This is a genomic window from Solwaraspora sp. WMMD792, from assembly GCF_029626105.1.
Taxonomy (GTDB): Bacteria; Actinomycetota; Actinomycetes; order Mycobacteriales; family Micromonosporaceae; genus Micromonospora_E.
Map to the genome: position 1 here is coordinate 4,261,065 of NZ_JARUBH010000009.1, position 57,671 is coordinate 4,318,735.

Genomic DNA, 57,671 nt, shown 5'->3' on the forward strand with positions numbered 1-57,671 from the left:
GTTGAGGTCAGCCGACACCCCCTGGAGCGCGTTGTTGGCGGCACCGCTCATGCCGCCACCACTGAGCGACTGGATCCGGTCGAGCAACTGCGCCATGCCGGTGGCCAGCGTCTCCCCGGTGTCCTGACACCGCTGCGCCATTGCGTTGAGCTGTTCCTGCGTGGCGTGTACCTGGCCAACGCCTGGAGTACCTGTCAAGGTGCGTTCACCCCGCTCCTCTGTCCCGCCCCCCGCTTCAGGAGAGCCTCCCCACAGGACACACGAGACCCATGGCCCTGTCTCCGTAACCGAGGGTAGCGCCACTTGTCCACTCAGGCCAGGTCGAGGGCAGGGTATTTGCCTGTTATGCAGGCTATTACCACGTCTCGCGCCGACGTGCGCTAACCGGTATCCCCACGTGCGGCGCCCGGCTACGCTCGGTTTGGGGACAACACCGGGGAGTGTGGTGGACCGCGCGTCCGCCGGAACCGACGGGGAGGGCTGGTGCCGGACGAGGAGCTGCCGTACGAGGGCTGGGACAATCCGTACGAGAACGAGACGAGCGAGAACCTGAGGTTCGACTGGAGCGACGGCCGGGCCGACATCGACGTCGACCTCGACGGCATGGCCGAGTACGCGCAGCACATGGTCGACATCCAGAGACACCTGCTGGACAACATGGGCAGCCTCTCGCTGCTCGCCTCGCTGCCGGGCAAGGCGTGGGAGGGCATCGTCCTGCCCGAGGGCGCCTACACCATGACGAGGATGCTCAACAACTACAACGAACTGCAGGTCTACCTCAGCCACCTGGCCACGGCGCTGATGAACGTCGGGTCAGCCGCGCAGACCGTCGCCGATTCCTACGGCGGCACCGACGGCTGGTCCGCCGCCGACCTCAACGCGATCGAGTTCGCATTCGGTGTCTCGGGCGCCGAGCGGCCGTCCGGGCTGCCCCCGATGATCGAGGGCACGACGTACTGGGACGCCTACTTCGACAGCCTGGACAACGGCGACACCGCCGCGCCACCGGCCGCGAGCCCCTTGTGGACAGATGCCGGCCGGACCACGAACCCGGACGGCAGCGTTACCCGGACGGCTACCGGCCCCAACGGCCAGCGGATGGAGATCCGGACGTTCACCGTTCCGGGCAGCTCGCAGACGGTCACCACGACAACGGTCTACGCGGCGAACGGCACCCAGCTCAGCTCCAGCAGCACGACCACGTCGACGTACCTGAACGGCAACACGGTCGTGAAGCGGACCACGAACCCGGACGGCAGCACCACCGAGGAGCGCACGGCGTACGAGGGTGGGGAGGTGTACTCCCAGAGTACGGTCAACCAGGACGCTGACGGCAACACCACGAGTTCGACCGAGACGGTGACCAACCCCGACGGCTCGCAGACCACGACCAGGGAGGACGCCGAGGGCGAGGAGAGCCACGTCGTCACGATCGGCGAGCAGACCGAGGGCGGCACTGGCACACCCGACGACCCGGCCAACGAGGCGATCGAGCGCATTCAGAGCGGCGAAGGATGGTAGGCGGCCATGGCTGAGTACTGGGGCGCCCAGGCGTACTACTTCTCCGGTCCGAACGGCGAAGGCACGCACTACGTGAGGCCTGAGCCGACAGAGGTCGACTTCACCATGCCGGCGAGCGAGGACAACCCGAAGACCATCGACGTCATCCGCCAGCAGATCATGGGCCAGCACCCGGAGGAGATCGCCGCGTTGGCCGATCAGTGGATGAACGCGTACAGCCTGATGTCCCACATCAAGAACCTGCTCTTCGAGCAGAGCGACCTGCTCTACCAGGAAAAGTGGACGAACGGCGAGGCGCGCGACGCGTTCATGAAGCGCGGCCCGGGTGAGACCCTCGCCTACCTCGACGAGTGGATGGACAGCGCGCTGAACAACGTCACGGCGCTGCGCTCGCTCGTCCACATCGCACGGTCGTCCCGCGAAGAGATGGAAGATCTCTGGCAGGAGTACGAGGGCGCGATCAGGGAGGCTGCGCAGCTCGACTGGGGGACGCGTTTCGAGGTGGCCTGGCAGGTCTGGCGCTGGGATGTGGACGCCGCGCGCAAGGAAGAGAAGATCGAGGACGTCAACAACAAAAAGAAGGAGTACAACCAGGAGGCGCAGGCGCTCGCCTGGAGGTACGCCGAGCAGTACTGGGACGTGCAGAACAAGATCGGTGGCGGCCACGGCCCCCTGTTCGTCCCCATGGACGCGGTGATGAACCCGCCGCATCCGCCGTTCCCCTCGCTCCCCGGCGGCCCGCCCCCGGTCGCGCCGCCTGCGGTCGCACCTTCTCCGGTCGCGCCGCCTGCAGTCGCACCTCCTCCGGTCGTACCAGCTGCGGTCGCGCCACCCCCGGTCCCGCTGGCCACCCCGCCGCCCACGGCGCCGGTCACCACCCCGACCGCTCCCCCGACACTTCCGCTGAGGCAGCGGATCCTGAACCTCACACAGAACCCGCCCGCGCCGCCCTCGGGCCTGGGCACGCAGAACCAACCCACGCCGAGCGCCGTACCCGATCCTGACCTGCCGCCCGCCTTGCCGGACGGCCTGTCGGCGGTGAACCCCGCCACCGTCCCCGGCTTCGTCCCGCCACCGGTGCCCGGCACCAATCAGGGCCTGCCCACCGCGCCACCCGCGACGAGCCCGAGCACCGTACCGAGCGCCCTCAACAAGCCGCTGGGGCAGCCGTCCCTCCCGCCGGCCCCGGGCATGGGCGGACTCAAGAAGGGCGTCCTGCAAGGGAAGACCGGCGCGCCGGGCCTGCCGCCGGGGACGACCCAGCCACCAGGCCGTACGCTCGGCCGCAAGCCGCCGGGCGCGGGTACCGGTCAGGAGGACCGCACACTGGTCCCCGGCCCGGTTGAGACCGAGGACGCGTTCTCCCGGCCACCGGGCAGCACCGCGCCGCCGGTGCTGAACAACCAGCGCCCCAACCAGCGCCGGCCCGGCAGCCGGGAGGAACTGACGCCGCCGGCCCGGGCCGGGGGTCCGCACGAGCCTGGTCCGCCGCTGCATCCCGGAGCCGCCCCGCCGGTACTCAACCGCCCCGGCACCACCCCGCCGCAGCAGAAGCCGACCGGGCCCGGACGACCGGAGCGGGGAAGAACCGGGGCCACCCGGTCGCAGCAGCCGCCGCCCGGCTCGGAGTGGACGGGCGTACGGAACGCGCGCGACGACGCCGGCCCGCCGGTCCTCGGCGCCCCCACCCCGCCGGCTCGCGGCGCGGGCATGTCCCGGCTCGAAGAGGTGCCCACCCAGTTGCGCGGGCGGAGCACCGAGGCGGCGACGCGCCAGGCGCCCGGCACGGTGTCGCCAGAACTGGCGGCGCGGCGTTCCGTGTCGCAAACCGGTGTCCCGAATGCCGGCGCGGCCGAGGACGGCCAGAAGATCGTCACCGACGAGGAGGCGTTCAGCGTCGAGACGCCCGGCGGCGGCGTGGTCAAGCAGCAGCAGCAGAACACCGGCTACCGCGCCGAACCACCCACCGTCCTGGGTGGCAACTAGGCTGAGTTGGTGGCGGTGAAGATGTTGCGGGAGGCGGCCAGCCCGAGCAGGGTCGCGCCGAAGACGACCACGCCGACCGTGCTGACGCCGCCGACGGCGACCAGCGCGCCCACGGCGATCGGACCGGTGGTCTGACCGACGCTGCGGGAGAGCGCGTCGGTGGCGGCGGCGGTCGCCCGCAGCTCCGGGTTCCAGTTGACGCTGATCGCCATGGACAGCGGCATGAGCGCGCCCAGGCAGGTGCCGAGCAGGACCAGGGTCAGCGCGACGGCCACCACATCCAGCCCGGCGAACGCGACCGCCGCGTATGCTGCCGCCGCGAGCGGGATGACCAGGTAGAGCCGGGTGAACAACTGTTCACGGCTGATCCGTTTCAGCGACATCCGGTTGATGAAGCTGCCGGTGAAGACCCCGCAGGGGATGAGGATCGACACGCCGATCCGTTCCAGTGTGCTCAGGTCGGGTAGCCGGTCGAGGAGCACGCTGATGCCGAAGTGGCTGCCCTGCATGATCAGGCCGATGCCGATGCTGGACAGGATCAGCCAGCGGCGGCGCCGTTCGCCCAGCATCCGGCGGATCGCCCGCAGGGTCAGCTGGATCCGTTGTCCGAACGGGACGTCGGCCGGATGGGTGGCGGGCGGGCGTTCCCGGCCCAGTCTGGCGACGAGCACGACGGCCAGCAGGACGGTCGCGTAGCCGGCGCAGACCGCGAACACGATGACCGGCTGCTGCAGCGACGCGGCGAACGCGCCCAGCGCGAGCGCCGAGGCGGCGCCCATGCTGACGAACGTCTGCAGCATCGAGTAGCCCCGGTCGCGGGCCTTCGGGTCGCCCTGGGTCAGGTCGGCCACCAGCGCCTGGCCGCAGAGCGCCACGGCACCGCTGGCGAAGCCGGTGAGCAGCCGTCCGACGGTGAGTACGGCGTAGCTCTGGTACAGGCACAGCAGGATCGACACGACGGCGTTGACCAGCATCCCGGGGAGCAGGATCCGGCGGACCGGAACGAGGTCGAGCAGCGGACCGGTGAGCACACCGGCGGCTGCCGTGGCCACGCTGTGCGCGCCGATGGTGATGCCGATCTGGGCCGGACTCAGGTCGAGACTGCGCCCCAGGCCGACCGAGATCGGAATGTACGCCAGCTGGGTGAGCGGGTTGAAGAACACCAGCAGCGGGGGTACGGCGGCGGCCAACGGGGGCCGGGCCGGGCGGCCGGCACCGCCGCTCACGGCCGGCCTCCGCCGAGGTACGGCCGCGCCGGCCGGGGCATCCGTGCGAGCAGCGGCCGCCGGGACGGCCGGGGCGTCAGTCGGTCGGCTGGCGTTCCAGCATGGCCAGCATCTCGTCGAAGGCGGGAGACGAGTGGGTACGGAAGATGGCCTCCGCCGCGTCGAGGTCCCGGTCGCGGCAGGCTTTCAGGAAGCGCCGGTGCTCGTCGAGCCCGTCGAGCCGCCGCTCCTTGGATCGAGTGAACGCCACCGACAGCATGCCGGGCGTCGCCGACCGCAGCGACAGCAGCATCTGGGTGAGACGCGGCGAACGCGCCGCGTTGTACAGGAACACGTGGAACGTCCGGTTCAGCTCGACGTACTTGCCGAGGTCCGGGTCGCGCTCCATCTCCTCCTGCATCCGTTCGGCCTCGGCCAGCTCCGCCTCGGTGATCCGCTCGGCGCACAGTCGGGCCGCCAGCGCTTCGAGGGTCTCGCGCAGTTGCCGGATGTCGCGCAGTTCGTCCGCGTCGATGGCGGTGACCGTGGCCACCTTCCGGGCGTGGACCTTGATCAACCCCTCGGCGGCCAGGTCGCGCATCGCCTCGCGTACTGGTGTGGGGCTGACCCCCAGCAGCTGCGCGATCTCGGTCTGGACGATCCGTGACCCGCTCTTGAGCGTCCCGTCGACGATCGCCGCACGCATCCAGTCCCGGACACGTTCGTGGACGGTTCCCGAGATACCGGCGAAGGACGTTGCCTCGTGGTTGTCGAACACCACTGCCATGCCCTCGATTCTCCTCACGCCGCGGTACACCCCCCGGCGTACCGTCCGATGGCTCGATTCTACAGAGTCGAGTCGTCAGACCATCGGAGTCGCGTGGTTCCGTGCGTTGCGCCACGTCAGGTCCCGTCCTCTCGGCCTTCGGCCCCGTTATGGGCATCGGCGAGCGTCCACCGGCGCAGCGCGGTCAGCCGCCAGCCGAGGATGCCCATCACGACCGCACAGGCCAGACCACCGGAGACCATCGCGAAGGCCGGACTACTGAAACTCGCCGTCGCCCCGGCCCGCGCATCGCCCAGCAGCGGCCCTCCGGTGACCACCCCGATGTGTACGGCGGAGAGCCGCCCCCGGAGGTGGTCCGGGACGCTGAGCTGCAGCACCGTCTGGCGGAACACCGCCGAGACCACGTCGGCGGCACCGGCCACCATCAACAGGGCGATGGTCAGCGGCAGCCAGTGCGACACCCCGAACCCGGCGATCGCCAGGCCCCACACGATGATCGAGATGATCACGGCACGCCCGTGGCGGGTCACCGACCCGACCCAGCCGGAGGTGAGGGCCCCGATAAGTGCCCCGGCGCCCGGGGCCGCGTGCAGCAGGCCGACGGTCACCGCGTCGCCGCCGAGCTGGCCGAGGGCGATCGCCGGGAACAACGCACGGGGCATACCGAAGAACATCGCGTTCACGTCGGCGAGGAAGCAGCCCATCACCGCCGGCTTGCTCCGCAGGTAGGTGAGGCCCTCGATCACCGACTTGAGCCCCGGTTTGGTCACCTGGTGGGCGGGCGGCATCGGCCGCATCCGGGTGAGCACCGTGATGGACACCAGGAACGTGACGACGTTCAGCGCGTACGTGGTCGACAGGCCGAGCGCCGCGATGACCACGCCGGCGACGGCCGGGCCGACGATCGCCCCCACCTGGGTGAGGGTCTGGTTCAACGCGAACGCGGACGGGAGGATCTGCCGACGGACCAGGCCGGCGACCGCCGCGCTGCGCGCCGGGCTCTCCAGCGCCGAGAGTCCGGCCGTGACCGCCACCAGCACGAAGATGGCCCAGATCGGCGGGCTGTCGAGCAGCGCGAGCAGCGCCAGGCCGCCGACCACGACGGCGAGCAGACCCTCGGTGACCACCAGCAGCTTGCGGCGGTCGACGGCGTCCGCGACCGAGCCGCCGAACAGCGAGCAGACCATCAGCGGGATGAGCTGCGCCAGGCTCGCCAGGCCGACCATCAGTGTCGAGTCGGTCAGCACGTAGACCTGGTACGGCACGGCGACCCTGGTCATCTGGGTACCCAGAATGGCGACGGCGTGGCCGGTCCAGAGCCGCCGGAAGTCCGGGGACTCGCGCAGCGGGGTGACGTCGATGACCAGGCGGCGACGGACGGCCCCGCTGCGCTGCGTGCGTCCCTGGTTGTCGGTGGCGGTCACGCGGTCAGCCGCACCGGAAGAACACGCGCGGCACCGAGTGCAGCGATTCGAGACCGGACGCGGTGACGACGAACATCTCGCCGTACTGGACGCCGGCGAGGCCGTCGGCTGTCACCACGTTCGGTTGCACCACCAGGCACATGCCCTCCCGGTACACGAAGCCCTCCGGCTCGCCGCGGTAGGTCTGGCGGGTGCGGACGATGGCCGGCAGCTGTGCGCAGCCGTGCACCAGGTCGTCGTAGATGGTGTAGCCGTGTCGCTGGGCGACCTCCGCCGCGTCGAGAATGTCGGACACCGTCGCGCCCGGCTTGATCACCGAGCTGACGGCGTCGAACACCTCGAGCGCGACGTCGTGCAGCCGGGCGTAGAGCGGGGTCGGGTCCGCGCCGATGGTGTAGCTGCGCAGCACCTGGGCGGAGTAGCCGGCGTAGTTGGTGCTGAGCTCCGCGACGAGCGCGTCACCGACCTGGAGCCGGCGGTCGGACTGGTGCTGGCACGGTACGCCGCCACGCGGGTCGGCCATCTGGGTGGCGACCATGAAGTGAATGCCGTTGATCCCGCCGTCGGCCAGGTAGCTGTCCTCGACGATCCGGGCCAGCTCGTGCTCGGTCATGCCGGGCCGGGCCTGCTCGGCGATCGCCATCGCCGACGCGTCGCACATCCGCGCCGAGACGGCCAGCCGCTGCAGCTCCTCGGCGCTCTTGATCTGACGCTGATCGGCCAGCTGCCCGCCGAACTCAACCCACTCCACCCCGGGGAAGGCCGCGGTGAGCCGGGCGTACTCGCGCCAGGTGACGGTTCCGGCCAGGCCGACCCGGCCGGTCGAGACGCCGCGTTCCCGCAGGCATTCGACGAGGGTGGGGGTGGTGTCGACCGAGCCGGTCGGCGCCGAGCCGCCGAAACGTACGTCCGGGAACCGGGACATCCGCCGGGCCAGCGGCAGATGGTTCGACAGCTGGATCAGCATCGTCGGGTCGCCATGCCGGGGGAACAGGACCCAGGCCTCCCGCGTCGACCACCAGTCGCTGAGGTACAGCACATTCGGGTCCCGCCCGCCCCGGCCGCAGACGACGACGAGTTGGAGGTCGAGGGCGTCCATCCGGGCGCGGATCTCGGCGTCGCGACGGTCGAACTCGGCGGCGGAGAAGCGTGGATAGTCACGGTCGGTCAGCGGCCGCGCGGCGGTGGTGGTCATATGTCCTCACTAGACGTTGTTGAAGGGGTTGACGGCGGTCGGCGAGGGACCAGGGCCCGGGGCCCGAGGGCGGCCTCAGAGGCCGCCCTCGAGTCCCATCCGGGCGTTGAGGCGGTTGTAGCCGACCAGACCCACCAGCAGTACGGCGAAGGTGACGATGCCGAACGCCGCCACGGTGGAGAACTGTCCGTCGCCGGCCATGTCGAACATGACGACCGCCGCGGTACGGGTCTGCGGACCCGCGAGGTAGAGAGTGGTCTGCAGCTCACGGAAGCTCATCACCATCGTGATGAGCGCGCCGGCCAGCAGTGCCGGCGACAGCAGGGGCACGACGATCGTCCAGATCGCCCGCCCGAAGCTCGCCCCGGCCACCTGCGCGGCCTCCTCCAGCTCCGAGCTGATCTGCAGCATCCGTGCGCTGACCAGCCGTGACACCACCGCGATGATGATGGTGATGTACGCGATCACCAGCGCCCAGTGCGTCGAGTAGATCGGCAACGGCGTGATCAGGAAGATCCACAGGAAGCTGACACCGACGATGACGTTCGGCAGCGCCATCGGCACCGACGTCAACAGGTAGAGCAGCCGGCCGCCGGGAACCCGCCGGGCGGAGAACCACGCCGCCAGGGTCGACAGGGTCAGCACCCCGACGCTCGCCAGTACGCCGACCAGCAGGCTGTTCACGAACCCCTGCATGATGTTGGGTGTCTGCAGGGCGGCCACGTACGACTCCAGTGACAGCGATGTCACGGCCTCCCAGCTGAACTGCCGGAAGAACGGGTTGAGCGACATCCACAGGAGCATGAACAGCGGCAGCAGGATCACCAGGGTCAGCACGGCAAAGGTGAGGATGGTCACCGGCACCCGCCACCGGCCCAGGTCCATCCGTACCGAGGAGAAGTTCTTGCCGCTGATCACGGCGTACCGCTCCCCCGCCTGGTTGAAACGGTCGTACCACCAGATCATCACCACGGCCCCGAGGAGCATGAAGACCGCGTAGGTGGAGACGAGACCGACGTTGCTCGGTGGCGTACTGGTCCGCAGGTAGATCTCCGAGGCGTAGGTGAAGATCTTCTCGTTGACCCCGAGGAACCACGGGATCTCGAACGCCTCCCAGGCCCGCATCAGGGCCATGATCGCCACGGCGGCGATGCCGGGCGCCGCCAGCGGGAGCGAGATGTCCCGCACCGCGCGCAGCTTCGAGGCTCCCGACACCTCGGCGGCCTCCTCCAGCGAGGAGTTCATCGAGGAGAAGACGGTGACCACGAACAGGTAGACCATCGGCACCATGGTCAGCCCGTTTACCAGGATCAGGCCCTGCATCGAGTAGACGTTGAACAGGGTGCCCTCGGTCCCGGTGAGGTTGCGCCAGGCCACGTTGATCGCCCCGATCTTCGGGCTGGCCAGGAACGTCCAGGCGACCGGGACGAGGATCCCCGGCACCGCCATCTGAACGATGGTGAGCACCCCGACGAGGTTGCGGAACGGCGCGTTCGTGCGGGCGACGATCCAGGCCAGAAACGTCCCCAGCGCCAGCGCCACGAGCGTGGATCCGCCGGCGAACTGCACCGTGGTCCAGGTGACGCTGAGCAGCCGGCCGGAGGCGAACGCGTCGCGGAAGTTCTCCAACGTGAAGCTGAGGGAGAAGAAGTCCGCGTCGGTGGGTCGGGCGTCCTTGAAACTGGTGAACAGCAGGATGGCGATCGGCAGCGCCACCTGTGCCAGCAGAATGATCAGGACCAGGCCGTAGACCACGCTGCGGGGGGTGAAGACCCCCCGCAGCGCGGGGAAGCGGGTGACCCGACCGGTGGTGAGCCGGGCCCAGCTGTCCACGAGGGTGGTCATGTCGATCAGCCCGTCACAAAGATCGACTGGTGCTGTTCGACGCGGGTGTCGTAGTCACCGAAGTTGTCGGTGGTCTCGAAGAACAGTTCGCTGTCCAGGATGCCCTCGGCCGACGAGGGGATCGGCGCACCTTCCTTGATCGGCACCTTCACGACGACCTCGCCGACCTTGTTCTGCCATTCGTCGCTCATCAGCCACTCCATGTAGAGCCGGGTGGTGGCCGGGTGCGGCGCGTTCTTCAGCGGGAAGTACATGTCCGGCTGGGCGATGGTCACCGGCGTGGTGACGATCTCGATCGGTGCACCGTCGGCGATCAGATCCCGGACGGTACGGGTCGCGCTCTGCGGGAACGCGATGTCGAACTCGCCCGCAGCGAGTTTCTCCAGACCGTCGGCGCCGGCGTAGACGACCGGCTCGTTGGCGGCGATCGCCTCCATCAGCGCCAGACCGTCCTGCTCACCCATCTCCGCCAGCACCCCGGCGAACCAGTCGAGCTGGTCGATGTTGACGCCGAACCGGCCCTTCCATTTCGGATCGGTGAGGTCCTCGTACGTCTGGGGTGCCTCGGCCGCACTGACCTTGTCGGTGTTGTAGGTGATGTGGAACGTGAAGAAGTCGGCCACCGAGCAGCCGCAGTCCGCGTAGGCGCGGTCCGCCGGCAGGTCAGCCTCGCCACGCGGGTCGTACTCCAGGCAGAGCCCTTCGTCGCGGCACAGCGTGTTGTCCTCCAGCGGCCCGCCCTGCAGGACGTCGGCGCTGGGGCGCCCGGCCGCGTTCTCGGTGATGACGCGCTCGATCAGCTCGAGCGTGCCGCCGGAGGTGTACTCCAGCTCCACCCACGGGTACTTCTCGATGAAGAGATTGATCTGCTTCTCCGCAGCGGCGGCGGGAGCGCTGAAGTAGTAGCTGAGTACGCCACCCTCCGCCTTCGACGCCTCCTCCAACGCGGTCAGGTACTCGGCGTACTCCTCGTCGGTCATGTCGACCGTCGACGCCACCGCGAGCTCCTCCGGCAGCGCCGTCGTCGCGGCGTCGGCGTCGTCACCGCCGCCGCAGGCGGCCAGCACGAACGCCGCCGCGGTCAGCGGCGCCGTGAGCTTCAGCATGGTCGTTCTGTGGTGTCTCATGCCGGCACCTCCGTCGCGGCCGGGGCGGAGTTGAGCTTGCCGGCGAGCTCCGCCAGTGACAGGACCCAGCCCTGGCAGCGTCCGAGCTGCTGCAGGCCGAGCTCCTGCAGGTCCTCACCGAACCAGGTGGCGACGCACTCCGCGACGGTGATCACCTTGTACGCCTTGCAGCTCGCGTCGTACGCGGTGGACTGGATGTCGGCGTTGGTGTTCGCCCCGGCGAGGATCAGCGTGTCGACGCCGAGCGCCTTGGTGAGCCACTCCAGGTCGGTCTGGTAGAAGGCGCTCAACGACTTCTTGGTCTTGATGATGTAGTCGCTGTCGGCGACGGAGACCGCGAAGTCCGGCTTGAACGTGCCGTCCTGCACGTCGACCGACTCGTCGGGCACCGGGCCGTACGGGCTCGGCGACTCGCCGATGGCCGCCCACGCCCGGTGGACCCGCATGGCCGCGCGGGCCTCGGTCTCCACCGGCCGCAGCGCCGACAGGACGTGGATCACGGCAGTGCCGGTGGCCCGCGCCAGGGTGAGCAGTTCCTCGGTGTTGGCGAGCAGTTCGTCGCGTACGCCGGGCGGGAACGGCGCGGTGGGCGTGAGCCGACGCTTGGTCATCTCCACCGTCACGACCGCGGACTGGGCCGGGATGATCGGGACGGCGTCGTTGATGACCTGAAGAAATTCCTTACGGTCGTACACGTCGACCGTGGGTCCGGTGAGCATATGTGTCTTCCCCTCGATTGGTGTGACGATCAGTCGGCGGGCAGGTCAGATACCCGCCATCGCGGTGTCCGCGGCGGCGGCCTTGGCGGCGCTGAGCCGCTCGACGGCCTCGGCCGAGGACATCGCGAGCCCGATGGTGCGGGGGTAGTTCTGCAGCGCGAACTCGTGCAGGTCCTTGCCGTGGGTGGAGCCCACCGCGTCGGTGACGATGATCGGCGTCCACATCCGGTTGTAGGCGTCGAACGAGAAGTTGGAGACGCAGTTGTTGGTGTTGATGCCGACGACGAAGAACGTGTCGACGCCGAGGCAGCGGATCAGGTGCTCCACGTCGGTCGAAAGGAAGCTGCTGGTCATCTGCCGCTTGGTGTTGATGATGTAGTCACCCGGCTTGGGGCCGAGGATCGGCATGACGTCCCACTCGAAGTAGCCCTCGGGGGCGTCCGGGTGATACCCGGGCCGGGGTGCCTGGCCGTACGGGGTACCGTGCCGGCCGGTGCTCTGCACGATCGCGGTGCGCGGCTGCATGCCGCGCTCGACGAGCCGTTGGTAGACCATGACGTGGATGACCGGCAGCCCGAGCTCGCGGCCGGCGTCCAGAAAGGCGGCGGCGTTCGGCAGGATCCGCTCGGCCACGTTCTGCGGGAACGACGACCAGTCCTTGTCGATCTGCCGTACGTGCATGTCGATCTGCACGACGGCGGTCTTCGCGAAGTCGATCTCCAGGGCGTCGTTCAGCTTGCTGAGCGTCGCGCTGCGGTCGATGATCTCGACGGCGTGGCTCTTGGGGTGCACCTGGTTGTATGTCATGTCGTTCTCCTTGAGTCGCTGGCTCATCGCACTGGTCTTGGTCGTCTTGTCACTGCGGGTCGTGGCCCGCCGGCGAGCGGTCCGGGTGCAACACCACGTGGTGCGGCTCGATCCGCACGTGCACCCGGCTGCCCAGTGCCGCGCCCGCGCCGCCGGTCACCCGGGCGGTGACGAGGTGGCCGGACTCCAGCTCGACGACCAGTTCGGCGAACGGGCCGAGGAAGGATGCCGAGCGCACCGACCCGGCGATCGCCGGCACCGGGGTGTCCGAGGCCGCCTCCCGCAGTTGCAGGTGCTCCGGACGGACGGTGAGCACGACGGGTTCGGAGACCCGCACGGTGTCGTGTGGCTGTCGCGCCACGTGGAGCTGGCCGATACCGGTCTGTACCAGCCAGTGATCGTCGTCGGCGTCGACGACGGTGCCCGGCAGCGTCTCGCTTTCGCCGACGAAGTTCGCCGCGAACACGTCGGCGGGGCGCGAGTAGACCCGCGTCGGGGCGCCCTGGTCCTTGATCTCGCCGCTCTCCAGCACCAGGATCCGGTCCGAGACCGCCATCGCCTCTTCCTGGTCGTGGGTGACGTAGAGGACGGTGATGCCGAGCCGCTGCTGCAGGTCGCGGATCTCCTGGCGAACTTCCTTACGCAGCTTTGCGTCGAGGTTCGACAGTGGTTCGTCGAAGAGGATGAGTTCGGAACGGGACACCAGCGCGCGGGCCACCGCGACGCGCTGCTGCTGTCCACCGCTGAGCTTGGTGGCTGGGCGCTGCGCCGCGTGGTCGAGCCCCAGCATTTCCAGTACCTCGGTGGTCCGGGCATTGATCTCGGCCTTGCGCAGCTTGCGCCGCCGCAGCGGGTAGGCCACGTTGTCGAACACCGACATGTGCGGCCAGATCGCGTACGACTGGAACACCATGCCGATCTGGCGCTGCGCCGGGGTGAGCCGGATCCGACGGTTGGATGAGTAGACGGGTCGGCCGCCGATGGCGATCTCGCCGGAGGTCGGCGTCTCCAGGCCGGCGACCGAGCGCAGGATGGTGGTCTTGCCGCAGCCGCTCGGGCCGAGCAGCGTGACGAACTCGCCTTTGGCGATGTCGAAGCTGATCCCCCGTACGGCGTGAACATCGCCGTCGGCGGTGCGGTATTGCTTGTGGAGGTCGACGATCGACACCATGGGCGCAGGTTCAGGGGCACTCGACGCCAGCACCTCGTTGTGGGTGCCGGCCGCCTCGACGAGGGCCGCACTCTGCGTAGTGGTCATCTCACTCCCTTCTCTATAGACTAGAGACGAGATTAGGTAGAGCTTGTTACGGCGATGTCGCCCTGGCTGTTGCGGTGCGGTTAGCAAGCCATGTCGGAGCAGAAACACGACGAGGTCGCCCGGGGTCACGCCGCACCGACGAGACGCCGCCAAACGCGCTCGGCCGCGCTCGACGCACCGGCCCCGTCGCCACGCCGCACCAGCCTCCGTCGCCACGCAGTGCGCCGCGAAGTAGGCTCGCCTAACCTAAGAAGGAGCAGCGAAGCGGAGGAACACGCGATGGCGACGACCCGGCGGCAGGCACCGAATCAGCACGTACTCACGGTCGAGTCCACCGAGTGGCTGACGCCGCACCTGGTGCGGGTGGTTCTCGCCGGGCCGTCGCTGGCCGAATTCAGCTACGCCGGCCACACCGACGCGTACGTGAAACTGCTGTTCGTCGACCCCACGCTCGGGCTGGAGCCGCCCTACGACCTCGCCGCGCTGCGAACCACCCTGCCGGCCGGGCAACGGCCGGTGACCCGTACCTACACGGTCCGCTGGTTCGACCAGGCCACCCGGCGGCTGGCGATCGACTTCGTGACCCACGGCGACGCCGGGGTGGCGGCGGTGTGGGCGGCCAAGGCCACGCCGGGCGACCGGCTGGTGCTGTCGGGCCCCGGCGGGGCGTACGCGCCCGACCCGGCGGTCGGCTGGCACGTGTTCGCCGGAGACCTGTCCGCGTTGCCAGCGATCGCCGCGTCCCTGCAGACACTGCCGGGGCACGCGCGCGGCGTCGCGCACCTCGAGATCACCGATCCGGCCGACATCATCGACCTCGAACACCCCGCCCAGGTAACGGTGAACTGGCTGGTCAACGCCGACGACGGCGACACCGTGTTCCTCGCCCGCGCGATGGAGGACTGGCCCTGGCCGCCCGCCGAGGACTCTCCCGGTGCCGTGCAGGTCTTCGCGCACGGCGAGCGTGAGTCGATCAAGGCTGTCCGCAAGGTGCTCCAGGCACGGGGCATCCCCCGCGAGGCAATCTCCATCTCCGGCTACTGGGCCCGCGGCCGCACCGAGGACGTGTTCCAGGCCGAGAAGCGCGAGCCGGTCGGCCGGATCGACTGACCGTCGTACCCGGCCAGGGCCGTCGTACCCGGCCAGCGTCAGCCCGGCCCGCCGTCGGGCTCCCGGGCCTCGCGCCTACGGCGTTCGGCGGCACGGCGCTTGCCTTCGTGCATGGCGACCACCCGGGCGATCGGGATGCCGTGGCCCTGCTCGACCAGGCCGGGATCGAGGCGCTGCGGCGGCGGCATCAGCGCCGCCCACGGGTCGTCGCCGCCGAGCAGGGGTGGCACCGTACCGATGGTGTAGTCGGTCGGCACCGCCGACTCCAGCGCCGCCCAGGCCAGCGGGAAGGAGACCGGCAGACCCGGCCGCAGCCGAGGGCTGTACGGTGCGACCACCGTCGCGCCGCCGGCCCGGGTCGAGTCGAGAAAGACCTTGCCCTCCCGCTGCTCGACGATGAACGCCGTCGTCGCCAGCGCCGGATCCAGGCGTTCGGCGCGGGCCGCGATCGCCCGGGTCGCCGCGGCGACGTCGTCGTGGCCGGCGTCACCCGCCAACGGCACGAACACGTGCGCGCCCTTGGCACCGCTGGTCTTCACCGCCCCGGCCATGCCGCACGACGTCAGCACCTCACGGACCAGCAGGGCCGCCTGCGCCGCCGACCGGAACGCGCCGCCCGGCGGCGGGTCGAGGTCGAGGATCAGATGCGTCGGGTACGCCCGTTCGCCGGCTGTCGTCAACGTCGGATGGAACTCGACCGCCCGCTGATTGGCGAACCAGAGCAGGGTCCGCCGGTCGTTGCACAGGCCGTAGGTCAGCATCCGCCGGGAACGGTCCGCCCACACCTCGGCGGTGGCGATCCAGTCCGGTGCGTACCCGGGCAGGTTTTTCTGCATGAACGGTGGCTGGCCGGGTCGGACCCGGACCACCGACAGCGGCCGGTCACGCAACGCGGGGACGATCCGGTCGTGCACCGCGTCGAGATAGTCGACGAGGTCGCGCTTTGTCGCGCCGGCACCGTCGAACAGCGGCTGGTCGAGGTTGGTCAACGGCACCCCGGCCCGCTCCTCACCCGCCTTCGCACCTCGTGGCATCCGCCCATCGTTCCACGCCGATCACCGGTCGGGCCAGAACGTTGCGGACTCAGCCTTGCCGGCTTTGAGTAGGCGCCACTGGCGCCCTTCAGCCATCAGCACCTGTCCGACGCATCCCCTCCAAAGTTAGTGCGGCAGCATCTTTTGGTCGGAAATTTTCCAGGATCCCATCATCCCGAAGAAGAACGATTTCCCAGGGCCGAACGAGGCCGCACCCCCGTGCCAGTTGCCTCCGCCGGCCTTCTGGCCGCCCGAGTAGCAACCGCCGGCAAGCGCCGAAGCACACGTCTGGTGGTAGCCCTGCCCACTCATCTCCGACGGAGCAACCGAAGTGGCACCGTAGGCCGTAGCTATGCCACAACAACCGAGCCCGCCCATTTCCAGGTACAAACCTTCCTCATTCCCACTGATTCCGTAGCACATTATTCCACAAGCAGACCAATTCCAAAATTGATGCGCTAGCGGATCATCTTCGGACGCCAAGGCCAGCGCCGTGCAAGTACGACCGGAAACGGCGACGCACACGAGACCACCGGCTCCCTTCAGCGTGCCCAAATTGTTCAAGGCAGGGTTGACCGACCTGCCAGCACTGCACACCCAGGACCAGGCCCAGCAGTCGTCCTTCGGCTCTGGCTGTGGAGTCTTACCTGGCGGCGGTGGCGCGCCGTTGCTCTGGCATGGGCCCATGCAGACGTCGTTGACCGGATCGCCCCGGACGTCGTAGCCGCCATCGGGGTCCGGGTAGGCCACCTGGTTGCACCCGTTGTCCCCGCAATGGATCAGGCCGGTCGGGTCCGACCAGGTCACCGGGTTCGAATTCGAATAGGCGTAGCCGTGCATCTGCTGTGGGTCACTCACGTCCATGACCGGGTCGACGCTGACGAACCGGCCGAGGAACGGGTCGTACTCCCGGGCACCGATGTTTGTCAGGCCCGTGTCGTCGACGGTCCCGCCGACGAAGCCCTTGTCCATCGTCGCCGGCCAGGTCCCGACGGTGGCGCCCCGAAGCTCGCCGTAGGGCAGGGTCCGGCGGCTCGCCACGGCCAGACTGGTCGCGTCAACGGTCAACTCGGCGGTGCCGTGGTGGTCGGCGACGATCCAGGACAACCCGGCACCGGTACGGACCGCCACGACCTCGTCGGCGTGGGAGTAGTACCGGGTGGCCGTGGTCGAGCCGGTGGCGTTGTCGTATCGGACCTCGGTACCGCCCGGCAGGTAGAGGGTCCGGCCCGCCGGATCGGTGCGAATCAGCCGGTTGCCGTCGACGTCGTAGAGGTAGCCGGTGACGTCGGCGCCCTGGGTCAGGGACCCAAGCTTGCCCTCGCGGTCCCAGACCAGGGTCTGCCCGGCGCCGGAAGCATCCGGTCTGGTCCTGGTGTGGCCGCCGTCGTCGTAGCTGTAGCTGCGGCTCCAGGACTGCGCTCCCGACGCGGCCACCCCGGTGACGGTGTGCGGACGCGCCGATCCCGGTCCCGACTGCGGGTACGAGTACTGGTAGGTGGTGCTGGTCGCGGCATGTTCCGTCTGGGACAGGCGGTTGCCGATCTCGTCGACGGTCCAGCTGCGCCAGTACGGCGCCGGCCCGCCCAGCCCGCCCAGGCTCGGCGCGGTGGCGCACTGGCCCGACTCCGGCGTCCACGCCTCGGTCAACCGGCGCAGGTGGTCGTATCCGAAGCACTGGGTGTCCGCGGTCTGCCCGGCCGGCTCCTCGTGGATCCGGGTCACGTTGCCGGCGTCGTCGTAGCTGTAGGAGTAGTCGGCGATCTCCGGTTGGCCTTCGGCCACCACGTTCATCCCGGTACGCCGGCGCGTCGACTCGTCGGTGTCGAAGTCCACCACCAGCCGGGAACCGAACGGCCCGGAGAGCCGCTGCTCCAACAGCCCCAACTTGTCGTACGTCGCCTGCGCGTAGACCGCCGCCGCCGACAGCAGACCGGCGTCGCCCCCGACGTCGTTCGTACTGTGGGTGAGCTGCTCCGCCGGCAGGTCGGCGACGGCCGGCATCGTGGTGCGGAGTTGTTTGCCGTTCGGCCAGTAGGCGCCGGTGCTCGTGTAGACGCACGGTTGCGCAGCGGCGGCCGCGCACAGGTCGGCCTCGGCGGCCGGCAGCACCACCGAGTTCGACGTCGGGCGACCGTGGCTGTCGTAGCTGTCCACCCGGTTGGTGTAGGCGTTGCCGTCGTGGTAGCGGATCGTGGCGGAGATCAGACCTTTCGCCAGGGCTCCCCCGGGCAGGATCGGCGTGGTGTCGTAGGTCCACCGGGCCCGCAACGCTCCGGTCGGACTGTCGTCGCGCATGCTGGTCCTGCGGCCGATCTCGTCGTAGGTGTACGCGAGGGTCTGCGTGGCCGAGCCGACCGGGCTGGTCGAGGTCAGCACGTTGCCGGCCGCGTCGTAGGTGGTCGTGGTCGTGCCACGGTCCGGATCGACCGCTTGGACCCGCCGGCCCCGCAGGTCGAACTCGTACGACCAGACGTTGCCCTTGGCATCGGTGATCGTCTCGATCTCGTCGCGCAGCGTATGGGTGTAGCGGGTCCGGTGGAAGTCGGCCGGGTCGGCGCTGCCGACGTCGGCGGGCGACCGGTACTGACGCAACTCGACGGTCCGGCCACGGGCGTCGGAGATCGTCGTGGTGGCGGTGCCGCCGGCCGGCGGTGTGGTGTGGACCCGGTCGCCGCCGTGTCCGGTCGTCGTGCGCCACTGTTCGACGCCGTACGCCTTCTCGATCTGCGTGGTCTCGCGACCGGCTCCGTCGTAGAGATGCTCGGTGACCGCCGGGACCGCGCCCTGCGGGCTGCCCAACGTGGTGCCGGGCGCGGCACCGGTGGAGTCGTAGTACGGCTTCGAGGTCCAGTCCACCTGTCCTGCCGTGGTGTGGAACGTCTCGGTCAGCAACCGACCGCCGCCGGTGGCCTGCAGCTGGTTCTGCCGCAGCCGGAGAAATCCGTCATGCAGGTCGACCGACTTGCGATAGCCGGCGCCGGTCGGCAGCAGGGTCTCGGTGGTGACGGCGGCCGGGCCGGCGACGCCCCGCAGCAGATAGGCGAACTTGATGCTCGGCGTCTGGGTGGCCCTGGACCGTCCCGGCAGCCAGACGTCGGTCAGCCGGCCCAGTCCGTCGTACGCCAGCTCGGTCGCCACGCCGTTCGGATCGGTGACCTTGGTCGGCAGCCCCCAGGCCGGTTCGTGCACCGTGCCGGTCTGGTGTCCGAGCGGGTTCGTCACCACGGTCTGGGTAACCAGTCCCCCGTTGGCGGTGGTGTAGGCCGTGTCGGTGGTGTGTCCGCGCGCGTCGGTGGCCGCGATGACCCGCCCGTTGGCGTCGTACCCCGTCGTCGCGGTACGGAGGTAGACAGGGTTACCACCGTCGAAGTGGTCGAGCTCCTCGGTACGGACCGGGTTGCCGCGGGTCGGCGCGGCACCGAATGACGCTTCGCCGGTGTAGCTGTCGTAGAAGGTCCGCTCGCGGGAGAGCACCGTGGCCGGGACGGCCGGCTCGGTCGCGTCGGCGCACGCCACCGAGAGCGTCTCGGTCTGTGCCACCCGGTCGATCATCCAGTCGCCGTCGTTACGGGCGTACGTCGTCCGGGTGCACGTCTCGTCCCCGGTCTGCGCCTCGTCGCCCGTCTCGTCCCGGGCGACCGGGAACCCATCGGTGTTGAAGCTGGTGCTGACCCGGGTGGTCCGCTGGCCGCCGGCGGCCAGCGCGGTCCGGTTCCGTTCGGTGCCGACCGCGACCCGCCACGCGTTGGTGGTGACGCCGTTGCGGCTGCGGGTCGCGGTCGGCCCGACCCGCCACGGTTCGTTGCGGGTCGAGGAGACCTCGTCGCCGTCCGGGCCGTCGTAGGTGATCTCCTGGAGCAGGAAGCCGGCCAGCGCCTCGTGGTCGGTGATGGTGCCGCCCCAGGAGTCGGTCACCGACACGGTCCGGGTGCCGCCGCCCGGCTGCCGGTCGCCGTGCATCCCACGCAGGTAGCGGTACTCGACCGCGGTCTGCTGCCCGGTGGGGTGGCCCTGGCGGACGCGGACCCGCCCGTAGCCTCGCCACTCGCCCCAGGTCCGGAACTTGTCCTTGGTGATCTCGTCCCGGCTGTAGTGCCAGGCCGGGTTGTCCAGGTAGTCGTAGTAGGTGGTCTGGGTCGGCTGGTCGGTCACCAGGTCGTCGAGGTTGACCTCGGTGACCACGTACTTGTGGAACCAGTCGATGGTCGGGTCCCCGGTGCCCGGCCAGGAGTAGTACGACGGCATGCACCGTTTGGTGTTGCTGTGCGGGGTGGGCAGCGCGGACCGGGTGCACTGCCTGTCGGAGTAGGTGACCAGGAGGTCGCCGCCGGTCTCGGTACGGATCTGCTTGATCCGCCACCGGTTCAACGCGGTCCGCTGGTCCTGTGCGCCGTCGACCCGGTTGGCCAGCGGCTCGGCCCCGGGGTTGAAGGTGATCTGCGGATCGGTCACCGACTCGCCGCCGGCGGTGGTGACGTGCCCGGTGCGGGTTACGCCCCGCAGCCACATCGGGATTCCTTCACCGGTGCCCGCGCTGAGGAACTCCTGCTGCAGGGTCCAGGATTCGACCGTACGGTAGGTGTCCGGGCCGTTGCGGACCTGCGCGGCGACGCCGGTGAGCCGGCGTGCCGACCAGAACGTCGGTGCGACCGCGTCCTCGCACGGCGCCTCCGAGCAGTCCTGGTCCCATGGCGTGTCCGGCCAGGCGGAGGGGACCGGCTCCGAGTCCCAGGCGGCGCCCTCCCAGCAGTCGTCCAGGCAACGCTCGCTGGTGCCCAGCACCACCCGCAGCGGCGCGGTCTGGCTGTGGACGGTGTCGTGGCGCAGCCCGTACTCGATCCGGTGCAGCCAGCCGCCCCGGGTGTAGGTGGTCCGCTGGTCCGGGTCAAGGTCACGGCCGTACGCTCCGGTCTCCTTGCCGTAGTAGTAGGCCATCGCGTTGGCGTTCGGGTCGAGCACGTAGTCGAGGTTCCACCGCCACGCCTGGCGGCACCACGAGTCGGCGAACGCGCCGTCCGCACACGGCTCGCCGTCGTCGTTGCCGTAGACCGGCACCGTCCAGGTCGAGTCGGTGACCGGCTTGCCGGAGGTCCAGCCGGGCAGCTTGTGGTAGCCGAAGAAGTACATCACCCCGTCGGTGGTGGTGACCTTCCAGTACTCGTTGTCGTCGTCGCCGTTGTCGCGGGCCGCGCCGGTCAGCCGCTCGACCCTGGTGCCGTCGTCCTCGGCCAGCCGCCACACGTCGCCGGAACGGATCAGCTCGGTCGCCATGCCGTTGAGTGACAGCGTCGCGTTGTCGCTGAACCAGCAGAGGTCGCCGGTCTTCCGGCTGGGGTTGTCGTCACTGCAGGCTGCGTACTTGCGCTCGATGTAGCCCGGCCACATCGACCAGCCGTCACCGACCCAGCCACCCTGGTTGTTCGTCGACCCGGTCCGGCCGTCGACGCTGCCCGACGAGTAGTTCAGCGCCAGCGACGGCTCCGGACCGCCCAGACCGGGCGGCGTCCGCAGCGGGTAGGTCCAGCTGAAGTCGCCGGTCTGGGTGGAGACCTGCCAGGTCCCGGCCGGGGACAGGTCGGTGGCGGTGTAGTCGCCGTTGTCCCCGCTCGGGCCGGACTCGGTGGCCAGCACCGTCGCGCCCGTACCGGCGAGCGGCACCGTCGCGGCCAGGGTGCCGGCGCGGGCGTCGTTGGTGGTGGCCACCAGGGTACGGGTCCGACAGGCCGGGTCGGCCGGCGTGGTCAGCGCGCAGGCGGGCCGGCGCACCAGCCGCAGCCGGGACGCCCAGTCACCGCCGTAGGCCGCGGCGAAGCCGGAGTAGTCGACCTGCACGGCGACCGGGCCGCTGCCGCGACCCGGCCGGTCCAGGCTGATCAGCAAGCCGTCCACTCCGGCCCGCTCGGCGGTCGTCCGGTCGTGCACGGTCACCGAGACCGTGCCGGGCCCGGTCCGGGCCTTGGGCGGCAGGTCGGCGGCGGTCACCGAGCCGACCCGGACCGGCAGTTCGCCGGCGGGTGCCAGCCCGTCGGCGGCGATCCGGGCCGCCGTACCGCTGCCCAGGTCGACCCGGGCGGTGCCGGCCGCCGGCCAGGTCACCTCCGCCGCGCCGCGGACCGCGTGCCGGTCCGCCGACCAGGCCGGCCGGGCGGGTTCCGGCGGGTGGTCCCGGACTCCGACTCCGGTCACCTCGTCGGGGACCGGCGGCTGCCAGGCAATCTCCCTCGCCGTCGCCGGTACCGCGAGCAGCGGCACCGTCACCACCGTGAGCAGCGGCACCGCCGCCCACCGGGCCCGGCGGGCGAGCCCGGCGAGCCACATCCGGCTCGTGGTGCCAGTTCTCATCGCACTACTCCCCACGTGTTCGTACAGCGACGGCGGCGAAACGGTCGGCGATCCGGTGCGGTGCGGCCCGGGCGCCGGCCGCACGAGGTGGTCAGGACGGCGGCGGGCCGGTCGTACGCAGGGCCTGCTGGCAGATCTCGTACGTCGACAGCAGTCGTTGGTAGGCGAAGACGTCGTCGACGTCGCCGTACCACTGGCTGCTGGCTGCTCCGGCGGCGAGGCCACGGCCGACGACGAACGACCCGGTCGCCGCCCAGTCACCGGTGAACGCCGCCTGTGCCGTCTCGCCCGCGCAGGTGTCGGTGTCGCCCATGACGTAGACGGAGATCTGCCCGGTCACCGGGTCGTACGCGCCGGCCAGGTGGACCCACACGTCCTCGGTCGGCGGTGCCTGCAGGACCCCGGCCGCACAGGCCGACACCGGCGTCCCGCTGGTCTGCGCCGCCCGCATGGTGAAGCACCAGCCGCCGGCACCTTCGTTGACGTTCGCCCGGTACTGCAGTTCGAACCGGCTGGCGGTCGCGCCGTCCTGGCTGAGGATGGTCTGCACAGTGCCGGCGGCCAGATCGCTGGCCCGGGCCCAGGCCAGCACCGTGAAGCCCCGGGTGGTGTCGAGCACCGGCGCGCTGGTGGTCAGCTGCGCGCCCGGTCCGGCCAGGGTGAGTGCTCCGCCGATGCGGCCGGGGCCGAAGCTGGCCGGGCCGGCGACGGCCCCGGGTGACAGGGCGTTGCCCTGGGGGTTTCCGGCGTCCGCCGCCACCGTGCCGGTGGCCTCGTCCAGCGGCCAGTGGGCGTACTTGTTCGGTGGTGGCGAGACCCAGAACTGGTGCTCCACCGGACCGGCCACGTTGCCCGCCAGGTCGAGCGCCCTCGCGTACAGGGTGTGCACCATGTCGGTGGCCGGGGTGTGGTCGACAGTCGCGGTCCGCGTTGCGGTGCCGGTGCCGGTGCCGGTGACCGTGGTCGTCGGCCCGGCGTCGACCCACCAGACGAAGTCCTCGACGTCGGCGGTGCCGACCAGGTCGAACGTGCCGGCGGTGCCGACCGGCGCGCCCCAGCTCTCCAGCGGAAAGTCGGTCGAGGCCGGCGCGGAGATGCCCGGCGGCTCGGTGTCGACGGTCAGGGTCTGCCAGGTCGACCAGTCACCCCAGAGGAAGTTCTCGTCCCGGGACTTGGCCCGCCAGTGGTACGTCCCGCCGTGCACGAACGCGCCGGCCGGCACCTGCCAGGCGGCGGTGGCGGGCAACGCGGTCCAGGTCATCCCGTCCCGGTTGTCGGTGACCACGGCTGCGGTGTCGGACTGGGCGGTCCGCACCTCGAAGATCGTCGGGCCGCTGCCGTCGAACGGGTCGGAGACGTCGGCCCGCAGGGTGGGGCGGGTGGTCCGGACGATCGCCGAGGCGCCGCAACGCTGGTAGCAGTCGGTGGTGGTGGAGAACGGCTGGGCCACCGGCGGGTTCGGTGGTTTGTCGTACGTGGCGATCAGGTAGGTCTGGTTGGTGCGGAACCTCTTCCACCGGTCGGTGGTGGACTCGTACTCGTCGGAGCTGTTGCAGGCGCACAGGCCGACGCTGTAGTTGCTCCAGTTGCCGTCGGCATAGTACTGAAGGTCGTCGATCAGGTTCTGTCCTTCGAAGACGGCGTCGGCGTTCTGCTGCACCGATCCGCAACCGCCGGCCTCGTTGGCGTTGCCCGCCCAGGCGTCCAGGTAGACGGCACCGGACCCAAGGGGTTTCGCCCCCCACGCCAGCCGCGAGCCGCTGGTGCCGGACATCGCGGTGGTCCGGTAGAGGTGCACCCAGGTCGGGCCGCAGGACCAGGAGTGTTCCAGCTCCATGGTGATGTCGGCGGCGAGGATCTGCGCACCGTGCATGGCGGAGACGCTGAAGTTGAAGTACGACCGGTAGAGCTGTCCGTTGCTGCTGTACTGGTCCGGTGGCTGCTTGCCGACCCGGGCGGCGGAGCCGTCGTTGTTCTCGTTGTTGCTGCTGGCGTATTGCCAGAGGGTGCGCAGCTTGTTCAGCGGCGGATCGATGAAGATGGGCAGCACCGCGTCGGGGTCGTCCAGCATGCCCGGCGCGGGGGCGAGGATCAGTTCGGTGCCGGACGTGGCGACGCCGACCTCGGCGGAGTTGGCGCCGACTCCGGGCGCGGCCGATGTCGACCGCAGCGCGGCCGGCAACTCGGGTGTCACCGCCGTCCAGCCCTTCGCCGCCGCGACGGATCGGGCGGCCGCCACCTCGGGAAGGACTTCCCCGGCAGCGCTGGGATCGGCCGACGAGTCCCACATCCGGGCGCCGGAACTCTCGGCGACGAAGGCACCGGTGGAGTCGACCAGTCGGAGCACCCCGCCGTCGGTCCGCTCGAGCCGCATGGTGCCGCCGGCGCGGTAGCGGATCTCCCGCAGCGCCGGGTCGGCCGCAGCCGTCCGGCTGTTGACGACCAGGGCGTGGCGGAATCCGTCGACGGTGGCGATCACCTGCAGGTCGACATCGGGATAGACATCGGGGTAGACGGCGGTGTCGCCGTCCAGGACCGGTGCCGGCAACGGCTGCGGCCAGGAGAGGGTGAAGATTTCGTCCCGCTCCCGCCAGGTCACGAACGGGCCGGCGCCACCAGCGGAGAACCGCACGTCGGCGAGGGTCGCGGTGGGGACGATTGCCCCGTCGACCGGTCGCAGCGTCGGGTCGACGTCGGCCCAGCCGCCGTCGTCGCGCCGTACCCGCTGCGGCGCGGCGGCGCTCACCAGGGTGCGGGTGCCGGTGGGGTCGGCGAAGACCTGCGAATATTCGGTACGGGCGTCGAGCACCTCGACCTGCCGCCCGCACTCGGCGGCCGCCGCCACCGCAGCGGTCTCGTCCGGCGCGGTGGCGGCACAGCCGGCCCCGGCCGGTGCGCTGGCCGCCGTGCCAGCCTCGGCCGCCGTGCCAGCCTCGGCCGCCGTGGCCGGCGCGGCCCTGACCGGGCCGGTGGTCACGGCGGGCGACGCGGCCCCGGCCAGCAGGACGGCCAGCGTCGCCGCCGCCCACCGGCTCCGAACTCGCGTCCGCTGCGTGCGTACGCGACTTGCAGGTACGTGCCGGGTACCGATCAGCACTGTGCACTCCCCCCGTCAGGCCTCGCTGAGCTGGCCTACGAAGGATGGGCGCGGCCTCCATCGACGGTCAATGGCATCGATGGAAGCCGTTGCAGACAGGTGCAACCGCGCTCCGGCGACCGGCGCCGGACGCTGCGGGCGTCAACGCATCAGCTGCAGTACCAGGACGACCACGCCGAGGGAGAAGAAGAGCGGGAAGTCGGGTGGCAGGATGCCACCGAGGTTTCGGTAGAAACGCAGGATCAGCATCATGCCGAAGAAGGCCACCGTGTAGCCGGCGGCGACGGCGCCGATCTCCGGCCGCCAGATGCCGATCACCAGGCCGGCGGCGGCCAGGGTGTCGAGGACCGCGATCAGCAGGGTCAACGCCCGGCTGGGGCGGAATCCGAAGTGGTTCTGCAACGGCTGGATGCCTGCCTCCATGCCGATGTACATGGCGAGGCCGTGCAGGACGAACTCCATGATGAGCACGGCTGAGCAGATGATGACGATGATCCGCACGGACAGTCTCCAGTTGTTTCGGGCGTGGTGTGTCGCGGTGTTCGGGCGTGGCGGCGTTCGGGAGTGGTGTGTCGGGTCAGGTCGGCAGTCCGGCCAACTCGGCCAGGCGGGTCAGGGCCTGGTCGAACAGGGCTGCCCGGTCGTCGATGATGTTGTTGAAATGGCCGAACAGCTCCAGGTTGAGCATCCCGAACAGCCCGCTCCACGCGGCCAGCGCGGCGATGACGGACTCGTCGGGCACGGCTGGGAGCACGGCCGACCGCACCCGCTCGAGATCACCGCCGAGCGACTCGGGCGTGGCCTGCGCGGTCGGCGGGGTACGCAGCGCTCCGGCCCGGTGCGCGTCGCTGATGATCCGGCCGAGCACCACCTTGTCCCGCATCGCCGCCTGCAGAGTGGTCTCCGGGGCGTGGTAGCCGCGGACCGGTGAGCCGTAGAGGAGTGCGTACTCGTGCGGGTGCTCGATCGCCCAGCTGCGCAGCGCCTGCCCGACCGACCGCCACCGGCCCGCGAAGTCGTCGGCCGCCGCCGCCTCGTCGGCCTGCTCGACGGCGGTGCCGACGGAGTTGTAGCCGTCGGTGACCAGCGCGGTCAGCAGGTCGTCACGGCTCGGGAAGTAGCGGTAGACCGCCGATGAGACCATGCCGAGGTCCCGGGCGATCGCCCGCAGGGAGAGGTTCTCGGCTCCCCGGTCGGCGAGCTGCGCCTTGGCGATCTCGACGATCTCCTCGGTCAGTTCCTTGCGGACGCGTTCCCGCAGCGCGCGTGCGGAAGCCAAGGCCTCTCCTCCTTCGAGCGGTCCCGTCGGTCCCGGCACCGGGCACCACCGCACCGATCGTGCAGGTCAGTACCGCCGAAGCTTACCCGACCGGGTACCACGAATTAGAGCACGGGTCGTACTCACGAGCAATAGTCTTGACAGAGAGCACCGCTCCTGTCAGCCTCGTATCGAACCTCACCACCCTCGCAGGTCGGCATCAACCGCCGGTCCTGTCAGCTCTGCGGCACAGCCATCCCCGAATCCATCTCAGGTCGAGAGGAAGCCATGACAAGCCAGGAACAGAAGGCCGCTGCGCCGGTCGGAGCGTCCGGCGGGCCCGTCCCCGACAGCCGGCGCTGGCTGGTGCTGGTCGTCGTCTCGGTCGGGCAGCTGATGATCGCGCTCGACACCACCGTGGCCAGCGTGATGGGCCCGGAGCTGCAGCGCGACCTCGGGTTGTCCCCGATCGGGCTGCAGTGGGTCTTCAACAACTACATCATCTTGTTCGGCGGTCTGCTGCTGCTCGGTGGCCGACTCAACGACGTGATCGGTCGGCGCCGGATGTTCCTCGGCAGCCTCGCCCTGTTCACCGCAGGGTCGCTGCTCGCCGCGATGGCGCAGACCGACGACCAGATCCTGATCGCCCGGGCCATCCAGGGTCTGGCCGCCGCCGGCCTCTCCCCCGCCTGCCTGAGCCTCCTGGTCGTCTCCTTCCGGGACCCGGCCGAGCGGGCCAAGGCGTTCGGCGTCTGGGGCGCGGTCATCGGCGTCGGCGCTGGGCTGGGCACCCTGCTCGGCGGCGCCATCGTCGACGTCAACTGGCGGCTGGCGTTCTACATCAACATCCCGATCGCGGTGGTGCTCACCATCGGCGCGCTGTGGCTGATCCGTGGTGGCGCGCCGACCGGGCCCCGCCCCAAGGCCGACATCCTCGGTGGACTCACCGGCACCCTGGGCCTCGGTACGTTGGTCTTCGGCATCGTCAGCGTCACCGACCACGGCTGGACCGACGTCCGTACCCTGGCGGCGTTCCTGGTCGCGGCCGTGATGTTGCCGGCGTTCATCGCCATCGAGCACCGGGCGGAGGCGCCGCTGCTGCCGCTGCGGCTGTTCAAACTGCGCGGTGTGGTCGCCGGCAGCCTGGGTGAGTTCTTCACCGCGGGTCTGATGATCCCGTGCTTCATGCTGCTGCCGATCTACATGCAGACGATCCTCGGCTACTCGCCGCTGGAGACCGGGCTCGCGTACCTGCCGACGACCCTCGCGATGATGATCGTGGCCGGTCCGCTGTCCAAGGCGATCCCGAAGATCGGCGCGCAGATCCCGTACGTCGTCGGCACCGTGCTGCTGGCCGTCATGCTGGTCCTGCTGATGCGCACCCCGACCAGCGGGTCCTACTGGACGATCATGCTGCCGATCACCACGCTGCTCGGCGTCGGCCTGGTCCTCTGCCTGATCCCGACCCCGACGGTCGGGACCTCGATGGCCACCGAGGACGACGCCGGCACCACGTCGGCCGTGCTGAACGTCGCCACCCAGGTGGGCGGGGCGCTGGCCCTGGCCATCTCCGCGTCCGTGCTGCAGGGCCGGCTCACCGACCTCGCCGAGCAGGGCCAGGTCGGGCCGGAGGCGCTGAACGAGGCACTGCACCTCGGCATCGCCACCCTGTTCGTCTGGGTCGGGCTGAGCCTGCTGACCGGTCTGATCGGCTTCCGCGGTCTGCCGGCCGCACCGCCGCCGGCCGCCGGCACCTCCACCGACGGGTCTGCCACCGACGGTGCCGACGGCGCCGACGCACCGGCCGATGCCGACGGCAGCGACGCCAAGCCGGTCGCGGCACCCGCCGCGTCCTGAGCCGATCGGACGGGCCGGGCACCACGTCGGTGCCCGGCCCGATCCGACGTACCGGCTCAGGGTCCCCGGGATACCGGCTCAAGGTCCGGTCGAGTGGCAACCGGTTTGCTGTCGGTGGACCGATTTTGCCGAAGGAGGCACCGTGCGTTGGGACAACATCTATCTGGCCGGCACCGGGCTGTACCTGCCGGAGCAGCAGTACACCGCAGAGCAGGCGGTCGCCGACGGCGCCTATGACGCCTCCGCCGCGGAGACCAACGGCATCCGGGCGGTACGGGTGGCCAACGACGACGAGGCCGGCGTGGTGATGGCCGCCGCAGCCGGACGGCAGGCCATGTCCCGCTCCGGTCACGACTCGCAGGACATCGACCTGGTGTTGCACGGGTACGTGTCACACCAGGGCCGGGAGATGTGGAGCCCGGCCCACTACGTCCAGCAGGAGACGGTCGGCGGCGGCCCCTCGGTCACCATCGAGATGCGGCAGGGCTGCAACGGTCTGCTCGCGGCGCTGGAGCTCGGCGCGTCCTACCTGGCCGCCCGGCCGGACACCACCGCCGCACTGCTGACCGCCGGGGACGCTTTCCGGCTGCCGTACATCGACCGCTGGAAGAGTGACGACCAGACCATCTTCGGCGACGCGGGCAGCGCCCTGGTGCTGTCCAAGCGGCAGGGCTTCGCCCGGCTGCTGGCGACGGCGAGCACCACCGAGCCGAGCCTGGAGCCGCTGTACCGGGGCGGTGGGCCGTGGACCTGGGCGCCGTTCGACACCGGCAAGCCGGTCGACCTGACCGCGCGCAAGGACGAGTGGCTGATGCGCTACGAGGACGCCTACGACGACGCCCTCGAGTTGGTCAACCAGAAGCTGACCAGCGTGCTCGACCAGGCAGTGACCGAGGCGGGGACCAGCGTCGCCGACGCCGACTGGTTCGTGCACGCCAACCTGATCCAGCCGATCGTCGAGTGGGGCTTCCACAAGTCACTCGGCCTCGACCCGGCCCGGACGACCTATGAGTGGGGGCGCGACCTCGGACACATGGGCAACAGCGACCAGATCGGCGGGATCAACCACCTGGTCGAGACCAACCAGCCGAAGTCCGGCGACAAGCTGATCACCGTCGGCGCCGGCATCGGATTCATGTGGACGGTGGCGGTGCTGGAGTTCGTCTGATCCGCGAACGGTCCGGTGCCGGTCCGCAGGTACCGGACCGGCCGGGGCGTCCGGCCCGGCGTCGGGATGCCGGCCGGATCAGAGAATCCAGCCGGCATCCCGGGCGATCCGCACCGCGTCGACCCGGGTACGGGCATCGAGTTTGGTGGCGATAGAAGTCAGATGGTTACGGACGGTCCCCGCCGAGAGATAGAGCATCGCGGCGATCTCCTTCGCCGAGTGCCCGTTCGCCGTCAGCTTGAGGATCTCGATCTCCCGGGGCGAGAGCGGGCTCGTGGACCGCTCGTTCAACGCGGCAAGGGCGATCTGCGAGTCGACCACCCGTCGCCCGGCGGCAACCTCGCGCACCGCTTCGGCGAGACTGGCGGGTGGGGCGTGCTTGAGCATCAGACCGGTCACCCCCGCTTCCAGGCTGCGCCGCAGCATCCCCGGCCGGTCGATGCCGGTGAGGATCAGCGTTCGGCAGCTGGGAAGCTGGTCGTGCACCAGCATCGCCGCCGAGAGGCCGTCGATCCCGGGCAGGTTGACGTCGATGATCGCCACGTCCGGACGGTGGGTCAGCGCGGCCGGCAGGATCGCGTCGCCCCGCTCGACCTGAGCGACAACCTGGATGTCCGGTTGCAGTTCGAGCAGGGCGACCAGCGCCCCACGGACCATGTGGACGTCCTCAGCCAGTAGGACCCGCAACGGGCACGTCTGCATGACTCGTTTCCCGCCTCCTGCACGACCGCTGCGTCACGGTCGACGACGCACCGTACTAATGCCGCGATCAGCCACGCGGGCGGGGCCACCATTTCCGGCACGCCGATTTCAGGCTCCACCGAAAAGGGCTGAAGACCTCACCCGCGCTTCCCTCCCAAAACCGACATCAGGTCCGCGTTCCGGCATTGGGTCCGCGCTATTGACCCGATCCGCCGACTCAGCGACCGACCACAGGGTACCCCCTGCCTTCAACCATTGCCGGTAACGGAAGCGGGTTAGGCCGGAATATACCGAATTTAGCCGGACCCAGCTGTGACTCGGGTAGCGGCTCTGCCAGCTACGCCGCGCCGACCAGGTCACGCCCGGACAGCGGAACGCCCCCGCTGAGGATCACCTGCTGCAGTTCGTGCAGCCGCCGCGCCGGCTCGACACCCAGCTCGGCGACGAGCAGCGTACGGATCCGGCGGAACTCCCCGAGCGCCGTACCGACGTCACCGGACAGATAGAGCGCGGTCATGTAGTGAGCGGCGAAGCTCTCGTTGAGCGGATGCTGGGCGGTGAGGGCACGCAGCTCCCCCAGTACCTCCAGGTGCCGACCCAGCTGCAGGTCGGCCTCGATCCGCCGGTCCAGAGCGGCGAGCCGCAGGTCGCCGAGGGACAGCGCGTGCATGGCCAGCTGCGGTCCGAACTGGATGTCCGACAGCATCGGCGCCCGCCACAGCGCGAGGGCGTCGCCGAGCCGGCTGCTCGCGGCGTGGTAGTCACGCCGCTCGAAGGCCGCACTGCCGGCCCGGCCCAACCGTTGAAACTCCTGCACGTCGGTGAGGCCGCCGGACATCCGCAGCGAATAGCCACCACGTTCGGTTACCAGAACGTCACGAGAATCGCCCGACGGGTCGCCGGCCATCGCCCGGCTGATCTGCCGCCGGAGCTGGTGGATGTAGGTATGCAGGGTCGTCGTGGCGCTGTGTGGCGGGTTGTTCTCCCAGAGTTCCTCGAAGATCGCGGATTTGGTGACCAGCCGGTCGCCGTTCAGGGCCAACAATGCCAGAATCTGGCACGGCTTGGCCGCAGACGGCACGATCGACGTCTGGTCAATTGTCGCCTGCAATGGTCCGAGCAGGTTGATTCGCATGACTCGTTCCCCGATTCGCCATCAGACTTGACAACTCATTGAAAACAGTCTGCGACGGATCGGGGCACGGATCCAGTGACACCATCACCTGCCGACCGTGAAGAACTCATGCCGTTGCTCGGCCGCGCCCCGCACGGCCGTCACCTCGGTACGGATCTCCCGGGCGAGGTGCGGGTACGCCGTGCCGTGGAAGTAGAAGTGTCCACCCGGGAAGAAGCACTGACGCAGCTGGTGAGCGGTCTCCACCTGCCAGGCCGGCAGGCAGTCCAGCGGTGCCCAGGAGTCGGTCAGCCCGCTGAACACGGTCAGCGGGCAGGGCAGCGGCGAGCGGTCCGGCGCGGGCCGGTACGAGTCGACCGCCTGCAGATCGGCACGCGCGACCCGGAGAAACTGCTCCCGCATCTCCGGCAGCTCGAGCAGCCGGTGTGGCGTGCCACCGAGGCCCAGCAGGACCTCCAGCAGCTCGGCGTCGGCCAGGTCGCCGAGCCGACCGAGACCGGGCACCGGCGGGGTCGGCGTCGTCGGGGCCGCCCGCCCGGACACCCCCACCCACAGCGGCGCCGCGCCGACCGTCGACAACCGGCGCCCGACCTCGACCGCGACGACCGCACCCATGCTGTGCCCGAACAGCACGTACGGCCGATCGGCGTGCGGTGACACCGCTCGGGTCGCCTCGTCGACGACGGCGGTCATCGCCCGCAGCGGCGGTTCGGCGTACCGTCGGCCCCGCCCCGGCAGGTCCAGCAGCAGCACCTCCCAGTCCGGCGGCAGTTCCCTGGCCAACGGGTGGTAGCCAGCGGCGGATCCACCGGCGTGGTGGAAGGCGATGAAACGCAAGGTGGCGTCACCGGCCGGGCGGGGCCGGACGAACCGGCTCATCCCCGCACCGCCGCGCTGGCGACGTCCCGGGCCAGGCCAGCGAGCAGCGCCGACAGTGGCTCGTCCACGGCGAGCTCGGCGGTGGACCCGTCGAGCTGGTAGCACTCCTGCACCCGGCTGAGGAACAGCATCGCGGTGAACGAGTCGCCGCCCAGCTCGGCGAAGGTCAGCCGCAGGTCCAACTCGCCGTTCGCCTTCAGCACCTCGGCCAGCTCCGCACGTAGGAAGCGCTCCACCGCGGCCTGATCGGCCGCGTCCGGGGCCGGGCCGGCGGCGTCCGCAGCCGAGTTGGTGGCGTCCACGGCCGAGTTGGTGGCGGCCGCGGACAAGCCGGCGGCGGCCGCGGCCGGCGGCCGGACTCCGTCCGGTAGCGCGGCGGCACCGGAGTCGCGTGTGGCTGGCGACGGTGCCACCGGCTCCGGCACCCAGCAGCGGCGTCGCTGGAACGGATAGGTCGGCAGGTCCCCGACGAACCGGGCGTCCGGCGCCCGCAGCCGGTCCATCCGCAGTTCGGCGCCGGCCCGGAACAACGCCCCCAACGCATCGAGGAACACGGCGGTCGCCCGGTCCGGATCGGCCGGCACCAGCGCCACCCGCTGGTCGCCGAGATCAAGCAGCGCAGGGTGGACATGGTCGGTTCCGGGGCCGGCAGCGTCCGCGTTCGATTGCCGCACGACCGTCGGTACGCCGAGCAGGTTCAGCGCCCCGGTCAGCCAACCTGCCGGGTCGAGCTCCGGTGCCCGGCCGTCGTCGGTCAGCAGCGGCAGCTCCGAGGCGATCGCCGCGACCCCCTTGACCAACGCGTCCGAGGCCGCGGGGTGCAGCACCAGGGCCGGACCGGACAGCGGACCGGCCGGCTCCGGCGCGGCGTCGACAGCGAGACTGACCTTGCGGGCGAGGTCGCGCGCCGACGTCCCGGTCACCGCCAGCCGGTACGCCAACGGCGCTCGCCCGGCGCGCAGCGTGTGGCAGACCGAGGACAGCCCGGCCGGGTCGCTGCGGAAAAGGTAGGTGCCGACCGAGGCGGCGAGCGTCTGCAGCGCCTGCGGGCTGCGGGCGGACAGCACCAGCAGCTCCGGTCGACCCGGCTGGGCCGTCGGATCTGACGGCCGGGCCGGGGCCGGGTCCGCCGCCTGGACGATCACGTGTGCGTTGGTGCCGCTCAGCCCGAACGCGCTGATCCCGGCGATCCGCCCGGCGCCGGACCAGTCGGCCGCCCGACGCGGTATCTCGATCCGGCCGTCCGCCCACGGGACGAGCGGGTTCAGCGGCCCGTCGGCCTCCGGCACGTCGGCGACGATCCGCTGGTGACGCAGCATCAGCACCAGTTTGATCAGCCCGGCCAGACCGGCGGCCGCCTCCAGGTGACCCAGCCGGGCCTTGACGCTGCTCACCAGCAGCCGGGGCCGGGCGTCGGACCGCCGCCGGCCGTACACCGCGTCGAGCGCGGCGACCTCGATCGGGTCGCCCAACGCGGTGCCGGTGCCGTGCGCCTCGACGTAGCTCACCTCGGCCGGATCGGCCCCGGCGTCACGCAGGGCGGCCCGGATCACCTCCTGCTGGGCCGGACCGTTCGGCACGGTCAGGCCGGACGAGGCGCCGTCGTGGTTGACCGCGCTGCCACGCACCACCGCCAGCACCGGCCGGCCCTCAGCGACCGCGTCGGCCAACCGCATCAGCACCACCGTGGCGACACCCTCGCCGCGACCGTAGCCGTCGGCGGCGGCGGTGAACGGCTTGGACCTGCCGTCCGGGGCAAGCGCCCGACTCTGGCACAGCGACACCATCAACCTCGGCGAGAAGATCAGGTTCGCCCCGCCGACCAGCGCGTACCGGCATTCTCCCGACCGTAGGCTGCGGGCCGCGGAGTGCAGCGCCACCAACGACGACGAGCAGGCGGTGTCGAGGGTGACCGCCGGGCCGCGCAGCCCGAGCGCGTAGCTGATCCGACCGGCGGCGAAGCAGTGCCCGCCGCCGGTGCCGAAGTACGGGTCGAGCCGGTCCGGGTCGGCGTCGGTGAACCGCTCGCCGTACTCGGCGGCCATCAGGCCGACGAAGACGCCGGCGTCCAGCCGGTCGGCCCGGCGGACCGCGACGCCGGCCCGTTCCAGCGCCTCCCACGACGTCTCCAGCAACAGCCGCTGCTGCGGGTCCAGTGACTCGGCCTCCCGTTGCGAGATACCGAAGAAGTCCGGGTCGAAGCTGGCCACGTCGGCCAGGAAGCCAGCCCGTTCCACGTAGGAGTGACCGGGTCGGCCCACCTCCGGGTGGTGCACCGAGCGTAGGCCCGGCCGGTCGGTCGGGATCTCCTGCGGCCCGGACGCCGGGCCGGTGAGCAACTCCCAGTACTGCTCGGGGGTGGTCACGCCGCCGGGGAAGCGCAGCGCCGTCCCGACGACGGCCAGGGGTGCCGCGCGCTCGGCTTCCAGCTCGCGGATCCTCGCCCGCAGCCGGTGCGACAGTCGCAGTTGCTCTTCGACAAGCGTACGCAGGTCTGTTGTCTCCACGTCGATCCTCGATGTCCGTTGGCCGGGGATGGTGATCGAAGCTGGCCGAACGTAACCGGCGGCGCTTGAGTGGACCTTGGGACCGCCGGCCGCACCGCCGGCCTGCGAGAGCGTCAAGGTTCACTCAAGCATCCCCGGCAAGACTCGTTGCCGTTCACGCCTGAACCGCAATGCGTACGCGGTCCGAGGTGACCGGTCGGCACGAATGGCGCGACCAGAGGGGGCGACGTGACCCAACGCACCGAGCAAGGGGTTCAACGCAGCGTGCAAGGGATTCTCGGATGTATCGGGGATACGCCGCTGGTCGAGCTGAACGGCCTGCTGCGGGACATTCCGGCGCGGGTGTTCGCGAAACTGGAGTTGGCGAATCCGGGCGGCAGCATCAAGGACCGCACCGCATTGAACATGCTGCTCCACAAGATCCACGCGGCGGAACTGGTGCCGAACCGTTCGGTGGTCATCGAATCCAGCTCCGGCAACCTGGCGATCGGCATCGCCCAGGTCTGCCGCTACTTCGGACTGCGCTTCATCTGCGTGGTCGACGCCAAGACGACCGCGCAGAACATCGCCATCCTCCGGGCGTTCCAGGCCGAAATCGAGATCATCGACCGGCCCGACCCGGTCACCGGCGAGTACCTGCCGGAACGCATCCGCCGGGTCCGCGAGCTGCTGGCCGAGCATCCGGAAGGTTACTGGCCCAATCAGTACGCCAACCCGCTCAACCCGGCCGCGCACCACCGAACGATGCGGGAGATCATCGCCGCTCTGCCGGCCCCGCCGGACTTCATCTTCTGTGCCACCAGCACCTGCGGCACGTTGACCGGGGTTCTCGACTACGTCCGGGAGCAGGCGCTGTCCACCCGGGTGGTCGCCGTCGACGCGGTCGGCAGTGCGATCTTCGGTGACGAGAGCCGGCACCGGCTGATCCCGGGCCACGGCGCGTCGGCCCGGCCACCGCTGCTGGCCGCCGCCGAGACCTACCCGGTGGTGCACGTCTCCGACCTCGACTGCGTCGTCGGCTGCCGCCGGCTGATGGCCCGGGAGGCAATTCTCGCCGGCGGATCCTCCGGCGGGGTCATCTCGGCGTTGGAACGGTTCCGCGACCGCATTCCGGCCGGTGCGACCTGCGTCCTCGTCTTCCCCGACCGCGGGGAGCGCTACCTCAACACCATCTATTCCGACCAGTGGGTTCAGCAGAACTTCGGCGACGTGTCACACCTGTGGAAAGAGTCCGGGATCGCCGCCGCCGGCCGGCACTGATCAGCGAAGGGGAAACCATGTTGGTAACCGCACTGCCGGGGCAGAGCCTCCCCGCAGTCATCGAACCGGACAACGGCCTGTCGATTCTCGACGTCATCAAGGAGAACCGGGCGGAGATCCGTTCGCTCATCACCCGTACCGGGGCGGCGATGTTCCGTGGCTTCGAGGTGGGTGGCGTCGACGGACTGCACGACGTGGTCCGGGCGCTGTCCGGCGCTCCGCTGGACTACACCGAGCGGACGTCACCGCGCAGCAGCCTCTCCGGCAACGTCTTCACCTCGACCGACTACCCGCCGACCGAGGAGATCTTCCTGCACAACGAGTGCTCCTACCAGGCGCAGTGGCCGATGAAGGTGTTCTTCTACTGCCTGCAGCCGGCCGAGACCCAGGGCGCCACCCCGTTCGCCGACGTCCGTGAGGTCTACCGGCACATCGACCCGTCGGTGGCCGAGGAGTTCATCCGGCGCAAGTGGATGTACGTGCGCACGTTCAGTGAAATGGGCGGCAGCTGGCAGTACTTCTACGACACCGAGGACCGGTCGCAGGTCGAGCGGTACTGCCGCAGCCAGGGCATCGACGTCGAATGGATCGGCACCGACGGGCTGCGTACCCGGGCGGTCCGCGAGCCCGTGCACCCGCACCCGGTGACCGGCGAGCCGGTCTGGTTCAACCACGCCACGTTCTTCCACATCAGCACCCTGCCGCAGGTCTACCAGGAGGAGATGCTGGAGATGTACGGCGAAGAGAACCTGCCGACGAACAGCTACTACGGCGACGGCGCGCGGATCCCCGACGACGTGATGAAGCACCTGCAGGAGGCGTACCGCGCGGCGCTGACCCGGTTCGACTGGCGGGCCGACGACCTCGTGGTGATCGACAACATGCTCACCGCGCACGGTCGGGAGCCGTTCACCGGTGGCCGCCGGATCGCCATCGCGATGGCGGAGGCCTCCGACGCGCCGGTCGAGCCGTAACCGCCGTGGCACCCCCCACGACGGACGTCCCGACCGAGTTCGGCGTCCGGCCGGCCACCGTCGACGAACTCGACGCGCTGGTCGGGATCGAGCAGGGGCCGGAGACGACCCGGTACCTCGGCATCACCGGCCCGGCCTATCACGAGCGGGCCTACGCCGATCCGGACCAGGAACAGATCGTCGCCGAGGCCGGCACCTCGGTGGTGGGTTTCGTCGTGCTGGCCGGGCTGCGCCGGCCGGACCGCGTCGTCGAACTGCGCCGCATCGTGGTGTCGCACCGGCACCGGGGCGCGGGGTACGGGCGCCGGCTGTTCCGCGCCGCGGTGGACCGGGCCTACCGGGTCCACGGCGCCCGCCAGGTCTGGCTGGACGTCAAGCCGGACAACACCAGGGGCCGCACGCTGTACGCGTCCGAGGGCTTCATGCCGGACGGGACGATCCCCGACCCGATGTGCCCCGACGGGGTGCTGCTGCTGATGCGGCACACCCCGCAACCGCCGACCACACCGAGACAGGAGTAACGATGCGAGAGAAGCTCGCGGTTATCGATCCGCAGGCGGCGCCGCTGGCCGGTGCGGCCGCCCCGCAGACCGCGTTCACCGCCGGCCAGGCCGGTGACGCGGGATGCCCCCGCTGTGTCGCCGAGCTGACCGTCGCCGGCGAGGAGTTCGACCGGGCGTTCGCCGAGCGGGACTACGACAAGTTCATCTCGTTCTTCATCAACGAGAACGCCACCGGGCTCGGCGCCGACGGGACCGTCGGGATGAACCGGGACGCGTGGGGGCGCATTCTGCGCGAGTACTTCGACGAGCCGACCTGGACGCTGCACGTCACGCCGATCAAGTCGGTGGTGCAGAACTGCATCAGCGGCCAGATCCTCGAGGTGGTCCGCTTCGACTCGGCCGACACCACGATCACCTTCGTGCACGTCACCTGCTGGCTACGTGACCACGACCGGTGGCGGGTGGTGCTGCAGACCGAGGCCGGTCCGCTGCAGGACACCGAGGCGCTGCTGGCGCAGGTCGCCGCGCAGCAGGAGGCGGCCATCCGATGACCCAGACAGTTGAAGCGCGCACCGCGCCGCCCGCCGACCGGCGCGGCCGGCCGGAATGGCACGGGTCGGCGATCGCCGCGTTCCAGGAGGTGGTCGCCGCCCACCCGGACCGGGACGCGGTGATCGCCACCGACGGCCGGCTCAGCTACGCGCAGCTCGACGACCGCAGCGACCGACTCGCCGGCATCCTGGCCGGTCGGGGCGCCGGCCCGGAACGCGCCGTCGGGGTGCTGCTGCCCCGGTCGGTCGACCTGCTGGTGGCGATCCTCGGCATCCTGAAGGCCGGTGCCGTCTACGTTCCGTTCGACCCGGAGCAGCCGGCGCAGCGGCTGGCCCGCATCGCCCGGGACGCGGACCTGGTCACCACGATCACCCACGCCGACCTGATCGGGTCGGTGCCGGACACCGGCGTCGGCGACCCGGTGGTCCTCGACCGGATCGACTGGGACGCGCATCCGCGTACCGCGCCGGTGCCGCTGCATCCGGACAACCTGGCGTACGTCATCTTCACCTCGGGGTCGACCGGCCGGCCCAAGGGAGTGGAGATCTCCCACCGGGCGCTGGTCAGTTTCCTCAACGGCATGGAGCAGGGCGGCTTCTTCGGCCCGCCCGGTGCCCGGTTGGCCTGGAACGCTTCGGTGGCCTTCGACGCGTCGGTGCAGGAGTGGGTCCGGGTGTTGCGGGGCGACACGGTCGGGGTGCTCACCGACGACATGCGCCGCGACGCGGAGGAGTTCGCGGAGTTCATGGTCGAGCACCGGCTCAGCGAGGCCGACATGACGCCGTCGCACGCCCAGATGCTGATCGAGGAGCTGGCCACGGTGGCCGCCAAGGACCAGTTCCTTCGGCTGTTCATCGCCGGTGAGGCGGTGCCGCCGCCGCTGTGGGCCACCCTGGAGCAGTTGATCTCCGACGGGGTGCTGACGGCGATGAACCTGTACGGCCCGACCGAGGCCGCGGTGAACGTGGCCGGCACCCCGATCGTGCCGGGCGAGCCGCCGCACATCGGCCGCCCGCTGGCCGGGGTGCAGGCCCGCATCGTCGACGCGACGCTGTCACCGGTGCCCGACGGCACCCCCGGTGAGCTGTGCGTCGCCGGCCCGTACCTGGCCCGTGGCTACTCGGGACGGCCAGGGCTGACCGCGGCGAAGTTCGTCCCGGACCCGCTCGCCGACGACGGTGCCCGGATGTACCGCACCGGTGACCGGGTGGTCCGCCAGCCGGACGGCACGCTGCGCTACATCGGTCGCACCGACGACCAGATCAAGATCCGGGGACACCGGGTGGAGCTGGGTGAGATCGAGGCGGTGATCGCCGACCATCCGGGGGTCGCCCGCGCGGTGGTGCTGTACCACCCGGAGGTGGACAGCGGCCAACTGTCCGCCGTGGTCCGGCTGCGCCCGGGTGCCGACCTGGCCGCGGTACGCGAACACGCCGCCAGCCAGCTGCCGTCCTGGATGCGCCCGGGCAACTACACGGTGGTCGACACGATCCCGTTGACCGTCGGCGGCAAGGCCGACCGGGGCGCACTGATCAACCGCCTGACGTCCGGTCCGGACGGACCAGGATCCGACAACGACGAGGAGCCTCCGATGCCAGTTGACGCCGCCGAGACGGTACGCACCGTCTGGTGCGAGATTCTGAAGATCGACACGATCAGCGACACCGATGACTTCTTCGACATCGGCGGTCACTCGCTGAGCGCGATGCAGGTCGCCAGCCGGCTGCGGGCCGAACTGGGTGGCGTCAAGGTGCCCACCCAGCTGCTGTTCCGCAACCCGACCTTCGCCGGTTTCACCGAGGCGGTCAACGAACGGCTCAACCAGGTGGCCCCGGCATGAGTGGCGAACCCGTCGAGCGGTGGGCCGTGCTGGTCAACCACGAGGAGCAGTACGGGCTCTTCCCGGCCGACCGGCCGGCACCCGGCGGGTGGCGACCGGCCGGATTCGAGGGCACCGAGGACGAGTGCACGGCACACGTCGACGAAACCTGGACCGACCTGCGCCCGGCCGGTCTGCGCCGGGCGATGGCGGCGCGCTCGACCGACTGACCGGACCCGACGACCGGCCGGGTGCCCGACCCGGCCGGTCGTACGCCGACGACCGCCGCCCCCGACGAGGTCGTCCCGAACGACGGAGCACACCATCCCATGGCAGAGATTCCGCCCTTCGCCGTCATCTCCGGCGCCCAGGTGCACGACACGATCAGTGGACGTGAGCCGGAGATCACCGAGCTGATCGAGTCCGCGTACCGGCTGCACGGAGCCGGGGAAACCACCAACCCGGACTCGTACTTCCTGCGGTTCCCGGACCGCCCGAACAGCCGGATCATCGCGCTGCCCGCTTCGGTACGGGGCAAGGTCGAGGTGCACGGCATGAAGTGGATCTCCAGCTTCCCGGACAACGTCGCCGGCGGGATCCCCCGGGCCTCGGCCGTGCTGGTTCTCAACGACTACGAGACCGGGTACCCGATCGCCTGCCTGGAGTCGTCGATCATCAGCGCGACCCGGACCGCCGCGTCCGCCGCGTCCGCCGCGCTGCGGCTGTCCGCCGCCCGCGGCGGGGTGCCGCGCCGGGTCGGCTTCGTCGGCACCGGCCTGATCGCCCGCTACATCCACACCTACCTGGTCGGCAACGGGTGCGAGTTCGACAGTGTCGGGCTGTACGACCTGTCCGCCGAGCACGCCGGCGGGTTCCGCGACCATCTGGTCCGCGGCGGGCACGACGACGTCCGGCTGTACGGCAGCGCCGAGGAACTGGTCCGGTCGTACCCGCTGATCGTCTTCGCCACCGTCGCCGGCCGGCCCCACCTGTCCGACCCCCGACTGCTCGCCCACCATCCGCTGGTGCTGCACGTCTCGCTGCGTGACCTGTCCCCGGAGCTGATCCTCGCCTCGACCAACGTGGTCGACGACGTCGAGCACTGCATGAAGGCGGACACCTCGGTGCACCTGACCGAGCAGCGGGTGGGGCACCGCCGGTTCGTCGCCGGCACGTTGGACGACGTGCTGACCGGGCGGATCGACGTACCCGCCGACCAGCCGGTGATCTTCTCCCCGTTCGGGCTCGGAGTGCTGGACCTGGTGCTCGCCAAGCACGTCTACGACAGCATCGCGGCGGCCGGCGGACTGCACACCGTGCCCGGCTTCTTCCACGACGTCAGCCGGTACGGCTGACCCGGCCCCGGCGCCGTAGCCGGCAGGTCGCCACCTGGCCCGCCGGCAACCCGATTCCCGTACCCGCACGAACCGACGTAAGGACGCAGCCGTGCGACTGGTATCCCTCAGTGAGGTACTTCCCGGCGAGCCGGTCACCAACGCGGACATGGCCGCCCGGTTCGGCCTGCACGAACGGTGGCTGGACGCGATGACCGGCAACCGCACCCGCTACTTCTGCCGGCCGGACGGCCCGCCCGGGGTGCCCCGGTCCACCAGCGACCTGGCCACCGCCGCCGGTGAGCAGGCCCTGCTGCGGTCCGGTCTGGACCCGGCCAGCCTCGACTTCGTCATCCTGACCACCGCGTCGCCCGACCACCTGATGCCGGCCACCGTCAACCTGGTCGCCGACCGGCTCGGACTCAACGACATCCCGACCTTCCAGCTCACCTCGGGATGCGCCGGCGCCCTGCAGGGGCTCTACACGGCACGTGCCCTGCTCGCCGCCGGAGAGCTGCGGCGCGGCCTGGTCATCGGGGCCGACACCTGCCGCAACCTGTGGCCGTCGGACGGCGCGATCGCCCAGCTGCGGCCGGCCGAGATGGTGAGCTTCGCGCTGTTCGGCGACGGGGCCGGGGCGGCCGTGGTGGACGCCGGCACCGACGGGCCGGGACTGGTCGTCGAGCACCTGTTCACCCGGACCGTCGGCAAGGGCCGGTCGCCGGCGCAGATCGTCCGCTGGTACGGCGCGGAGGGCGCGCCGATGGTCTCCGGCCCGCGCGGCGAACCGGTCCGCGAAGCGATGTCCGATGAGGACTACAAGGCGATCGAGCAGCACGTGCCGGAGGCCGCCCGGGCGATCCTCGACGAGCTGGTCGCGGTCACCGGTTGGCCCGCCGACGAGGTCGAACACCTGCTGATCCCCCAGCTCAACGGGGTGATGACCGAGAAGATCCGGCGCTACCTCGGGGTCCGGCCCGAGCAGGCGGTCAGCTGCGTCGCCGACACCGGCAACAACGGCAACGCGCTGCCGTTCATCCAGCTCAACCGGGCGATGCGGCGGATCGCGGCGGGCACCGGCGTCGGCGGGCGGCTGCTGGTCACCACCGTCGAGTCGTCCAAGTGGGTGCTGACCGGAATGGCGCTGCGGCACCGGCCCGAGGAGGCCGACGATGTCCGTTGACAGTGTCTCCGCGCCGACGTCGGCCGGCCCGCCGCTGGCCCAGCTGCGGGCGCTGATCCGGGCCGGGTCGGCCGGCGACGTCCGGCGGCTACGGCCGCTCCTGGACCGGCTCACCGACCCGCTCGATCTGGAGGCCGCCGGCTCGCTGCTGCGCGGCCGCCGGGCCGCCGACCAGCTGCGCGCCGAGCTGGCGCCGACCCGGATCGCGCTGCTCGGCAGCGCCACGCTCGACCCGCTGCCGGCGCTGCTCACCGCGGCTGGCGTGCGGTACACGATGCTGCCCGAGATCCGCACCGCCGGCTTCGACCAGTGGCGGCTGGAGATCGCCGCCGGTGCGCCGGACCTCGCCGAGCTGCGGCCCCGGATCGTGGCCCTGCTGCTCGACGACTCCGCCGTCCTGTCCGGGCTGGCCGACCCGGTCGACGTCGATGAGATCGCCGCCCGGTGCGCCGCGTTCCCGGCCGAGCTGGCATCCTGGCTCACCGCGTGCCGGCAGGTGCTCGGCGGGCTGACCGTGCTCGGCACCGTACCGCTGCATCCGCTGCGCCGGCACCGGCTGATCAGCTACGCCGCCCGGGCCCGGCTCGACGCGGTCTGGTCGCGGATGAACGCCGCGATCGCCGAACTCGCCGCCGACCATCCGGCGACGGTCGTCCTGTCAACGGCGGACCTGGCCGAACGGGCCGGGAGCACGTTCGCCGACGACCGGATGCGCCACGTCGCCGGCCACGCGTACTCCCCCGGCTATCTGTCGGCCTTCGCCCACGAGCTGGCCCGGGTCGCCGCCGCTGACCTCGGCCGGGCCGCCAAGTGCCTGGTGCTCGACCTCGACGAGACGCTGTGGAGCGGGGTGGTCGGTGACATCGGCCCGGACGCCGTGACGGTGGGTGGCGGCTACCCCGGTTCGGCGCACACCGAACTGCAGGAGCTGGCCCGGGACCTGGCGGCGCAGGGCGTACTGCTCGCCGTCGCCTCGAAGAACGACCACGACGTCGCGGTAGAGGCGCTGACCCGGCACCCGGAGATGGTGCTCCGGCCGGACGCCTTCGTGGCTACCCGGATCAACTGGGAGCCGAAGCCGGACAACCTGCGGGCGATCGCCGAGGAGCTCAACATCGGTCTCGACGCGCTGGTGTTCGTCGACGACAACCCGGCCGAGCGGGACCTGATGCACCGGCTCGCACCGCAGGTCGGCACCGTCGACCTGCCGGGTGAGCCGGCCGGGTACGCCCGACGCCTCGCCGCCCGGGGCGACTTCACCGTGCTCAGCCTCACCGACGAGGACCGGCAGCGGGTCGCGATGTACCAGGCCAGCGCCCGCCGACGGGAGCTGGTCCGGGATGCCGGCAGCCTGGACGACTACCTGGCCGGGCTGGAGTCCCGGCTCACCGTGCAGCCGCTGGACCGGCACAACGCGGGCCGGATCACTCAACTGTTCGCCAAGACCAACCAATTCAACCTCACCGGGATCCGGTACGGCACCGCCGAGCTGGGCGACGGCGGTGCGGTCGGCGGCAGCAGCTCGCCCGGTGACGACGACGCGCCCGGCGGCGCCACGGCCTTCTACGGTGCCCGGTTGACCGACCGGTTCGGTGACAACGGGCTGATCGCGGCGCTGGCCCTGACCCGACGCACCGACGGTGCCTGGAGCATCGACAACCTTGTCCTCAGCTGCCGGGTCTTCTCCCGGGACGTGGAAGGAGCGATCGTCGGCCTGGTGCTGCGCAGCGCGGTCGCCCGGGGGGTGCCGGCCGTGTACGGCAGCTTCCGCCGCACCGAGCGCAACGCCCGGTTCGCCGACTTCTATCCACGGCTCGGCTTCCACCCCGTCGACCCGACCGACCCGACCGACCGCACCGCTGACGCCGACCGCACCGCCGACGCCACCGAGCCGGAGGGTGCCGCCGAGTTCCGCCACGAACTGCGCGACCTCGTCGAGCTGCCCGGCTGGATCGAGATCACCAACAACGAGGAGCCCTTCGATGTCCGCTGACCGGCCTGACTCCGGCGTCGATCTGATCGCCGACATCCTCGCGGACCTGCTGGACCTGGAGTCCGAGCAGGTCACCGCCGACACTCCGCTGACCGCGATCGACGGCTGGGACTCCGTGAACGCCCTGCGGGTGCTGGTCTACCTGGAGCGCAGCAGCGGCGCGTCGGTGGACTACGAACGGTTCACCGCCGCCACCACCGTTGCCGACCTGGCGGCGCTGGTCGCACCGGTCCCGGCGAGCGAGGGGCCGGTCCGGTGAGCGACCAGACGATGCAGACCGACGTCCTGATCGTCGGCGGCGGTCCGGCCGGCGCGCTGCTCGGTCACCTGTTGGCCCGGCGCGGAATCGACGTGCTGGTGGCCGAGCGGCAGACCAGCCTGGAGCGCGAGTTCCGCGGCGAGACGATCGCCGCCCCGTCGGTGGTGACCCTGCGCCGGCTGGGCTTCGGCCCGGCGCTGGACGACCACGGCTACCTGCCGACCGAGGGCGTCACCATGCGGATGGAGGGGCGGCGGGTGATGCACGTCGACTACCGCCGCTTCGGCGTCGGCGAGGTGCCGATCGACATCCCGCAGCCCGCCCTGATCAAGATCTTCATTGACGCCGGGCAGCAGCATCGCGGGTTCGACTACCAGTTCGGGACCACCTTCACCCGGTTGATCGAGCAGGACGGTGCGATCCGCGGTGCCTGGCTGCGCCGCCGCGACGGCTCGTCGGTCGAGGTCCGGGCCCGGCTCGTGGTGGGCGCCGACGGACGGTTCTCCAAGGTACGACACGCCGCCGGGCTCACCGCCGACGTTCAGCAGATGGCCCGCGACTTCCTGTCGTTCCGGCTGCCCCGGCCGCCGCAGTGGGGGCAACAGGCCGAGCTGGTGATCAACCGGGACCGGCACCTGGTGGTGCTGCCCACCTTCCCCGACTCGCTGCGGATCGGCACCAACCTGCCGAAACGCAGTCTCGGCGCGCTGCGCAAGGCCGGCTTCGACGCGTTCCGTTCGGTGGTGGCCGCCCTCGACCCCCGGCTCGCTCCGCTTGTCCAGCAACACCTGCGGACCTGGGACGACACCTCGTTTCTGGAGATCTTCACCGCCGAGGTGCCGCAGTGGAGCCGAGACGGGCTGATCCTGGTCGGCGACGCCTCGCACACCTGCACACCGATCCTCGGCCAGGGCGTGAACGTGGCCATCCAGGACGCCGTCTGCCTCACCCCGGTGATCGCCGCCGCGCTGGCAGCGGACCGCGGCCCGGTCGTCACCGCCGCCGATACCGCCGACTTCGTCACGCAACGGCAGCGGCACAAGGCGTTCGTCACCCGGTTCCAACGGATCCAGGAGTCCGCTCTGGCTCAGGGCGGCACCGTCGGCGTACTGCTGCGTCGGGCCCGCTACCGGACCCTCGACGTGCTGCCGCTGAAGTACCGGATCTTTGGCAGCGTGCTCAACGCGCCGCACGAGATCGACCCGGCGGATCTCGCCGAGGACGTCCGGACCGGACCCGCAGTGGGCACCGGCGACTGACCTCGCCCGGCCCGTACCACATCAGACCCGAACCTGCTCCCGCACCCTGTCTCCCGAGGCGGTCTCGCTATGTTCGACAACGACGGTACCGACCCGACCCAGCTCATCGCGGTCGTCGGCATGGCCGGCCGGTTTCCCCAGGCACCGGACGTGGACAGCTTCTGGCGGCTGCTCCGCGACCGGGGCGACGCGATCGCCCCGGTGCCCGGCGACCGGTGGGACGCCAGCGCCCAGCTCGACCCGGAACGGCACGTTCAGGACGTCGGCGGGTTCGTCGACGAAGTCGACCTGTTCGACCCCGGCTTCTTCGGAATCTCCCCCCGGGAGGCCGAGGACATCGACCCGCAGCAGCGGCTGATGCTGGAGACCGTCTGGCGGACCCTGGAGGACGCCGGTCAGCCGGCGGCCGGACTGCGCGGCTCCCGTACCGGGGTCTACGTCGGAGCCTCCTGGCACGACTACGAGATCCTGCGCAAGGAACGCGGCCTGGGGGCCACCACGCACAGCGCGGTCGGCAACGCCCTGGACGTGATCGCCGCCCGGGTCTCGTACTTCCTGCGACTGACCGGGCCGTCACTGGTCGTCGAGACCGGGTGTTCGTCGTCGCTGGTGGCGTTGCACCTGGCCGGTCAGGCATTGCGCGCCGGCGAGACCGACGCGGCGCTGGTCGGCGGGGTCAACCTGATCCTCGCCCCCGACGTGTCGATCGGGCTGACCGCCTTCGGTGGGCTCTCCCCGGAGGGTCGGTGCAAGGCGTTCTCGGCCACCGCCGACGGGTTCGTCCGGGCCGAGTGCGTCTCGGCGCTGATGCTCAAGCGGCTCGACCGGGCGATCGCCGACGGCGACCGGATCCGCGGCGTCATCGTGCGCACCGTGGTGAACAACGACGGCGGCGGGGAGAGCCTGGTGACCCCGAACCCGGCCGGTCAGGAGGACCTGCTGCGCCGGGCGTACCAAGGGCTGGAAGGCGTGGTCGACCGGCTGCGCTACGTCGAGGCGCACGGCACCGGCACCGGCCGGGGCGACCCGATCGAGGCCGGCGCCATCGGCCGGATCCTCGGCCGGGCCGGCGCCCGCGCCGGTGACGGTGACGGCGGTCAGGTGGCTACTCCGTTGGCCATCGGCTCGGTGAAGACCAACATCGGACACGCCGAGGCGGCCGCCGGGCTCGCCGGCCTGGTCAAGGTGCTGCTCGCCATCGAACACCGGGTGGTGCCGCCCAGCCTGCACTCCGCCGAGCTCAACCCCGCCATCGACTTCGCCGGCCTCAACCTGCAGCTGGTCTGCGAGCCGCTGCCGCTGCCGGTCGACGAGGCGGTCTGCCTCGGCGTCAACTCGTTCGGCTGGGGAGGCACGAACGCACACGTCGTGGTCGCCGACCCGCCGGCCGGCACGAACCGCCGCGCGGAGCCGGCCACCGCCGCGACCGGTCCGGCGGTGCCGGCCGTCCTGCCGGTGTCCGCACACACCAACCAGGCCCTGACCCAGCGCCTGCGTGACCTGCGTGACCGGCTCGCCGCCGGGGCCGAGCCGCAGCGACTCGCCGGTGCGCTGGCGCACCGGCGCGACCACTTCCCGCTGCGTACCGCCGTGGTCGCGGCTGACGCCCAATCGGCCGTGACGCTGATCGACGCCCACCTGGACGACCCACAGGCGGACCTCGCCGGGATCACCGCCGGCCGGGCCGACACCGCTGGCCGGACCGCGTTCGTCTTCCCCGGGCAGGGTGCCCAGTGGGCGGCCATGGGGCAACGGCTCTACGCCGAGGTGCCGACGTTCGCGAAGGTCATCGACCGGTGCGCCGACGCGCTACGGCCGTACGTCGACTGGGACCTGGCCGAGGTGGTCTCCGGCGCCGCCGGGGACGGCTGGCTGTCCCGGGTGGACATGCTGCAGCCGACCCTGTGGGCCACCTCGGTCGGGCTGGCCGAGCTGTGGCGGGCCAACGGCGTGGTGCCGGACGTGGTCGTCGGGCACAGCCAGGGCGAGGTCGCCGCCGCCACGGTGGCCGGCATCCTCAGCTACTCCGACGCCGCGATGGTGGTGGCCCGGCGCAGCGCGCTCGCGCTCCGTACCTCGGGCAACGGCCGGATGCTCGCCGTCTCGCTGGACCGGGAAGCGGCGCTCGACGCGCTCGCCGGCTTCGAGGAGCTGGTCTCCCTGGCGGTGCACAACGGTCCCAGCTCGTGCGTACTGTCCGGCGAGACCGAGGCGGTACTCACCCTCAAGGAGCTGCTCGACGCCGACGAGGTCTTCTGCCGGCTGGTCGACGTCGACTACGCCTCACACAGCCCGCAGATGGACGCGCTCACCGACGACCTGCTCGCCGCGCTGCACGAGCTGCGGCCCGGTCAGGGCGAGGTCGAGCTGATGTCCACGGTCCGGGTCGCCCCGCTGGCCGGGCCGGAGATGGACGCCCGCTACTGGGTGGACAACCTGCGCCAGCCCGTGCAGTTCCACGACACGATGGGCCGGCTGTTCGACGACGGCGTCACCCACGTCGTGGAGATCAGCCCGCACCCGGTGCTGGTGCCGGCGCTGGAGCAGCTCGCGGCGGCCCGGCCGGAGCCGCCACGGGTGCTGTCCACGCTGCGCCGTGACCAGGGCACCCCGGCCGACCTGGCTGCCGCGTTCGGCCGCGGCTACGTCGCCGGGCTGGCCCCGTTCGCCGGGCTGCCCGACGGGTTCGGCGTCGACCTGCCCGGCTACCCGTGGCAGCGGTCGACGCACTGGCCGCCGGCCGCCCGGCGACGCTCCCGGACCGCCGGCACCGAGATCACCCTGGTGCCGTCCCCGTCGGAGACCGACCTGTGGCAGGCGGAGCTCGAACTCGGCATCGACGACCAGCCCTGGCTCGACGACCACCGGGTGCACGACGCGGTCGTGGTGCCCGGTGCCGCGATGATCGTGCTCGGCCTCGGCGCCGGCCGGGCCCGTACCGGCCGGCTGCCGGCCAGCCTGCACCGGACCACCTTCCACAGTGATCTGACGCTGGCCGACGGACCGGCCCGGCTCGGCCTGCTGTGGCGCGACGACGTGACCGAGGGCGGTTCGTTCGTGCTGCAGTCGCTCGGCTCCGACGGCACCAGCTGGTTCCGGCACGCCACCGCCCAGGTCCGGCACACGACCGGGGCGGCGGGCCCGGTGGAGTTCCCCGGGCAGCGGCTCGCCGACCCGGCGACCGAGGTCGACCCGGAAACCTTCTACGCCAACTGCCACCAGCGCGGACTGCGCTACGGGCCGGCCTTCCAGGGGATCCTGCGGCTGCGCCACGGCACCGACTGGGCACTCGCCGAGCTGGCGCTGCCCGCCCGGTGCCGGGCCGGGGCGGCGGCGTACCCGCTGCACCCGGCGCTGCTGGACGCGGCGCTGCAGGCCAGTCTGGCACTGCACGCCGGCCCGGCGACCGTGGTACCGACCGGGGTGGACCGGATCGATGTGCACGGCGAACTCGCCGAGCCGACCGTCGCGGCCTGGTCGTACGTGTTCCGTCACGACGACGGCCGGTACGACGTGCACCTCTACGACGCCGACCGGACCCCACTGCTCAGCCTGCACGGGCTGACGTTGCAGGAGCTGGACGTGTCCGGGCCGGCCGATCCCGACGGCGGGCTGCTGCACCAACTGCGGTTCCTGCCACGACCGGTGCAGCAGCCGGGTGCGCCCGACGGCCGCTGGCTGATCGTCGGCTCCGGTGACGCCAGCGACACCGCCGGCGGCGGCACCGGCGACAGCCCCGCCGCCGGCCTTGCCGCCGACATCGCTGGCGAGCTGCGCCGGGTCGGCGCCGACGCGGACGTGCCGGCCGCCCACGGCGATGCCGGCGTGGTACGCGACGGCGACCTGACCGGGCTCGTCTACCTGGCACCGGCCGCCTCGGCCGGCCTGGACCGTCAGCGGCAGGCCCTCGCCGAGCTGGCGGACCTGGTCCGGGCCTGCCTGGGCCGCCCGGTGCCGCCCCGACTGGTGCTGGTCACCGTGGACGCCCAGACCGCGACGGCGGCCGACCGGCCGGACCCGGGCGCCGCCCTGTTCTGGGGCTTCGCCCGGGTGCTGCGCCGGGAGCACCCGGAGCTCGCCGCGACCGTCATCGATCTGCCCGGGACGGCCGGCACCGCCGGTTCCGCCGGCACTCAGTCGACCGACACCGCCGCCGCGCTGGTCGCCGAGCTCGGTGCGGCCGACGGCGACGACCAGGTGGTGCTGCGCCCCGACGGCCGGTACGTCGGCCGCATCCTGGCCACCGGCCGGGCCGACCTGGACCGGGTCGCCGACGGTACGCGGCCGCGCTGGCGTACCCCGCGTCAGCCGTTCCGGCTCATCCCGGCCCGCGCCGGCGGCTGGGACGGCCTGGAGTTCCGCCCACTACGCCGCCGACGCCCCGGCCCCGGTGAGGTCGAGGTCGAGGTCACCGCTGCGGCGCTGAACTTCATCGACGTGATGAAGGCCGTCGGCACCTACCCCGACCCGGTCGGGGCCGGGCTGCTCGGCGGCGAATGCGCCGGCCGGGTCACCGCAGTGGGTGCCGGCGTGACCGGCCTCGCCGTCGGGGACCGGGTGGTCGCCTGCGTCTTCGGTGCCCTGGCCTCGCACGTCACCGTAAGCACCGGCCGGGTCCGGCCGATCCCGCCGGAGCTGTCCGACGAGGACGCGGCGGCGCTGCCACTGGTCGGGGTGACCGCCTGGTACGGACTCGCCGAGCTGGGCCGGACCGGCCCCGGCGACACCGTCCTGGTGCACTCGGCCGCTGGCGGGCTGGGGTTGGCCGCGATCGCCGTCGCCCGGCACCTCGGTGCCGAGGTGATCGCCACCGCCGGCACCGAGAGCAAGCGGGAACACCTGCGCCGGCTCGGTATCCGGCATGTGTTCGACTCCCGCGACCTGTCCTGGGCCGAGCAGGTGCTGACGGCGACCGGCGGACGCGGCTGCGACGTGATCCTCAACTCGCTGACCGGGGCGGCGATCACCCGTGGCCTGGACGTGCTGGCCGAGGATGGCCGGTTCATCGAGGTCGGCAAGAAGGACATCTACGCCGACCGCACCATCTCGTTGAGCGCGTTCCGTAAGGGAATCTCGCTCGCCTCGGTCGACGTGGCCGGTCTGATGCAACGCCGGCCGGCCCGGTTCACCGAGCAGTTCGGGCAGGTGTGGGAGCTGGTGCGTACCGGCCAGCTCGGCCGGCTTCCGGTGATCGGCTACCCGTTCGACCAGGCCGCCGAGGCCCTCCGGGAAATGTCGCAGGGGCGGCACATCGGCAAGTTCGTGCTCAGCCGGCCGGACAGTGTGGCGTCGGTGGCGCCCGAGCCGCTGCCCGACGGCCGGTTCCGCGACGACGGCACCTACCTGATCACCGGTGGCCTCGGCGCGCTGGGGCTGTCCCTGGCGGAGTTCGTCGCCGCCGCCGGCGGCGGGGCGATCGCGCTGCTCGGCCGCTCCGCGCCGGACGCCGATGCCGCCGCGCGCATCGACGCGGTCCGGCACGGCGGCGTTCAGGTACGCACCTACCAGGTCGACGTCGCCGACCAGACCGCGCTGGCCGACGTGCTCAGCCAGGTACGCGCCGACCTGCCGCCGCTACGCGGGGTGGTACACGCAGCCGGCGTGCTGGACGACGCCACCATCGCCACGCTGCACGCCGGGCAGCTCGACCGGGTACTCGCCCCCAAGGTCGACGGGGCCCGACACCTGGACGCCCTCACCGGCACCGATCCGCTGGACCTGTTCGTCCTGTTCAGTTCGGCCGCCGCGCTGGTCGGCAACGCCGGGCAGGCGGCATACGCGGCCGCGAACGCGTACCTCGACGGGCTCGCTGAGGACCGTCGCCGACGCGGGCTCGCCGCGCTGTCGGTGCAGTGGGGGCCGTTCGCCGGGGTCGGGCTCGCCGCCCGGGACGGCAACCGCGGTGACCGGCTGGCGGAACGCGGCATGGGCAGCTTCCCCGCCGAGCAGGCCTGGCCGGCGTTGACCCGGCTGCTCACCACTGACGCCACGGTCGTCGGCTACCTGCCGCTCAATCTGCGGCAGTGGTTCGACGCCTACCCTGACACCGCCGCGCTGCCCAGCTGGCAGGAGCTGCGCGCCGGCCGGGCGGCGGCAGCGGCCGGCGGTGATGGCGGGCAGTTCCTCGACCAGCTGCGCAACACCCCGGCCGACGACCGGGCCCCGCTGGTCGAGGCCAAGGTACGGGAACTCACCGGCCGGGTGCTGCGGATCGACCCGACGGTGATCGACCGGGACACCCCGTTCAAGGCGCTCGGCCTCGACTCGCTGATGAGTCTGGAACTGCGCAACCGACTGGAGGCGGCCTTCGACCTGAAGCTGTCGCCGACCCTGCTGTGGACGTACGGCACGTCGGGCGCGCTGACCGGCATGCTCTGCGACCGGCTGCCCACCGGCGACGACGAGCGGCCGGTGCCGGCATCCGACGCCGTGCCCGCACCCGACGCCGCGCCCGCCACCGAGTAGCGACCTGCGACCTGCGGAGGAACCGCTGTGACGACCACCTCGAACGGCAAGACGCCGTCCGCGCCGACGCCGCTGTCGCGCGCCCTCGACACGATCCGCAAGCTGCGGGCGCAGCTGGAGGCCAGTGGCGACAACCAGCCGATCGCGGTGATCGGCGTCGGGCTGCGCCTGCCCGGCGGGATCGACACCCTCGACGGGTTCTGGCAGGCCCTGGCGCAGCGCCGGGACCTGATCGGGCCGCTGCCGGCCGGCCGGCGGGCCCCGTTCGAGCGGGAGTGGGCACAGCTGCCCCAGCTCGGCGGTTTCCTCGACGAGGTCCTCGACTTCGACGCGGCGTTCTTCGGGATCAGCCCACGTGAGGCAAGGGCCCTCGATCCGCAGCACCGGCTGCTGCTGGAGGTCTGCCACGAGGCGCTGGAGCATTCGGCCCGGCCGGCGGAGCAGCTACGCGACACCCGTACCGGCTTCTTCGTCGGCATCACCCACCAGGACTACCGGGACTGGGAGCCGCACGGCGCCGACGCCTACTGGGCCACCGGAAACGGGCACTGCTTCGCGGCCGGGCGGGTGGCGTACGCGCTCGGGCTGACCGGCCCGGCGGTCGCAGTCGACACCGCCTGCTCGTCCTCGCTGGTCGCGATCCACCAGGCCAGTACGGCGCTGCGGCGCGGCGAGTGCGAGGTGGCGCTGGCCGGCGGCGTCAACCTGATCATGTCCCCCCGCTCCACCCGGCTGCTCGGGCCGCAGATGGGTGCGCTCTCCCCGGACGGGCGGTGCAAGGCGTTCGACGCCCGGGCGAACGGGTTCATCCGGGGCGAGGGCTGCGCCGTGCTGGTGCTCAAGCGGCTGGACGCCGCCCGGCGCGACGGTGACGTGGTGCACGCCGTCCTGAACGGATCCGCGGTCAACCAGGACGGGCGGTCGTCCGGGTTCACCGCGCCGAACGTGCTGGCCCAGTCCGCACTGATCGGGGCGGCGCTGGCCGACGCCCGGCTCACCCCGGCCGACATCGGGCTGATCGAGACCCACGGCACCGGCACCGCGCTGGGCGACCCGATCGAGATGGAGGCGGTCGGGACGGCTCTGGGCCGGCCTACCGAGGCCGACGACCCGTTGTACGTCGGCGCCGCCAAGACCAACGTCGGTCACCTGGAGGCGGCCGCCGGCGTGGTCGGTGTGGTGAAGGCGATCCTGTCGCTGCGGTACGGCGCCGTACCGCCGCTGGTGCACTTCTCCACCCTGAACCCCCGGATCGACCTGGCCGGCACCCGGGTGCGGATGCCCACCGAGCTACTGCCCTGGACGGTCCGGCCGGGCGGGCTCCGGCACGCCGGCGTCAGCTCGTTCGGGATGAGCGGCACCAACGCGCACGTCATCGTCGGCGAGCCGGAGCCGGCCGACGCACCGCCCGGCCCCGCCGGCTCCGCGCCAGGCCACCACCAGCCGGTTGCGGGTGACGCCGTGCCGGTCACCGGGTTCGAGATCTCCGCCGGCAGCCGGCCGGCGCTGCGGGAACTCGCCGACCGGTACGGCCGGCGGCTGGCCGAGCTGCGGCCGGAGCAGTACGCCGCGTTCGCGTACACCGTCACCGCTGGCCGGACCCGGCACGCGGTCCGCGCCCGGGTCACCGCCGCCGACCCGGCGGCGGCCGCCGCCGCGCTGGCCGCGCTGTCCGACGGCACCGCCGCCCCGACGGTGCAGGTCCACGAGGGGGACCTGCCGACGGCACTGCCCGACCTGCCGCGACAGGTGGTGGAGCTGCCGCACTACCCGTGGCAGCGGCAGCGGTACGCCCCACCGGTCGAGTCCGGACCCGCGTCGTCCGACGTGGCGTCGCCGCCGGCACCCCTGTACGAACTGGACTGGCAGCCGATCGCCGGCCGCGGACCGGACGGCTGCACGCTGGTGCTCGCCGGTGACGACGGCGAGCTGCTGACCGCGCTGGACGACGTGGCCCGGACAGCCGGTTGGCCGACGGTCGTCCTCGGCCCGGCCGGGCTGCCGGCCGCGACCGAGCCGCTGCCGGCCGACGGCCAGCAGTGGCAGGCGTTCTGGCAGCGGCGTGACCCGGCCGAGAAGGTGCTGGTGCTGCTCGCCATGGCCGCCGAAGCGCTCCCCGCCGAGCTGGCTCCCGCCGAGCCGCCGGCCACCGAGCTCGTCACCACAGGCGACGGTGGGCTGGCCGGTGCCGGCGCGGCGCTGTGCGCGGCGGTGACCACCGCCGTACGGGCGCTGCCCGGTGGTGCGCCCGACCGACGGGTGGTGGTGCTGACCCAGGGTTCCCGACGGATCAGTGCCGACGATCCGGTCCGGGCCAGCACCCACGGCCTGCTGCACGGGCTCGCCCCGGTGCTCGGCCTGGAGCTGCCGGCCTGGGGCGGCCTGGTCGACCTGCCGGTCGACCCCGGGCCGGCGGACCTGCGGGCGGCGCTACGGGCACTGCCCGGCGCCGGCGAGGAGGACCTGCTCGCCGTCCGCCGGGGCACGGCGGCAACGGCCCGGCTGCGTCCGGTACCCGCCGGCTACGCCCCGCAGCTGCCGATCGACCCGGACGGCAGTTACCTGGTCACCGGTGGGCTCGGCGGGGTCGGTCGCTGCCTGGTCCGCGACCTGGTACGCCGGGGCGCCCGTCGGCTGCTGCTGACCGGCCGCCGGGCCGCCGACGACATCGCGCCGGCCGCTGCCGAGCTGCTCGCCGAGCTGGCCGACGCCGGCGTCGAGGTGCGCTACCGTACGGCGGACTGCGACGACCCGGCGGCGCTGACCCGAGCGCTCGCCGACGACCTGCCCCGGCTGCGCGGCGTCGTACACGCCGCCGGGCAGCTCACCCGTACGCCGCTGGCGGACGCCGACCGGGCCGCCTTCGAGCAGACCCTGCGCGGCAAGTTCACCGGCGCCTGGTGGCTGCATCTGCTGCTGCGGGACCACCCGCTGGACTTCTTCCTGACGGTCTCGTCGGTGTCGGCGCACTGGGGAGCCGACGGCTACGGCGGTTACGCCGCCGCCAACGGGGGGATCGACATGATCGCCAACCACCGGGTGTCCGCCGGCCTGGCCGCGACGAGCATCGCCTTCGGACCGTGGACGGTCGACGGCATGGTGGACGCGACCGATCTGGCCGAGCTGGCCCGCGGCGGTGTCGACCCGGTCACCGCGCAGACCGGTGCCGCCAGCCTGACCGCCCGCACGGCCGGGCCGGACGCGGTGCTGCTCTGCTGCCCGGTCCGGTGGGACCGGTTCGCCGCAGTGATGTCGGCCCGTCGGCCCCGGGCGCTGTACCGGGACCTGACCGCCGGATCCGCCGCCGGTGGCGGCGCCCTCTACCCCCCGGCCGGGCCGGCGTCGGGACCCGCCGACCCGGCCGGGGCCCGCGCCGCCGAGCCGTCCGCCGGTACCGGGGCGGCGGGACGCGAGCGTCTGCTGGACCTGCCCGTGCTGGCCCGACCAGCGGCGCTTCGCGACCAGGTCGGTACGGTCGTCGCCCGGATCCTCGGTTACCCGGACGGCGAGCAGGTCCGCCAGGATCAGGGATTCTTCGATCTCGGCCTGGACTCGATGATGGCGGTCGATCTGGTCGACGCCCTGGCCGGCGAGTACGGCGTACCGCTTCAGGTGGCCGACGTCTTCGACCACCCGACGATCTCCGACCTGGCCGCACTGATGCTGGGTCGGGTCGACTCCGGCGCCGTACCGCCGGCCGGCGGGCAACGGCAGCATCCGACGGACCGGCCGGCCGAGCCGGGCACCCCGGAGCCGACCCGGCCACCGGCCCCGGCCCCGGCCCCGGCACTCGCGCCGCAGCCGGCCGGCACCGGGACCGACACCAGGGCCGACGCCGACCGTCACCCGGTGGCCGACGCCGACGCCGCAGCCGCAGCCGGGGAGCCGATCGCGATCATCGGAATGGCCGGCCGGTTCCCCGGTGCCGACTCCATCGACGAGTTCTGGCAACTGCTGGTCGACGGCCGCGACGGAGTGGGCCCGGTGCCGCCGCACCGGTGGAACGGTGCCGCGCTGCACGACAGCGACCCGATGAGCACCGGCACGATCACCACCGACCAGGGCGGCTTCCTCAGTGACGTCGACCGGTTCGACGCCGGGTTCTTCGGGATCCCCGCCCGGGAGGCGCAGAGCCTGGACCCGCAGCACCGACTGCTGCTCGAGTGTGCCTGGCACGCGTTGGAGGACGCTGACGTCGACCCCGCCGGCCTGGCCGGCGGCCGGACCGGCGTGTACATCGGCATCTCCAACTCCGACTACGCCCGGCTGCTGCAACGTGGCGGGCTTGACCAACTGGACGCGTACTTCGGCACCGGCACCTCACTCAACGCGGCCGCCGGCCGGATCGCGTACCTGCTCGGTCTGCACGGACCGGCGATCGCGGTCGACACCGCCTGCTCCTCGGCCCTGGTCGCGCTGCATCTGGCGATCCGGTCGCTGCGCAGCGGTGAGACCGACACGGCTCTGGTCGGCGGGGTGAACGTGATCGTCTCGCCGGAGGCGTCGGTCGCGGTCAGCCGGGCCCACATGCTCTCCCCCACCGGCCGGTGCAAGACGTTCGCCGCCGACGCCGACGGCTTCGTCCGTTCCGAGGCCGCCGCGGTGGTGCTGCTCAAACCGCTGTCGGCCGCGCTGCGTGACGGCGACCGGGTGCTGGCCGTGGTACGCGGCAGCGCGGTCAACTCCGACGGGGCGTCGTCCGGCCTGACCGCGCCGAACGGGACCGCGCAGCAGGCGGTGCTGCGCGCCGCGCTCGCCGACGCCGGAGCGTCCGGCCCACAGGTGTCCTACCTGGAGGCGCACGGCACCGGCACCGCGCTGGGCGACCCGGTCGAGGTCCGGGCCGCCTGGCAGGTGCTCGGCGACGGCCGGGCACCTGGTGAGCCGTTGCACCTCGGGTCGGTGAAGAGCAACGTCGGCCACTGCGAGTCGGCCTCCGGCATCGTGTCGGTGGTCAAGACCGTCCTGGCGTTGCGGCACGGCCGGCTGCCGGCCAACCTGCACTGTGCCGAGCTGAACCCGCAGATCGGCTGGGCGGAGATGAACGTCCGGGTGCTGGACGAGCCGGTACGGTGGCGTTCCGGCGGCCGACCCCGCCTCGCCG

General features: G+C 71.5%; 37 protein-coding genes (2 of these 37 cut by a window edge). 18 read left to right on the forward strand and 19 right to left on the reverse strand.

Annotated features, from left to right (window positions below):
- On the reverse strand, positions 1 to 303 hold the 5' portion of the coding sequence (locus O7629_RS20060) for a WXG100 family type VII secretion target (RefSeq protein ID WP_278170992.1). It extends 162 nt beyond the left edge of the window; only the first 303 of its 465 coding nucleotides appear in the window; its start codon is at positions 301 to 303; its stop codon lies beyond the left edge, outside the window.
- 180 nt (positions 304 to 483) lie between these two features.
- On the opposite strand from O7629_RS20060, the gene O7629_RS20065 reads away from it, so the two are divergent.
- On the forward strand, positions 484 to 1,521 hold the full coding sequence (locus O7629_RS20065) for a hypothetical protein (RefSeq protein ID WP_278170993.1): 1,038 nt from the start codon (positions 484 to 486) through the stop codon (positions 1,519 to 1,521).
- A gap of 6 nt (positions 1,522 to 1,527) precedes the next feature.
- A complete protein-coding gene (locus O7629_RS20070) occupies positions 1,528 to 3,507 on the forward strand; it encodes a hypothetical protein (protein WP_278170995.1) in 1,980 nt (659 codons plus the stop codon).
- On the opposite strand, the gene O7629_RS20075 is transcribed toward O7629_RS20070, so the two are convergent.
- The 9 genes from O7629_RS20075 to O7629_RS20115 form a co-directional block, all read right to left on the reverse strand.
- Positions 3,504 to 4,733 carry an MFS transporter gene (locus O7629_RS20075; RefSeq protein WP_278170996.1) on the reverse strand — a complete coding sequence of 410 codons (1,230 nt, stop codon included), beginning with the start codon at positions 4,731 to 4,733 and terminating at the stop codon, positions 3,504 to 3,506. The two genes, O7629_RS20070 and O7629_RS20075, sit on opposite strands and share 4 nt — an antisense overlap.
- Before the next feature lie 76 nt (positions 4,734 to 4,809).
- Positions 4,810 to 5,499, reverse strand: coding sequence for a GntR family transcriptional regulator (locus tag O7629_RS20080; RefSeq protein ID WP_278170998.1), 690 nt, complete (start codon positions 5,497 to 5,499; stop codon positions 4,810 to 4,812).
- Positions 5,500 to 5,615: 116 nt separating this feature from the next.
- Positions 5,616 to 6,923, reverse strand: coding sequence for an MFS transporter (locus O7629_RS20085; RefSeq protein ID WP_278171000.1), 1,308 nt, complete (start codon positions 6,921 to 6,923; stop codon positions 5,616 to 5,618).
- A gap of 4 nt (positions 6,924 to 6,927) precedes the next feature.
- The gene (locus O7629_RS20090; RefSeq protein WP_278171001.1) at positions 6,928 to 8,118 is read right to left on the reverse strand and encodes a M24 family metallopeptidase; all 1,191 of its coding nucleotides are present in this window, start codon (positions 8,116 to 8,118) and stop codon (positions 6,928 to 6,930) included.
- 75 nt (positions 8,119 to 8,193) lie between these two features.
- Positions 8,194 to 9,963, reverse strand: coding sequence for an iron ABC transporter permease (locus O7629_RS20095; protein ID WP_278171002.1), 1,770 nt, complete (start codon positions 9,961 to 9,963; stop codon positions 8,194 to 8,196).
- Positions 9,964 to 9,968: 5 nt separating this feature from the next.
- Positions 9,969 to 11,090 carry an extracellular solute-binding protein gene (locus O7629_RS20100; protein ID WP_278171003.1) on the reverse strand — a complete coding sequence of 374 codons (1,122 nt, stop codon included), beginning with the start codon at positions 11,088 to 11,090 and terminating at the stop codon, positions 9,969 to 9,971.
- The gene (locus O7629_RS20105; RefSeq protein ID WP_278171004.1) at positions 11,087 to 11,809 is read right to left on the reverse strand and encodes a cysteine hydrolase; all 723 of its coding nucleotides are present in this window, start codon (positions 11,807 to 11,809) and stop codon (positions 11,087 to 11,089) included. Before O7629_RS20105 ends, O7629_RS20100 begins: the two co-directional genes overlap by 4 nt.
- A 45-nt stretch (positions 11,810 to 11,854) precedes the next feature.
- Positions 11,855 to 12,616, reverse strand: coding sequence for an isochorismatase family cysteine hydrolase (locus O7629_RS20110; protein WP_278171005.1), 762 nt, complete (start codon positions 12,614 to 12,616; stop codon positions 11,855 to 11,857).
- A gap of 49 nt (positions 12,617 to 12,665) precedes the next feature.
- On the reverse strand, positions 12,666 to 13,874 hold the full coding sequence (locus tag O7629_RS20115) for an ABC transporter ATP-binding protein (protein ID WP_278171006.1): 1,209 nt from the start codon (positions 13,872 to 13,874) through the stop codon (positions 12,666 to 12,668).
- Positions 13,875 to 14,153: 279 nt separating this feature from the next.
- Here O7629_RS20115 and O7629_RS20120 point away from each other — a divergent pair, with 279 nt between their 5' ends.
- Positions 14,154 to 14,984 (forward strand): siderophore-interacting protein, encoded by an 831-nt coding sequence (locus O7629_RS20120; protein WP_278171008.1) that lies wholly within the window; start codon positions 14,154 to 14,156, stop codon positions 14,982 to 14,984.
- A 38-nt stretch (positions 14,985 to 15,022) separates the two neighbouring features.
- On the opposite strand, the gene O7629_RS20125 is transcribed toward O7629_RS20120, so the two are convergent.
- From O7629_RS20125 to O7629_RS20145, 5 genes are all read right to left on the reverse strand, one after another.
- A complete protein-coding gene (locus O7629_RS20125; protein ID WP_278171010.1) occupies positions 15,023 to 16,018 on the reverse strand; it encodes an ATP-dependent DNA ligase in 996 nt (331 codons plus the stop codon).
- Between the two features lie 126 nt (positions 16,019 to 16,144).
- Positions 16,145 to 22,363: an RHS repeat-associated core domain-containing protein gene (locus O7629_RS20130; RefSeq protein ID WP_278171011.1), complete on the reverse strand. Its 6,219-nt coding sequence runs from the start codon at positions 22,361 to 22,363 to the stop codon at positions 16,145 to 16,147.
- 91 nt (positions 22,364 to 22,454) lie between these two features.
- Positions 22,455 to 25,460 (reverse strand): LamG-like jellyroll fold domain-containing protein, encoded by a 3,006-nt coding sequence (locus O7629_RS20135; protein ID WP_278171012.1) that lies wholly within the window; start codon positions 25,458 to 25,460, stop codon positions 22,455 to 22,457.
- A 141-nt stretch (positions 25,461 to 25,601) separates the two neighbouring features.
- Positions 25,602 to 25,961 (reverse strand): hypothetical protein, encoded by a 360-nt coding sequence (locus tag O7629_RS20140; protein ID WP_123603265.1) that lies wholly within the window; start codon positions 25,959 to 25,961, stop codon positions 25,602 to 25,604.
- A 76-nt stretch (positions 25,962 to 26,037) separates the two neighbouring features.
- A complete protein-coding gene (locus O7629_RS20145; RefSeq protein ID WP_278171015.1) occupies positions 26,038 to 26,739 on the reverse strand; it encodes a TetR/AcrR family transcriptional regulator in 702 nt (233 codons plus the stop codon).
- Between the two features lie 267 nt (positions 26,740 to 27,006).
- Between O7629_RS20145 and O7629_RS20150 the strand changes: the two genes are divergently transcribed.
- On the forward strand, positions 27,007 to 28,575 hold the full coding sequence (locus tag O7629_RS20150) for an MFS transporter (RefSeq protein WP_278171016.1): 1,569 nt from the start codon (positions 27,007 to 27,009) through the stop codon (positions 28,573 to 28,575).
- 142 nt (positions 28,576 to 28,717) lie between these two features.
- A complete protein-coding gene (locus O7629_RS20155; protein ID WP_278171017.1) occupies positions 28,718 to 29,743 on the forward strand; it encodes a ketoacyl-ACP synthase III family protein in 1,026 nt (341 codons plus the stop codon).
- A 78-nt stretch (positions 29,744 to 29,821) separates the two neighbouring features.
- On the opposite strand, the gene O7629_RS20160 is transcribed toward O7629_RS20155, so the two are convergent.
- From O7629_RS20160 to O7629_RS20175, 4 genes are all read right to left on the reverse strand, one after another.
- Positions 29,822 to 30,445, reverse strand: coding sequence for a response regulator transcription factor (locus O7629_RS20160; protein WP_123603269.1), 624 nt, complete (start codon positions 30,443 to 30,445; stop codon positions 29,822 to 29,824).
- A gap of 337 nt (positions 30,446 to 30,782) precedes the next feature.
- Positions 30,783 to 31,580, reverse strand: coding sequence for an AfsR/SARP family transcriptional regulator (locus O7629_RS20165; RefSeq protein WP_278171018.1), 798 nt, complete (start codon positions 31,578 to 31,580; stop codon positions 30,783 to 30,785).
- A gap of 84 nt (positions 31,581 to 31,664) precedes the next feature.
- Positions 31,665 to 32,459 carry an alpha/beta fold hydrolase gene (locus O7629_RS20170; RefSeq protein WP_278171019.1) on the reverse strand — a complete coding sequence of 265 codons (795 nt, stop codon included), beginning with the start codon at positions 32,457 to 32,459 and terminating at the stop codon, positions 31,665 to 31,667.
- A complete protein-coding gene (locus O7629_RS20175) occupies positions 32,456 to 34,966 on the reverse strand; it encodes a type I polyketide synthase (RefSeq protein WP_278171021.1) in 2,511 nt (836 codons plus the stop codon). The genes O7629_RS20170 and O7629_RS20175 overlap by 4 nt, the downstream gene beginning before the upstream one ends.
- A gap of 273 nt (positions 34,967 to 35,239) precedes the next feature.
- Between O7629_RS20175 and sbnA the strand changes: the two genes are divergently transcribed.
- The 13 genes from sbnA to O7629_RS20240 all read left to right on the forward strand — a co-directional run.
- Entirely contained in the window at positions 35,240 to 36,226 is a 987-nt protein-coding gene (gene sbnA / locus O7629_RS20180) for a 2,3-diaminopropionate biosynthesis protein SbnA (protein ID WP_278174603.1), read from the forward strand.
- 17 nt (positions 36,227 to 36,243) lie between these two features.
- On the forward strand, positions 36,244 to 37,200 hold the full coding sequence (locus O7629_RS20185) for a TauD/TfdA family dioxygenase (RefSeq protein ID WP_278171022.1): 957 nt from the start codon (positions 36,244 to 36,246) through the stop codon (positions 37,198 to 37,200).
- Between the two features lie 5 nt (positions 37,201 to 37,205).
- On the forward strand, positions 37,206 to 37,721 hold the full coding sequence (locus O7629_RS20190) for a GNAT family N-acetyltransferase (protein ID WP_278171023.1): 516 nt from the start codon (positions 37,206 to 37,208) through the stop codon (positions 37,719 to 37,721).
- Positions 37,722 to 37,723: 2 nt separating this feature from the next.
- Positions 37,724 to 38,254, forward strand: a complete 531-nt coding sequence (locus O7629_RS20195) for a hypothetical protein (RefSeq protein WP_278171024.1) — start codon at positions 37,724 to 37,726, stop codon at positions 38,252 to 38,254.
- A complete protein-coding gene (locus tag O7629_RS20200) occupies positions 38,251 to 40,095 on the forward strand; it encodes a non-ribosomal peptide synthetase (protein ID WP_278171025.1) in 1,845 nt (614 codons plus the stop codon). Before O7629_RS20195 ends, O7629_RS20200 begins: the two co-directional genes overlap by 4 nt.
- On the forward strand, positions 40,092 to 40,304 hold the full coding sequence (locus tag O7629_RS20205) for an MbtH family NRPS accessory protein (protein WP_278171026.1): 213 nt from the start codon (positions 40,092 to 40,094) through the stop codon (positions 40,302 to 40,304). The genes O7629_RS20200 and O7629_RS20205 overlap by 4 nt, the downstream gene beginning before the upstream one ends.
- A gap of 99 nt (positions 40,305 to 40,403) precedes the next feature.
- A complete protein-coding gene (gene sbnB / locus O7629_RS20210; protein ID WP_278171027.1) occupies positions 40,404 to 41,429 on the forward strand; it encodes a 2,3-diaminopropionate biosynthesis protein SbnB in 1,026 nt (341 codons plus the stop codon).
- 91 nt (positions 41,430 to 41,520) lie between these two features.
- Entirely contained in the window at positions 41,521 to 42,591 is a 1,071-nt protein-coding gene (locus tag O7629_RS20215; RefSeq protein ID WP_278171028.1) for a 3-oxoacyl-ACP synthase III family protein, read from the forward strand.
- Positions 42,581 to 44,584: an HAD-IIIC family phosphatase gene (locus tag O7629_RS20220; RefSeq protein ID WP_278171029.1), complete on the forward strand. Its 2,004-nt coding sequence runs from the start codon at positions 42,581 to 42,583 to the stop codon at positions 44,582 to 44,584. Before O7629_RS20215 ends, O7629_RS20220 begins: the two co-directional genes overlap by 11 nt.
- A complete protein-coding gene (locus tag O7629_RS20225) occupies positions 44,574 to 44,843 on the forward strand; it encodes an acyl carrier protein (RefSeq protein WP_278171030.1) in 270 nt (89 codons plus the stop codon). The genes O7629_RS20220 and O7629_RS20225 overlap by 11 nt, the downstream gene beginning before the upstream one ends.
- Entirely contained in the window at positions 44,840 to 46,102 is a 1,263-nt protein-coding gene (locus tag O7629_RS20230; protein ID WP_278171031.1) for an FAD-dependent monooxygenase, read from the forward strand. Before O7629_RS20225 ends, O7629_RS20230 begins: the two co-directional genes overlap by 4 nt.
- A 69-nt stretch (positions 46,103 to 46,171) precedes the next feature.
- Entirely contained in the window at positions 46,172 to 52,567 is a 6,396-nt protein-coding gene (locus O7629_RS20235) for a type I polyketide synthase (RefSeq protein WP_278171032.1), read from the forward strand.
- A gap of 27 nt (positions 52,568 to 52,594) precedes the next feature.
- Positions 52,595 to 57,671 carry the 5' portion of a type I polyketide synthase gene (locus O7629_RS20240; protein ID WP_278171033.1) on the forward strand. The gene runs 4,394 nt beyond the window's last position, so 5,077 of the gene's 9,471 nt are visible here — the first part of the coding sequence; its start codon is at positions 52,595 to 52,597; the stop codon falls past the right edge of the window.

Coding starts and splice junctions, on each gene's coding strand:
- sbnB (WP_278171027.1), top strand. CDS start 40,404: ATGGCAGAGATTCCGCCCTTCGCCGTCATCTCCGGCGCCCAGGTGCAC.
- O7629_RS20205 (WP_278171026.1), top strand. CDS start 40,092: ATGAGTGGCGAACCCGTCGAGCGGTGGGCCGTGCTGGTCAACCACGAG.
- O7629_RS20090 (WP_278171001.1), bottom strand. CDS start 8,118: ATGACCACCACCGCCGCGCGGCCGCTGACCGACCGTGACTATCCACGC.
- O7629_RS20200 (WP_278171025.1), top strand. CDS start 38,251: ATGACCCAGACAGTTGAAGCGCGCACCGCGCCGCCCGCCGACCGGCGC.
- O7629_RS20105 (WP_278171004.1), bottom strand. CDS start 11,809: ATGCTCACCGGACCCACGGTCGACGTGTACGACCGTAAGGAATTTCTT.
- O7629_RS20130 (WP_278171011.1), bottom strand. CDS start 22,363: ATGAGAACTGGCACCACGAGCCGGATGTGGCTCGCCGGGCTCGCCCGC.
- O7629_RS20170 (WP_278171019.1), bottom strand. CDS start 32,459: ATGAGCCGGTTCGTCCGGCCCCGCCCGGCCGGTGACGCCACCTTGCGT.
- O7629_RS20080 (WP_278170998.1), bottom strand. CDS start 5,499: ATGGCAGTGGTGTTCGACAACCACGAGGCAACGTCCTTCGCCGGTATC.
- O7629_RS20235 (WP_278171032.1), top strand. CDS start 46,172: ATGTTCGACAACGACGGTACCGACCCGACCCAGCTCATCGCGGTCGTC.
- O7629_RS20165 (WP_278171018.1), bottom strand. CDS start 31,580: ATGCGAATCAACCTGCTCGGACCATTGCAGGCGACAATTGACCAGACG.
- O7629_RS20225 (WP_278171030.1), top strand. CDS start 44,574: ATGTCCGCTGACCGGCCTGACTCCGGCGTCGATCTGATCGCCGACATC.
- O7629_RS20220 (WP_278171029.1), top strand. CDS start 42,581: ATGTCCGTTGACAGTGTCTCCGCGCCGACGTCGGCCGGCCCGCCGCTG.
- O7629_RS20070 (WP_278170995.1), top strand. CDS start 1,528: ATGGCTGAGTACTGGGGCGCCCAGGCGTACTACTTCTCCGGTCCGAAC.
- O7629_RS20110 (WP_278171005.1), bottom strand. CDS start 12,616: ATGACATACAACCAGGTGCACCCCAAGAGCCACGCCGTCGAGATCATC.
- O7629_RS20195 (WP_278171024.1), top strand. CDS start 37,724: ATGCGAGAGAAGCTCGCGGTTATCGATCCGCAGGCGGCGCCGCTGGCC.
- O7629_RS20100 (WP_278171003.1), bottom strand. CDS start 11,090: ATGAGACACCACAGAACGACCATGCTGAAGCTCACGGCGCCGCTGACC.
- O7629_RS20150 (WP_278171016.1), top strand. CDS start 27,007: ATGACAAGCCAGGAACAGAAGGCCGCTGCGCCGGTCGGAGCGTCCGGC.
- O7629_RS20095 (WP_278171002.1), bottom strand. CDS start 9,963: ATGACCACCCTCGTGGACAGCTGGGCCCGGCTCACCACCGGTCGGGTC.
- O7629_RS20185 (WP_278171022.1), top strand. CDS start 36,244: ATGTTGGTAACCGCACTGCCGGGGCAGAGCCTCCCCGCAGTCATCGAA.
- O7629_RS20120 (WP_278171008.1), top strand. CDS start 14,154: ATGGCGACGACCCGGCGGCAGGCACCGAATCAGCACGTACTCACGGTC.
- O7629_RS20115 (WP_278171006.1), bottom strand. CDS start 13,874: ATGACCACTACGCAGAGTGCGGCCCTCGTCGAGGCGGCCGGCACCCAC.
- O7629_RS20160 (WP_123603269.1), bottom strand. CDS start 30,445: ATGCAGACGTGCCCGTTGCGGGTCCTACTGGCTGAGGACGTCCACATG.
- O7629_RS20125 (WP_278171010.1), bottom strand. CDS start 16,018: ATGCCACGAGGTGCGAAGGCGGGTGAGGAGCGGGCCGGGGTGCCGTTG.